General features: G+C 66.1%; 60 protein-coding genes and 1 pseudogene (2 of these 61 running past the window's edge). 26 read left to right on the forward strand and 35 right to left on the reverse strand.

The window, feature by feature from the left end; translation table 11 throughout:
- Positions 1-15, reverse strand: the beginning of a protein-coding gene (locus B9D87_RS14695; RefSeq protein WP_007777219.1) for a 3-hydroxyacyl-CoA dehydrogenase NAD-binding domain-containing protein. 2,130 nt of this gene lie to the left of the window's left edge; only the first 15 of its 2,145 coding nucleotides appear in the window; its start codon is at positions 13-15; its stop codon lies beyond the left edge, outside the window.
- Between the two features lie 4 nt (positions 16-19).
- Positions 20-1,231: an acetyl-CoA C-acetyltransferase gene (locus B9D87_RS14700; RefSeq protein WP_007777222.1), complete on the reverse strand. Its 1,212-nt coding sequence runs from the start codon at positions 1,229-1,231 to the stop codon at positions 20-22.
- 199 nt (positions 1,232-1,430) lie between these two features.
- Here B9D87_RS14700 and B9D87_RS14705 point away from each other — a divergent pair, with 199 nt between their 5' ends.
- Entirely contained in the window at positions 1,431-2,618 is a 1,188-nt protein-coding gene (locus B9D87_RS14705) for a pyridoxal phosphate-dependent aminotransferase (protein WP_007777225.1), read from the forward strand.
- Here B9D87_RS14705 and B9D87_RS14710 read toward each other — a convergent pair.
- From B9D87_RS14710 to B9D87_RS14725, 4 genes are read right to left on the reverse strand one after another with little or no spacing between them, the layout of a single operon-like run.
- Positions 2,611-3,060 carry an SRPBCC family protein gene (locus tag B9D87_RS14710; protein ID WP_007777227.1) on the reverse strand — a complete coding sequence of 150 codons (450 nt, stop codon included), beginning with the start codon at positions 3,058-3,060 and terminating at the stop codon, positions 2,611-2,613. The genes B9D87_RS14705 and B9D87_RS14710 overlap by 8 nt on opposite strands.
- A gap of 51 nt (positions 3,061-3,111) precedes the next feature.
- Positions 3,112-3,567: an SRPBCC family protein gene (locus B9D87_RS14715; RefSeq protein ID WP_080598665.1), complete on the reverse strand. Its 456-nt coding sequence runs from the start codon at positions 3,565-3,567 to the stop codon at positions 3,112-3,114.
- Between the two features lie 58 nt (positions 3,568-3,625).
- Positions 3,626-4,708 (reverse strand): CaiB/BaiF CoA transferase family protein, encoded by a 1,083-nt coding sequence (locus tag B9D87_RS14720; RefSeq protein WP_007777232.1) that lies wholly within the window; start codon positions 4,706-4,708, stop codon positions 3,626-3,628.
- Between the two features lie 5 nt (positions 4,709-4,713).
- Positions 4,714-5,157 (reverse strand): SRPBCC family protein, encoded by a 444-nt coding sequence (locus B9D87_RS14725; protein ID WP_007777233.1) that lies wholly within the window; start codon positions 5,155-5,157, stop codon positions 4,714-4,716.
- A 65-nt stretch (positions 5,158-5,222) separates the two neighbouring features.
- Here B9D87_RS14725 and B9D87_RS14730 point away from each other — a divergent pair, with 65 nt between their 5' ends.
- On the forward strand, positions 5,223-6,908 hold the full coding sequence (locus B9D87_RS14730) for an alpha-keto acid decarboxylase family protein (RefSeq protein WP_007777235.1): 1,686 nt from the start codon (positions 5,223-5,225) through the stop codon (positions 6,906-6,908).
- Between the two features lie 4 nt (positions 6,909-6,912).
- Here B9D87_RS14730 and B9D87_RS14735 read toward each other — a convergent pair whose 3' ends face one another.
- The 5 genes from B9D87_RS14735 to B9D87_RS14755 all read right to left on the reverse strand — a co-directional run bounded on the left by B9D87_RS14735 (position 6,913) and on the right by B9D87_RS14755 (position 10,874).
- A complete protein-coding gene (locus tag B9D87_RS14735; protein WP_007777237.1) occupies positions 6,913-7,098 on the reverse strand; it encodes a (2Fe-2S)-binding protein in 186 nt (61 codons plus the stop codon).
- A 10-nt stretch (positions 7,099-7,108) separates the two neighbouring features.
- Positions 7,109-7,735, reverse strand: coding sequence for a hypothetical protein (locus B9D87_RS14740; RefSeq protein WP_007777239.1), 627 nt, complete (start codon positions 7,733-7,735; stop codon positions 7,109-7,111).
- Positions 7,732-9,135, reverse strand: coding sequence for a FadD3 family acyl-CoA ligase (locus B9D87_RS14745; protein WP_007777241.1), 1,404 nt, complete (start codon positions 9,133-9,135; stop codon positions 7,732-7,734). The genes B9D87_RS14740 and B9D87_RS14745 overlap by 4 nt, the downstream gene beginning before the upstream one ends.
- Before the next feature lie 41 nt (positions 9,136-9,176).
- A complete protein-coding gene (locus B9D87_RS14750) occupies positions 9,177-10,367 on the reverse strand; it encodes an amidohydrolase family protein (protein ID WP_007777244.1) in 1,191 nt (396 codons plus the stop codon).
- Between the two features lie 87 nt (positions 10,368-10,454).
- Positions 10,455-10,874 (reverse strand): lipoprotein LpqH, encoded by a 420-nt coding sequence (locus B9D87_RS14755; RefSeq protein WP_007777247.1) that lies wholly within the window; start codon positions 10,872-10,874, stop codon positions 10,455-10,457.
- Between the two features lie 109 nt (positions 10,875-10,983).
- Between B9D87_RS14755 and B9D87_RS14760 the strand changes: the two genes are divergently transcribed.
- Positions 10,984-11,739, forward strand: coding sequence for an enoyl-CoA hydratase/isomerase family protein (locus tag B9D87_RS14760; protein ID WP_007777249.1), 756 nt, complete (start codon positions 10,984-10,986; stop codon positions 11,737-11,739).
- 5 nt (positions 11,740-11,744) lie between these two features.
- The gene (locus tag B9D87_RS14765; RefSeq protein WP_496401149.1) at positions 11,745-12,173 is read left to right on the forward strand and encodes an Rv2576c family protein; all 429 of its coding nucleotides are present in this window, start codon (positions 11,745-11,747) and stop codon (positions 12,171-12,173) included.
- Here the strand turns inward: B9D87_RS14765 and B9D87_RS14770 are convergent.
- On the reverse strand, positions 12,089-12,808 hold the full coding sequence (locus tag B9D87_RS14770; RefSeq protein ID WP_007777256.1) for a TetR/AcrR family transcriptional regulator: 720 nt from the start codon (positions 12,806-12,808) through the stop codon (positions 12,089-12,091). The two genes, B9D87_RS14765 and B9D87_RS14770, sit on opposite strands and share 85 nt — an antisense overlap.
- A gap of 195 nt (positions 12,809-13,003) precedes the next feature.
- Here B9D87_RS14770 and B9D87_RS14775 point away from each other — a divergent pair, with 195 nt between their 5' ends.
- Complete coding sequence (locus B9D87_RS14775; RefSeq protein WP_007777258.1) at positions 13,004-14,299, forward strand: cytochrome P450; 1,296 nt, start codon at positions 13,004-13,006, stop codon at positions 14,297-14,299.
- 19 nt (positions 14,300-14,318) lie between these two features.
- On the opposite strand, the gene B9D87_RS14780 is transcribed toward B9D87_RS14775, so the two are convergent.
- The 4 genes from B9D87_RS14780 to B9D87_RS14795 are packed head-to-tail and all read right to left on the reverse strand — an operon-like array spanning position 14,319 to position 16,778.
- A complete protein-coding gene (locus tag B9D87_RS14780) occupies positions 14,319-14,609 on the reverse strand; it encodes a cytochrome C oxidase subunit IV family protein (RefSeq protein WP_080598667.1) in 291 nt (96 codons plus the stop codon).
- Entirely contained in the window at positions 14,606-15,184 is a 579-nt protein-coding gene (locus B9D87_RS14785) for a cytochrome c oxidase subunit 3 (RefSeq protein WP_007777263.1), read from the reverse strand. Before B9D87_RS14785 ends, B9D87_RS14780 begins: the two co-directional genes overlap by 4 nt.
- Complete coding sequence (locus tag B9D87_RS14790) at positions 15,181-15,996, reverse strand: hypothetical protein (RefSeq protein WP_007777266.1); 816 nt, start codon at positions 15,994-15,996, stop codon at positions 15,181-15,183. Before B9D87_RS14790 ends, B9D87_RS14785 begins: the two co-directional genes overlap by 4 nt.
- Positions 15,993-16,778 carry a hypothetical protein gene (locus tag B9D87_RS14795; RefSeq protein WP_007777269.1) on the reverse strand — a complete coding sequence of 262 codons (786 nt, stop codon included), beginning with the start codon at positions 16,776-16,778 and terminating at the stop codon, positions 15,993-15,995. The genes B9D87_RS14790 and B9D87_RS14795 overlap by 4 nt, the downstream gene beginning before the upstream one ends.
- Before the next feature lie 102 nt (positions 16,779-16,880).
- Between B9D87_RS14795 and B9D87_RS14800 the strand changes: the two genes are divergently transcribed.
- Positions 16,881-17,483, forward strand: a complete 603-nt coding sequence (locus tag B9D87_RS14800) for a TetR/AcrR family transcriptional regulator (protein WP_040632003.1) — start codon at positions 16,881-16,883, stop codon at positions 17,481-17,483.
- Here B9D87_RS14800 and B9D87_RS14805 read toward each other — a convergent pair.
- Entirely contained in the window at positions 17,480-17,869 is a 390-nt protein-coding gene (locus B9D87_RS14805) for a hypothetical protein (protein ID WP_007777273.1), read from the reverse strand. The two genes, B9D87_RS14800 and B9D87_RS14805, sit on opposite strands and share 4 nt — an antisense overlap.
- A gap of 213 nt (positions 17,870-18,082) precedes the next feature.
- Here B9D87_RS14805 and B9D87_RS14810 point away from each other — a divergent pair, with 213 nt between their 5' ends.
- From B9D87_RS14810 to B9D87_RS14820, 3 genes are all read left to right on the forward strand, one after another.
- Positions 18,083-18,874 carry an Rv1363c family protein gene (locus B9D87_RS14810; protein ID WP_007777276.1) on the forward strand — a complete coding sequence of 264 codons (792 nt, stop codon included), beginning with the start codon at positions 18,083-18,085 and terminating at the stop codon, positions 18,872-18,874.
- On the forward strand, positions 18,871-19,512 hold the full coding sequence (locus B9D87_RS14815) for a hypothetical protein (RefSeq protein ID WP_007777279.1): 642 nt from the start codon (positions 18,871-18,873) through the stop codon (positions 19,510-19,512). The genes B9D87_RS14810 and B9D87_RS14815 overlap by 4 nt, the downstream gene beginning before the upstream one ends.
- Positions 19,513-19,643: 131 nt before the next feature.
- Positions 19,644-20,165 carry an Rv2253/PknI dimerization domain-containing protein gene (locus tag B9D87_RS14820; RefSeq protein ID WP_007777281.1) on the forward strand — a complete coding sequence of 174 codons (522 nt, stop codon included), beginning with the start codon at positions 19,644-19,646 and terminating at the stop codon, positions 20,163-20,165.
- A gap of 56 nt (positions 20,166-20,221) precedes the next feature.
- Here the strand turns inward: B9D87_RS14820 and B9D87_RS14825 are convergent, their stop codons facing one another.
- The 9 genes and pseudogenes from B9D87_RS14825 to B9D87_RS14865 form a co-directional block, all read right to left on the reverse strand.
- Positions 20,222-22,039, reverse strand: coding sequence for an MCE family protein (locus B9D87_RS14825; protein WP_007777283.1), 1,818 nt, complete (start codon positions 22,037-22,039; stop codon positions 20,222-20,224).
- Entirely contained in the window at positions 22,040-23,362 is a 1,323-nt protein-coding gene (locus B9D87_RS14830) for an MCE family protein (RefSeq protein WP_040632004.1), read from the reverse strand.
- Positions 23,359-24,777, reverse strand: coding sequence for an MCE family protein (locus tag B9D87_RS14835; protein WP_007777288.1), 1,419 nt, complete (start codon positions 24,775-24,777; stop codon positions 23,359-23,361). The genes B9D87_RS14830 and B9D87_RS14835 overlap by 4 nt, the downstream gene beginning before the upstream one ends.
- Positions 24,774-25,892, reverse strand: a complete 1,119-nt coding sequence (locus B9D87_RS14840; protein ID WP_007777290.1) for an MCE family protein — start codon at positions 25,890-25,892, stop codon at positions 24,774-24,776. The genes B9D87_RS14835 and B9D87_RS14840 overlap by 4 nt, the downstream gene beginning before the upstream one ends.
- Positions 25,892-26,914, reverse strand: coding sequence for an MCE family protein (locus B9D87_RS14845; protein ID WP_007777293.1), 1,023 nt, complete (start codon positions 26,912-26,914; stop codon positions 25,892-25,894). The genes B9D87_RS14840 and B9D87_RS14845 overlap by 1 nt, the downstream gene beginning before the upstream one ends.
- A complete protein-coding gene (locus B9D87_RS14850; RefSeq protein WP_007777294.1) occupies positions 26,911-28,173 on the reverse strand; it encodes an MCE family protein in 1,263 nt (420 codons plus the stop codon). Before B9D87_RS14850 ends, B9D87_RS14845 begins: the two co-directional genes overlap by 4 nt.
- A 19-nt stretch (positions 28,174-28,192) precedes the next feature.
- Positions 28,193-29,038 carry an ABC transporter permease gene (locus B9D87_RS14855; RefSeq protein WP_007777297.1) on the reverse strand — a complete coding sequence of 282 codons (846 nt, stop codon included), beginning with the start codon at positions 29,036-29,038 and terminating at the stop codon, positions 28,193-28,195.
- A 7-nt stretch (positions 29,039-29,045) separates the two neighbouring features.
- Positions 29,046-29,864, reverse strand: a complete 819-nt coding sequence (locus tag B9D87_RS14860; protein WP_007777300.1) for an MlaE family ABC transporter permease — start codon at positions 29,862-29,864, stop codon at positions 29,046-29,048.
- Between the two features lie 394 nt (positions 29,865-30,258).
- A pseudogene (locus tag B9D87_RS14865) lies at positions 30,259-31,463 on the reverse strand (CaiB/BaiF CoA transferase family protein).
- 365 nt (positions 31,464-31,828) lie between these two features.
- Here B9D87_RS14865 and B9D87_RS14870 point away from each other — a divergent pair.
- The 7 genes from B9D87_RS14870 (at position 31,829) to B9D87_RS14900 (ending at position 37,789) form a co-directional block, all read left to right on the forward strand.
- Positions 31,829-32,530 (forward strand): SDR family NAD(P)-dependent oxidoreductase, encoded by a 702-nt coding sequence (locus tag B9D87_RS14870; protein WP_007777305.1) that lies wholly within the window; start codon positions 31,829-31,831, stop codon positions 32,528-32,530.
- 53 nt (positions 32,531-32,583) lie between these two features.
- Positions 32,584-32,784, forward strand: a complete 201-nt coding sequence (locus B9D87_RS14875; protein WP_007777307.1) for a ferredoxin — start codon at positions 32,584-32,586, stop codon at positions 32,782-32,784.
- Positions 32,785-32,830: 46 nt separating this feature from the next.
- Positions 32,831-34,195, forward strand: coding sequence for a cytochrome P450 (locus tag B9D87_RS14880; protein ID WP_007777309.1), 1,365 nt, complete (start codon positions 32,831-32,833; stop codon positions 34,193-34,195).
- Positions 34,196-34,318: 123 nt separating this feature from the next.
- Positions 34,319-34,714, forward strand: coding sequence for a hypothetical protein (locus B9D87_RS14885; protein ID WP_007777311.1), 396 nt, complete (start codon positions 34,319-34,321; stop codon positions 34,712-34,714).
- A 32-nt stretch (positions 34,715-34,746) separates the two neighbouring features.
- On the forward strand, positions 34,747-35,622 hold the full coding sequence (locus tag B9D87_RS14890; RefSeq protein ID WP_007777313.1) for an Rv1363c family protein: 876 nt from the start codon (positions 34,747-34,749) through the stop codon (positions 35,620-35,622).
- Positions 35,619-36,191 (forward strand): hypothetical protein, encoded by a 573-nt coding sequence (locus B9D87_RS14895; RefSeq protein ID WP_007777316.1) that lies wholly within the window; start codon positions 35,619-35,621, stop codon positions 36,189-36,191. Before B9D87_RS14890 ends, B9D87_RS14895 begins: the two co-directional genes overlap by 4 nt.
- Before the next feature lie 209 nt (positions 36,192-36,400).
- Entirely contained in the window at positions 36,401-37,789 is a 1,389-nt protein-coding gene (locus B9D87_RS14900) for an alpha/beta hydrolase (RefSeq protein ID WP_007777319.1), read from the forward strand.
- A 5-nt stretch (positions 37,790-37,794) separates the two neighbouring features.
- On the opposite strand, the gene B9D87_RS14905 is transcribed toward B9D87_RS14900, so the two are convergent.
- The 6 genes from B9D87_RS14905 to B9D87_RS14930 all read right to left on the reverse strand — a co-directional run bounded on the left by B9D87_RS14905 (position 37,795) and on the right by B9D87_RS14930 (position 44,309).
- Positions 37,795-38,970 carry an acyl-CoA dehydrogenase family protein gene (locus B9D87_RS14905; RefSeq protein WP_007777322.1) on the reverse strand — a complete coding sequence of 392 codons (1,176 nt, stop codon included), beginning with the start codon at positions 38,968-38,970 and terminating at the stop codon, positions 37,795-37,797.
- A complete protein-coding gene (locus B9D87_RS14910; protein WP_007777325.1) occupies positions 38,954-39,952 on the reverse strand; it encodes an acyl-CoA dehydrogenase family protein in 999 nt (332 codons plus the stop codon). The genes B9D87_RS14905 and B9D87_RS14910 overlap by 17 nt, the downstream gene beginning before the upstream one ends.
- Positions 39,953-40,075: 123 nt before the next feature.
- Positions 40,076-40,693 (reverse strand): nitroreductase family protein, encoded by a 618-nt coding sequence (locus tag B9D87_RS14915; protein ID WP_052002592.1) that lies wholly within the window; start codon positions 40,691-40,693, stop codon positions 40,076-40,078.
- Positions 40,694-40,782: 89 nt separating this feature from the next.
- Complete coding sequence (locus tag B9D87_RS14920; RefSeq protein ID WP_007777329.1) at positions 40,783-42,177, reverse strand: acyl-CoA reductase; 1,395 nt, start codon at positions 42,175-42,177, stop codon at positions 40,783-40,785.
- On the reverse strand, positions 42,174-43,520 hold the full coding sequence (locus tag B9D87_RS14925) for a hypothetical protein (RefSeq protein ID WP_040632006.1): 1,347 nt from the start codon (positions 43,518-43,520) through the stop codon (positions 42,174-42,176). The genes B9D87_RS14920 and B9D87_RS14925 overlap by 4 nt, the downstream gene beginning before the upstream one ends.
- Positions 43,521-43,664: 144 nt before the next feature.
- The gene (locus tag B9D87_RS14930; RefSeq protein WP_040632098.1) at positions 43,665-44,309 is read right to left on the reverse strand and encodes a TetR/AcrR family transcriptional regulator; all 645 of its coding nucleotides are present in this window, start codon (positions 44,307-44,309) and stop codon (positions 43,665-43,667) included.
- A gap of 46 nt (positions 44,310-44,355) precedes the next feature.
- Between B9D87_RS14930 and B9D87_RS14935 the strand changes: the two genes are divergently transcribed.
- The 7 genes from B9D87_RS14935 to B9D87_RS14965 all read left to right on the forward strand — a co-directional run bounded on the left by B9D87_RS14935 (position 44,356) and on the right by B9D87_RS14965 (position 50,929).
- Entirely contained in the window at positions 44,356-45,780 is a 1,425-nt protein-coding gene (locus tag B9D87_RS14935; protein WP_007777337.1) for an aldehyde dehydrogenase family protein, read from the forward strand.
- Positions 45,781-45,791: 11 nt separating this feature from the next.
- Entirely contained in the window at positions 45,792-46,184 is a 393-nt protein-coding gene (locus tag B9D87_RS14940; RefSeq protein WP_007777339.1) for a carboxymuconolactone decarboxylase family protein, read from the forward strand.
- Between the two features lie 52 nt (positions 46,185-46,236).
- Positions 46,237-47,130: an NAD(P)-dependent oxidoreductase gene (locus B9D87_RS14945; RefSeq protein ID WP_040632008.1), complete on the forward strand. Its 894-nt coding sequence runs from the start codon at positions 46,237-46,239 to the stop codon at positions 47,128-47,130.
- 250 nt (positions 47,131-47,380) lie between these two features.
- Complete coding sequence (locus tag B9D87_RS14950; protein WP_007777345.1) at positions 47,381-48,472, forward strand: amidohydrolase family protein; 1,092 nt, start codon at positions 47,381-47,383, stop codon at positions 48,470-48,472.
- A 29-nt stretch (positions 48,473-48,501) separates the two neighbouring features.
- Positions 48,502-49,647: an amidohydrolase family protein gene (locus tag B9D87_RS14955; protein ID WP_007777348.1), complete on the forward strand. Its 1,146-nt coding sequence runs from the start codon at positions 48,502-48,504 to the stop codon at positions 49,645-49,647.
- Between the two features lies 1 nt (position 49,648).
- On the forward strand, positions 49,649-50,047 hold the full coding sequence (locus tag B9D87_RS14960) for a Rieske (2Fe-2S) protein (protein WP_007777351.1): 399 nt from the start codon (positions 49,649-49,651) through the stop codon (positions 50,045-50,047).
- A gap of 15 nt (positions 50,048-50,062) precedes the next feature.
- Positions 50,063-50,929: an alpha/beta fold hydrolase gene (locus tag B9D87_RS14965; RefSeq protein ID WP_007777353.1), complete on the forward strand. Its 867-nt coding sequence runs from the start codon at positions 50,063-50,065 to the stop codon at positions 50,927-50,929.
- 17 nt (positions 50,930-50,946) lie between these two features.
- On the opposite strand, the gene B9D87_RS14970 is transcribed toward B9D87_RS14965, so the two are convergent.
- Positions 50,947-51,420, reverse strand: a complete 474-nt coding sequence (locus tag B9D87_RS14970) for a nuclear transport factor 2 family protein (RefSeq protein WP_007777355.1) — start codon at positions 51,418-51,420, stop codon at positions 50,947-50,949.
- 36 nt (positions 51,421-51,456) lie between these two features.
- Here B9D87_RS14970 and B9D87_RS14975 point away from each other — a divergent pair, with 36 nt between their 5' ends.
- The 3 genes from B9D87_RS14975 to B9D87_RS14985 are packed head-to-tail and all read left to right on the forward strand — an operon-like array spanning position 51,457 to position 54,257.
- Positions 51,457-52,761 carry an NADH-ubiquinone oxidoreductase-F iron-sulfur binding region domain-containing protein gene (locus tag B9D87_RS14975; RefSeq protein ID WP_007777357.1) on the forward strand — a complete coding sequence of 435 codons (1,305 nt, stop codon included), beginning with the start codon at positions 51,457-51,459 and terminating at the stop codon, positions 52,759-52,761.
- Positions 52,758-53,054, forward strand: coding sequence for a ferredoxin (locus B9D87_RS14980; protein WP_007777359.1), 297 nt, complete (start codon positions 52,758-52,760; stop codon positions 53,052-53,054). The genes B9D87_RS14975 and B9D87_RS14980 overlap by 4 nt, the downstream gene beginning before the upstream one ends.
- Before the next feature lie 27 nt (positions 53,055-53,081).
- On the forward strand, positions 53,082-54,257 hold the full coding sequence (locus tag B9D87_RS14985) for an acyl-CoA dehydrogenase family protein (RefSeq protein ID WP_007777361.1): 1,176 nt from the start codon (positions 53,082-53,084) through the stop codon (positions 54,255-54,257).
- On the opposite strand, the gene B9D87_RS14990 is transcribed toward B9D87_RS14985, so the two are convergent.
- Both B9D87_RS14990 and B9D87_RS14995 read right to left on the reverse strand, forming a co-directional pair.
- Entirely contained in the window at positions 54,258-55,214 is a 957-nt protein-coding gene (locus B9D87_RS14990) for an LLM class F420-dependent oxidoreductase (RefSeq protein ID WP_007777364.1), read from the reverse strand.
- 12 nt (positions 55,215-55,226) lie between these two features.
- Positions 55,227-55,834: the 3' portion of a hypothetical protein gene (locus B9D87_RS14995; RefSeq protein WP_007777367.1), read on the reverse strand. It continues 136 nt past the right edge of the window; only the last 608 of its 744 coding nucleotides appear in the window; its start codon lies beyond the right edge, outside the window — the gene reads right to left on this strand; its stop codon occupies positions 55,227-55,229.

Below are 55,834 nucleotides of genomic sequence, written 5' to 3' on the forward strand. Positions count from 1 at the left end.
GGTGTTCTCTGCCATGGTGTTAAACCCTCTCGATGATGGTGGCGACACCCATGCCGCCGCCGATGCACAGCGTGATCAGGGCGCGACGCGCGTTGCGGCGCTCGAGCTCGTCGACCATGGTGCCGGTGATCATGGCGCCGGTGGCGCCGAGCGGGTGGCCCATCGCGATGGCGCCACCGTTGACGTTGAGCTTCTCGTCCGGGATGTTGAGGTCCTTCTGGAACTTCAGCACCACCGACGCGAACGCCTCGTTCAGCTCGAACAGATCGATGTCGTCGATCGTCATGCCCGCGCGGTCGAGCACCTTGCGGGTGGCCGGGGTCGGGCCGGTGAGCATGATGACCGGGTCGGAGCCGCTGGTGGCGGTGGCCACGATGCGGGCCCGCGGGGTCAGCCCCTGCGACTTGCCCGCCGCTTCCGAACCGACCAGCACCAGCGCGGCGCCGTCGACGATGCCGGAGCTGTTGCCGCCGGTGTGCACGTGGTTGATCTTCTCGACGTAGTGGTACTTGGTCAGCGCCACGTCGTCGAAGCCGCCCATCTCGCCGATGCCGTCGAACGCGGTCTTCAGCTTGCCCAGGCCCTCCAGGGTGGTGTCGGGCCGCATGTGCTCGTCGTGGTCGAGGATGACCAGACCGTTCTGGTCGCGCACCGGAACCACCGACTTGGCGAAGTAGCCGCCCGACCACGCCGCGGCCGCCTTCTCCTGCGAGCGCAGCGCGTAGCGGTCGACGTCCTCGCGGGAGAAGCCCTCGATGGTGGCGATCAGGTCGGCGCCGATGCCCTGCGGGACGAAGCCGATCCGGTAGTTGGTCTCGGGGTCGGTCGCCCAGGCGCCGCCGTCGGAGCCCATCGGGACGCGGCTCATCGACTCGACACCGCCGGCCAGCACCAGGTCGTCCCAGCCGGAGCGCACCTTCTGCGCGGCGGTGTTGACGGCCTCCAGGCCGGAGGCGCAGAAGCGGTTGAGCTGCACGCCGCCGGTGGTCTCGGGCAGGCCGGCGGCCAGCACCGCGGTGCGGGCGATGTCGCCGCCCTGGTCACCGACCGGGGACACCACACCCAGGATCATGTCGCTGATCAGGTTCTCGTCCAGGTCGGGGAAACGCCGACGGAGCTCGTCAACCAGGCCCACGACCAGGTTGAGGGGCTTCACCTCGTTCAGCGAACCGTTGCGCTGCTTGCCCCGCGGGGTGCGGATGGCCTCATAGATAAAAGCTTCTTCGGACATACGACTTCCTGTTCTGGCGAATTGGGTTCGAATCCGTCTTCAAGACTAGGTCCCGCGCCAGCCTAACAGGGGCCCCGGCCAACCTGTTGGTTGGGCAAGATGGCGCTGGTCACGGCCCCGAGCGGGACGCGACAGTCACAGTCGGCGCCGAACGTGACGCTGCAGTCACGCTGGGAGCCGGAAGTTAAGCTCGTCCACCATGACGGTGTCGCGACTACGCCCCTACGCGACGACGGTATTCGCCGAGATGTCGGCGCTGGCCGCGCGGATCGGAGCGGTGAACCTCGGCCAGGGGTTCCCGGACGAGGACGGGCCCCCGGCCATGCTGAAGGCCGCCCAGGAGGCCATCGCCGACGGCGTCAACCAATACCCGCCGGGCGTCGGCATCGCACCGCTGCGCCACGCCATCGCCGCCCAGCGGCAGCGCCGCTACGGCATCGACTACGACCCCGACACCGAGGTGCTGGTGACGGTCGGGGCGACCGAGGCCATCGCGTCGGCGGTGATCGGCCTCGTCGAACCCGGCTCCGAGGTGCTGCTCATCGAGCCGTTCTACGACTCCTACTCGCCGGTGGTGGCGATGGCCTCCGCGCAGCGGGTGGCCGTGCCGCTGGTCCCGCATGGCCGCGGCTTCGCCCTGGACGCCGATGCCCTGCGCCGGGCGGTGACGCCACGGACGCGCGCGTTGATCGTCAATTCCCCGCACAACCCGACCGGCACGGTGCTGAGCGACGAGGAGTTGGCCGCCATCGCCGAGGTCGCGATCGCGGCCGACCTGTTGGTGATCACCGACGAGGTCTACGAGCACCTGGTGTTCGACGGGCGGCGACATGTGCCGCTGGCCGGCTTCGACGGCATGGCCGAGCGGACGATCACGATCTCCAGCGCGGCCAAGATGTTCAACTGCACCGGCTGGAAGATCGGATGGGCCTGCGGCCCCGCACAACTCATCGCCGGCATGCGCGCCGCCAAGCAGTATCTGAGCTACGTCGGCGGTGCGCCGTTCCAGCCGGCGGTGGCCTTGGCGCTCGAGACCGAGGACGCGTGGGTGGCCGGCCTGCGCGCCACTTTGCAGGCCAGACGTGACCGGCTGGCCGCCGGGCTGATCGACGTCGGGTTCGAGGTGCACGACAGCGCCGGCACGTACTTCGTGTGCGCCGATCCGCGTCCGCTGGGCTACGACGACAGCAGCGCGTTCTGCGCGGCGCTACCGGAAAAGGTTGGCGTGGCCGCGATTCCGATGTCGGCCTTCTGTGACCCGGCCGCCACGCGTGGCCCGGCCGACGTGTGGAATCACTTGGTGCGCTTCACCTTCTGTAAGCGCGACGACACCCTCGACGAGGCGATCAAGCGACTGGCCGCGCTGCGTGAGCGCCCGGCTATGTAGCACGGCCGAAGCCCTCGGTCACGCGCTTGCGCAGACCCTCGAGCGCGGAATGCAGGATCTTCTTGCGGGCCCGGTTGACCCAGAACTCGGGCAGCGGAGCAAAGGGTTCGACAGTGATGACGAACCGCACCCTGGTCCTGTCGTAGCCCTCCCGGGTGAGGGTGTACTCCCCGTGCTGGCCACGTTGCTGGGCGGTCTTTTGCGCGTCCCACACCATCCAGTCCGGCCCCCAGTGGTATTCGAGCATTTCGGTGTCGTGGATGCCCGTCACCGCGATGGTGACCTTCACGTGGTACGGCCGGCCGTCGGGGTGCTTGTCGACGACCTCGACCCGTTTGTGCACCGACGACCACGACGGCACGGCGTCCATGTCGGCCAGCGCCTCCATGATCACTTCCGGAGGCGCGTCGATGACGATTTCCGACGACGCTTGAACGGCCACTACTAATAAGTTAGCAACGGCCCGGCCGCCGGCGAAGGAGAAAAAGGCGGCCTATTCGGCGTCGGACGAACCGTGAACCCGCTTCACCAATTCGCACAGTCCCTTTACCGAAGAGTCGAGAACGCTCTCGGCCGCCCGGCGGACGATGAACGCGGGCATCGGCCGGCCGGGCTCGACGGTGACGTCGAAACGCACCCGGGTCTGGTCGATCCCTTCGGGTTTGAGGGTGTACTCGACGTGCTGCCCGTGCTGCTGGGAGGTTCCCGTGGCGTCGTAGACGACCCAATCGGGGCCCCAGTGATACTCCAGGACCTCCTTGTCGACCAGCCCGAAAATCTTGATCGTGGTCTTGACGTGGTGGGGCCGGCCGTCGGGATACCGGTCGATCACCTCGATGTGTTTGTGCAGCGGCGACCACGACGACAGGACGCCGACATCTGTCAGCGCTTCCATGACCACTTCTGGCGGCGCGTTGACGACGAATTCCCGTGATGCTTTTACGGCCACTGAGGATCAACTTAGCAACGCCGGCACCGGCGCGGACCGATTCGCCGTAAACGGTTTCCTACCAGTCGATTTCGCTGACCGGCGTGGTCGCCGCGGGGGGCGCCCCGACCGGCCCCGACGGCGTCCGCGAAAAGCGTGGGGCGGGTGCGGCCTGGTCGGCGCCGTGGGCGGTGATCACCGTGGACCGCGCCCGCAGGTGCTCATCGGCCGCGGCCTCGCTCCACGTCAGCACCGGCGTGACGCACGCGTCGGTGCCGGCGAAGGTCTGTGCCCATTCGTCGCGAGTGCGGCTGGCGAATCGTCGGGTGAAGACCTCGCGCATCCGCGGGTAGGAGGCTTTGTCGTGTTGGGCGGGCACGTCGTCGGGTGACAGGCCGAGCCCGGCGAGCAACGCCGCGAAGAATTGCGGCTCGATGGCGCCGACGGCGACGTATTGGCCGTCGGCGGTCGCGTAGCAGCCGTAGAACGGGGCGCCGCCGTCGAGCAGAAACGATTCTCGCCGGTCCCGCAGTGCGCCAGTGGACTTCATGGTCCACATCATCTGGGCCAGCAGGCTGACCCCGTCGACCATCGCCGCGTCGATCACCTGCCCCGCGCCGGAACGTTCCCGCTCGTACAGGGCGGCGGCGATGCCGATCACCACCAGCATCGACCCGCCGCCGAAGTCGGCGACCAGGTTCAGCGGCGCCATCGGCGGCCGGTCGGCGTAGCCCAGCGCGGACAGCGCGCCGGTCCGGGACAGGTAGTTGATGTCGTGACCGGCGGTCGGCGCCAGCGGCCCGTCCTGTCCCCAGCCGGTGATCCGCGCGAAGATCAGGCGGGGGTTGACCGCCGCGCAATCCTCGGGACCGATGCCGAGCCGCTCGCAGGTGCCGGGCCGGAAGCAGTCCAGCAGCACGTCGGCCTTGGCGGCGAGGTTCAGCAGTGCCTGCGGTTGCGTCTTGACGTCGAGGTCGACGATTCGCTTGCCGCGGTGCAGCAGGTCCCGGCCCTCGGCCGGCATCGTGAGCCCGCCCATCGGCCGGCGCACCCGCACCACGTCGGCGCCCAGGTCGGCGAGCAGCATCCCGGCGTGCGGCCCGGGTCCGATGCCGCCGAGTTCGATGACGCGCACCCCGGCCAGCGGACCGCCGCCGCCCACGGCGGCTACTTGCCCTTCTTGACCTGGAGCACCCGCTCGCGCAGCGCCTTGGTCGCCGAATCGATCGTTCCCTTCACGGCGCGCTTGAGCACGAAGCCGGGCAGCGGCACGTTCGGGTCGGCGAGAAGCTCGAACTTGACCAGGGTCCCGTTGTCCTGCGGCACCAGCGTGTACTTCCCGTCCTGCGCCTTCTGCTGCGAGGAGCTGACCAGCTTCCAGCTCACCACGTTGTCGCCCCAGGTGTAGGCGATCACCTGCTCGTCGGTGATCCCGGCGACCCGGACCTTCATCCTCACTTGGCGGGGACGCCCGTCGTCGCCGGTGTCGAGGATCTCCGCACTCTGGTGCGGCTCCGACCATTCGGGCATCGCTTCGAAGTCGGCGATGACGTCCAGAATCTCTTCCGGACTGGCTTCGATGACGATGTCGCGGGATTCTTTCAGTGCCATGGCCCGCACGATACTGGCCCGGCGTCTCACCCGGAACGGATTGGACCGAGCGTACCGTCGTGCCTGTGACTGATGCCGCGACCGATCCCGCATACACCGTCGGTGACTACCTGTTGGACCGTCTCGCCGAGCTCGGCGTCTCGGAGATCTTCGGCGTTCCCGGCGATTACAACCTGGAATTCCTCGACCACATCGTTGCCCACCCCAGCATTCGCTGGGTCGGCACCGCCAACGAGCTCAACGCCGGCTACGCCGCCGACGGGTATGGGCGGCTGCGCGGAATGTCAGCGCTGGTAACGACTTTCGGCGTCGGCGAACTCTCCGCGGCCAACGCGGTCGCGGGCAGCTACGCCGAGCAGGTACCCGTTGTGCACATCGTCGGCGGCCCGTCCAAGGACGCCCAGGGCACCCGGCGGGCGCTGCACCATTCACTCGGCGACGGGGATTTCGAGCACTTCTTGCGGGTCAGCCGCGAAATCACCTGCGCACAAGCCAATCTCATGCCCGCGACGGCCCGCCGCGAGATCGACAGGGTGCTGTCGGAGGTGCGCGAGCAGAAGCGCCCCGGCTACATCCTGCTGTCCACCGACGTGGCCCGCTTCCCCACCGAGCCGCCCGAGGCGCCGCTGCCGCGCTACACGGGTGGCACCAGCCCCCGCGCGCTGGCGATGTTCGTCGAGGCCGCGACCGAACTCATCGGCGACCATCAGCTCACCGTGCTCGCCGACCTGCTGGTGCACCGGCTGCAGGCGATCAAGGAACTCGAGGCACTGCTGGCCGCCGACGTGGTGCCGCACGCCACGTTGATGTGGGGGAAGAGTCTGCTCGACGAGAGCTCACCCAACTTCCTGGGCATCTACGCCGGGTCCGCCAGCGCGCCGGCGGTGCGCACCGCGATCGAAGAGGCACCGGTGCTGGTCACCGCCGGCGTGGTGTTCACCGACATGGTCAGCGGCTTCTTCAGCCAGCGCATCGACCCGGCCCGCACCATCGACGTCGGCCAGTATCAGAGCAGCGTGGCCGGAGAAGTGTTCGCGCCGTTGGAGATGGGTGCGGCGCTCGAGGCGCTGGCGACCATCCTGGTCCGGCGCGCAACCTCGTCACCGCCGGTGGTGTCGCCGCCGGCTGCACCGCTGCCGCCGCCCCCGCCGCGCGACCAACCGCTCACCCAGAAGATGTTGTGGGACCGCCTGTGCGTGGCCCTCACACCGGGCAACGTGGTGCTTGCCGACCAGGGCACCTCGTTTTACGGCATGGCCGACCATCGGCTGCCGCAGGGCGTGACCTTCATCGGTCAACCCCTTTGGGGCTCAATCGGTTACACATTGCCCGCCGCGCTCGGGGCGGCGGTGGCGCATCCGGACCGCAGGATAGTGTTGATCATCGGGGACGGCGCCGCACAGCTGACCGTCCAAGAGCTGGGCGCGTTCTCCCGCGAGGGCCTGTCCCCCGTCATCGTGGTGGTGAACAACGACGGCTACACCATCGAACGGGCGATCCACGGCGAGACCGCGCCGTACAACGACATCGTCAATTGGACGTGGACGGATGTGCCCGGCGCACTGGGCGTCACCGACCACCTGGCGTTCCGGGTCCAAACCTACGGCGAACTCGACGACGCCCTGACCGCCGCCGCGGAGAACCAGGACCGCATGGTGTTCGTCGAGGTGGTGTTGCCGCGGCTCGAAATCCCCAACCTGCTGGTCGAACTCGTCCAACCGACGTCACCGGACGGCAGCCCGCGACGCTGACGCCCTAGCGCGGGTTCGGAGTCCGATCCGGGTTGGAGGACCGCAGGATGGCCTGCACCGTGCGCCGGCAGCGCCCGCAGTCGGCGCCCGCGCCGCACGCCTGCGCGACTTCCTTGGTGGTCGATGCGCCGCACTCCACGGCATCGCACACCGTTTGGCTGGTGACTCCATTGCACAGGCACACGAACACCGGCGGATCCTCAGTCCGCCTCGATACGCATCATGTCGAAGAACCGGCCGACGAACAGCGGCGGGTAGGCACCGATGCCCGCCCCGGACATCCACTGCGCCGCGGCATCGGGGTGGTCGATCCAGTCTCGGGCGGTTTCTTCGTCGGGGAACTCCTGCAGGATCAGCACTTCGTGGTCGTCGTCAAAAGCCTGGAACACCCACGTCTTTCGGATACCGGCCGTGGTGAACCGGTCTATCGCGGTGCTGACTTCGGAGGTGAGCAGGGACACGTCGTTGACGGACGCGATGGCGGCGACCACGACTCCCGGTGCCGCCGGGGTTGTCGGTGGCTGCGCGATGAACCTGTCGACGATCTCGCCGGCGAAGACGGCGGGGATGTCTTCGACGCCGGCCTCGTCGAACCAGTCGAAGAAGACCCGGGAGCGCAGCAGCTCCACGATCGGCTCACGGCTGTGGACGCCGATCATCACCAGCACCCTGCCGTGGTCGCGGGTCGAGGTGTAGACCAGCACGTGGTGCGCGCCGATATCGGCCAGGGCGGCCTTGTTGCGTTCCAGCAGCGGCCATACCCGGGTCGGATCGGGGATGCGGTAGTCCGACGCGATCACCATCGAGTGGATATCGCCGTTGTTCATCGGAGTTGGTCCTTCATCACTTTCCCCGTCGCGTTGAGTGGGAGTGAATTGAGGAACTCTACCGTGCGCGGCACCTTGAATCCGGCCATGCGGTCGCGACACCAGCCGATCAATTCGTCGGCGCTGACGTCGCCTTCGCGGACCACGAACGCCTTGCCGACCTGGCCCATCCGTTCGTCGGGGACACCGATGACGGCCGCCTGCGCGACGGCCGGGTGGTTGAGCAGGAAGCCCTCGATCTCGGCCGGATAGGCGTTGAAGCCGCCGACGATGAACATGTCCTTTTTCCGGCCGACGATGCGCAGCCGGCCCGTCTCGGTGAAGTCGCCCAGATCTCCGGTGTGCAGCCAACCCTCGTCGTCGATCGCCTGGGCGGTGGCCTCCGGCTCGTCGAGATAGCCCTTCATGACCCCGTAGCCGCGGACCAGCACCTCGCCGTCGTCGGCGATGCGCACCTCGACCCCGTCGCACGGCACGCCCGCGGTGGTGGCGACATCCTCGAAGGAGTCGCCGGGCAGCGAGAGGGTGACGTTACCGGCCTCGGTGAGCCCGTAACCGGTCATCAGCGTCTGGAACGGCAGTTCGTCGTGGATGCGGCGGACCAGTTCGACGGGGATGTCGGCGGCCCCGGTGACGCCGGCCCGCAACGTCGACAGCTTGGACTTGTCACCCACCGTCAGCAACGAGTGGTACAACGTCGGCGGCCCGGGAAGCATCGTGATGCGTTCGCGTTCAATGAGTTTCACGACCGTGTCGACATCGAACACCGCAACGGGCAGCATCGTGGCACCGCGCAGGAAAGACGTGACCAGCCCCGCCTTCAGCCCGAAGGTGTGAAAGTACGGGTTGATCTGCAAATAGCGGTCACCCTCGCGCAGGTCGGCGAGCGTCGCCCACTCCTCATACATGCGCAGCGTCTGGCCGTGGCTCAGCATCGCGCCCTTCGGGCGCCCGGTGGTGCCCGAGGTGAAGATGATGTCCGAGGTGTCGCTGCCGCTCACCGCGCGCTCGAATGGTGAACCGCTGGACAGGAAGTCGGACTTCAGGTCGATGACCGGCACGCCGGCGGGAGCGGTGTAATCCTGGTCCAGAAATCCCTTCTGGACCAGGACGGCCTTCACCTTGCTGCGGACGATGATGTCGCCGGCCTCTTCGGCCTTGAACCGGGTGTTGACCGGGACGAGCACACCACCCGCGGTGAGCAACCCGAACGCCGCGATGATCCATTCGGCCGAATTGGGCGCCCAGATCGCGATCCGGTCACCCTTTTCGACACCGAGGTCGGCGAACGCACCTGCGGCGCAACGTATCCGCTCGACCACCTGCCGGAAAGTCAAGCGCAGCGGACCGTCGACCACTGCTTCCGCATCGCCGAAGCGGTCCGCCGCGCTCAAGACCATCTCGGGGATGGTCTGCCAGTCAGGCTCGATTGGTCGAGGCGTCACACCGTGACGAGTCGACCGAGGTTGCCGCCCATGATCTTTGCCTGGTCCTCAACCGACAGGTGTGACAGCGCGTTGACGTAGAACGTCGGCTCCGCCAACCCCTCCGGGTGCGGCCAGTCCGAGCCGTACAGCACCTGATCCACACCGACGAGGTTGACCAGATCGTCGATGCCGTCCTCGAAGAACGGGCTGACGTGGATCCGGTTCTTGACCATCTCCACGGGGTCGCTCGGGAAGACTTCCGGGGCCTTCCGGAACACCTCGGCGAGGCCGTCCAGCAGCGGAGTCATCCACTTCGAGCCGGCCTCGACGATCGCGACCTTCAGCTTCGGGTGGCGGTAGAGCGCGCCGTGAATCACCCACGACCCCACCGCGTCCTGGATCGGCCGCCACTCGTTGAGGATGCCCATCGCGTTGGTCTGGAAGGGCAGCATTTCCTGTTCGGCACCGTCCCACTCGGAGGTGTAGCGCGAGTAGCCGCTGTCGCTCGAGTGCATGCCGACCAGCAAGTCGTACTCGACGACCCGCTCCCAGAAGGGGTCGAACTCGGGCACCGCGAACGACCGTGGTCCACGGAAGCCCGGGACCGGCGCCGGACGGATCAGGATGCAACGCGCACCGCGCTTGACGGCCCACTCCAGTTCCTCGATCGCCTTCTCGACGATCGGCAGGGTGATGACCGGCGTGGTGAAGATCCGGTTCTGGTAGTTGAAGCCCCAGACGTCGTCGAGCCACTCGTTCAGCGCGTGGACCAGGACGTGGATGGCGACCGGGTCGTCGCGCAGCCGCTCCTCGAGCAGGCTGGCCAGCGTGGGGAACATCAGGGTGCGGTCCAGGCCAAGCTCGTTCATCTTCTCCAGGCGCGGGCCGGGCTCGAAGAACGCCGGGATCGCCCGCATCGGCTCACCGAACAGCTCGCGCTTGCTCTTGCCGTCCGGGTTGCCGTACTTGAAGTACTCCTCCCAGGCGCCCGGCCGGGCGACGACCTCGAAGGTCGGGTTGGGAATGTAGTTGCTGATGTGGCCGCGGATCGCGATCTTCGTCCGCCCGTTGACCTGCACGTACTGGACGTAGTCCTTGTACGCCTTGGGCAGGTACTTGGTCAGCGCCTCCGGCGGCTCGTACAGGTGGTTATCCGCGTCAAAGATTGGAAACGGGACGTCTTCCCGGTGCGACAACTGGCCCATGAAATCCTCCTTCTTGATTTGTGAGAATACTATTCTCTACAGGCGCCTAATCGCAACGTGGCCCCGCCGAACCCCGGTTCGACGTGGTCAGCACGACACAAAGATCTTGTAGGTGGCGTCCGCCGGTTCGCCCGGTTTATCGGTCCGGTACCCGTTGGCGGTGCCGGAGACGGTGAATTTGTCGCCCGTCATGCTCATGTCCGCGCTGCCGCCGTCGCCCCGCGAGTACATGCCGCTGAAGCCGCCCAGGTTTTGGATGTGTACGGACTCGACCGTCGCCGGTTGGGCGCTCTCGTCGATGACGAGCTTGGCGCCGGCGAAGTTGCCGCCGATTTCGATCGTCCGGCTCCACTCCCGCTGGCTGCACTTCACGATGTGGAAGTTCCGGTCGTTGCCGTTCACGGTGACGTGTGCCGTGCTGGCGAGTTGCGTTGGTGGCCGCGACGTGCACGCGCCGACCGCAACAACGGCCAGGACCGCAGCGGCGGCCAGGATTCGGTTCCGCATCGAGCCACCTCCATCCTCGCTGACGAAAGTTCTTAGCCTGCAGCGATGATGTTATTCTCGCCAAAAGAGAATGCCAATATCGGGTTCCTGTCGAGGAGCGATTACACACATGGTGGACCTGGAGATCGACGACGGGTTGGCGGTGGTCACCATCGATCGCCCGCACGCGCGCAACGCCATCGGTCTGGACACCATGGACCAGCTGGAGAAGGCGCTCGACGCGGCGGCCGGGGCGCAGGCGCTGGTGCTCAAGGGTGCTGGGGACAAGGCCTTCGTCTCGGGCGGCGACCTCAAGGAATTGAGCGCGCTGCGCACCGAGGAGGACGCCGCCGCGATGGCCCGGCGGATGCGGTCCATCTGCGATCAGCTCGCGGATTTCCCGGCTCCAGTCCTCGCCGCGCTCAACGGTCACGCATTCGGCGGCGGGGCCGAAGTCGCTGTCGCCGCCGACATCCGCGTGGCCGCCGACGACATCAAGATCGCCTTCAACCAGGTGCAGCTCGAGATCATGCCGGCCTGGGGCGGCGCCGAGCGACTGGCCGCGCTGGTCGGAAACAGCAAGGCGCTGCTGCTGGCCGGTTCCGGAACCGCCCTCACCGCGGTCGAAGCAGAACGCATCGGCTTGGTGGATCAGGTCGTGCCCCGCGGCGTGTTCGACTCGCCCGACCACGGGTGGCGAGCCGTCGCACGATCGCTGGCGCGCCGGCCGGCGACTGAGATAAAGCGGGTAATCCGAGGAGTTTCTCCTGAGGAGGCGATAGCATCCTTCGCACGGTTATGGGTTGCGGACCCGCACTGGCAGGCCGCAGAACGGGTGATGAACCGCAACACCAAGCCGCGCCCGGCAGCCGGAGGAGCGTCATGACCACGATGAAGTCAGTGATGGGCGTCGGCGCCATCGTGTCGTTGGCTTCTCTGTTGACAGCCGGTGGTCTGCTGGCGGGAGGCGGGCGGGCGCATGCCGACGACCCGGTGATGCATCACGTCAGGTACACCGTGAGCGCACAGAATCCGATCTATACCAGCATCTATTACCTGGACCATCAGCCGGAAAAATTCTCCGACTACAGCCACAACCCCTACTCGTTCACGCCCCACGTCGACGTCGACCTCGCCCCCGGCAAGCCGTGGGGCTTCGATCTGGACATGTCGGACCCAGATCATTACGCGATGGTCGTGGCGAGCACGGGTACCGAACCCGGCACGCCGGGACTTCACTGCGAGTTGGCGGTCGACGGCGCCGTCGTCGTATCCAAGGATGGACCCAAAGGCGTGCTCTGCTCGCTGCGGAATTGGTGAACCAGCCAGGTCTCCGCGACGCCCTCGATCGGCTGCGGTTCGCCTTCCAGGCGGCGCAAGTAGTTCTCGACCAGCTCCACCGTCTCGGCATGGCCGGCGGACATGCCGATGGCCTGCTCGAGCACCAGAAAGCGCGACAGGCTGCTCATCAGCACCGTCCACACCACCGGAGCGATCTCGATGTCCTGGCCCTCGTCTTGAATTCTGGAGCCGTAGCGCTCCAGCGCAGTCGCCACGGCCTGTCGCTGTTCTTCGCGGAAACGCTCGGCGTAGTAGGCGATTTCGGCCCGCATTTCCTTACGGTGATTGGCCAGTGCCATGAATTCCATGGAAATCCGGGTGAAGGCGGGATCGGTGCCGAAGCGCCACAACGCCCACAGCGGCTGTGGCAGCTTCAGCATTTGCGCGTGCGCCTCGAGCGCCTCCTCGGCCCGGCGACGGAAGACTTCCAGGAACAGCTCTTCCATGGTGCGGAAGTAGTAGTGCACCAGTTGAGGTTTCAGCCCGGCCTTGTTCGCCAGCCGGCGCGACGTCACCGCGGCGTAGCCCTCTTCGAGCATCAACTGTTCGGCGGCATCGAGCAGCAGGACGCGGTTTTTCGCGTCCGGCGCCCCGATTCTGCGGGCCGATGTCATGTCCCTGCTCCGTACTGTGTGCCATCCCGTGCCGACCCCACGGATCGTATCGTGGCGCGCCGCGCTCGACCTTGACCCTGACATTACCGCCATGCTAAGCAGGTGCTCAGCACATTTTCGATCTCGAAATCGGGCGGCGGTAGCGATAGGCCGCCGAATACCACCGGTAAACCCAGCCCAGGGAGACGCAATCCGATGAGCACCTTCGACTCGATCGACTTCTTCACCGATCCGTCACTGGTCCCAGATCCACACCCGTACTTCGACTACCTGCGCAGCCAGAACCCGGTGCTGCGCCTGCCGCACTACGGCGTCGTCGCGGTCACCGGTTACGAAGAAGCCACCGAGATCTACAAGGACCCGGAGACGTTTTCCAACATCGTCGCGCTCGGCGGGCCGTTCCCGCCGCTCCCCTTCACGCCCGAAGGCGATGACATCGGCCCGCAGATCGACGAGCACCGCAGCTCCTTTCCGATGTTCGAGCACATGGTCACCATGGATCCGCCGGACCACACCAAGGCCCGATCGGTGCTCGCCAAGCTGCTGACGCCGAGCCGGCTCAAGCAGAACGAGGAGTTCATGTGGCGCCTCGCCGACCGTCAGCTCGACGAGTTCCTGCACAACGGCGAGTGCGAGTTCATCGCCGAATACTCAAAACCCTTCGCCACCTTGGTGATCGCCGACCTGCTCGGCGTCCCGGAGGAGGACCATAAGGAGTTTCGCACCGTCTTGGGTGCCGACCGCCCCGGCGCGCGGGTCGGGGCACTTGATCACGAATCGGTCGGGATCAACCCGCTCGAGTGGCTCGACGACAAGTTCTGTCACTACATCGAGGATCGCCGCCGCGAACCGCGCGGCGACGTGCTGACGTTCCTGGCGGAAGCGAAATACCCGGACGGCTCGACGCCCCCGGTGATCGAGGTCGTCCGCTCGGCGACGTTCCTTTTCGCCGCCGGCCAGGAGACCACCGCCAAGCTGCTCAGCGCCGCTTTGCAGGTCCTGGGCGACCGGCCCGACATCCAGCAGCAGGTGCGCGAGGACCGCAGCCTGATTCCGTTGTTCATCGAGGAATCGCTGCGGATGGAGAGCCCGGTGAAGAGCGATTCCCGGCTGGCCCGCAAGGCCACCACGATCGGCGGGGTCGACATCCCCGCGGGCACCGTGGTGATGATCCTGCCGGGCGCGGCCAACCGCGACCCCCGCCGGTTCGAGAACCCGCACGAGTTCGACCTGCGCCGCAAGAACGTCCGCGAACACATGGCCTTTGCCCGTGGCGTGCACTCCTGCCCCGGGGGCCCGCTCGCCCGAGTCGAGGGCCGCGTCTCGATCGAGCGGATCCTGGACCGGATGCCGCACATCGAGGTCAACGAGGCCCATCACGGCCCGGCCGCCGAGCGCCGCTACACCTACGAGCCGACCTACATCCTGCGCGGCCTGAGCGAATTGCACCTGTCGTTCACCACCGCGGACGCGGTCGCGCCGGTGGCTTAGCGCTTTTCGTTCGCGGGCGCTACCGGACCTGCATCCCGACGAAGTAACAGCCGAGCAGCACGACGGCGATCAACACCACCCACGCGTCGGTGAGTCGGCACAGCAGGACCGGGGCGTCCCGCACCTCCATGAACTCGCGAAAGATGATGCGCACCTTGACCAGTGCGATCACGATGACGCTCGAGGTGACCACGGCGCTGGACTTCAGCGCCCCGTCGGCGGCGCGGTCTATCCACAGATAGGCAAGCGTCAACGCGGCCAAGATCGCCCAGACGAACAGCAACCTCCTGTTGAATCTGATTACTATCACCTCACCACGTAGAGCAGCGCAAAGATGAGCACCCACAGGAAATCCACGGTGTGCCAATAGGTTGCGCCGGTTTCGATGATTTCCTGGGAGCGCCGCGCCGGACTCCGTATCTGGTAGACGATGATGCCGAGGACGACGAAGCCGATCAGCAGATGGACAAAGTGGATTCCGGTGAGAAAGAAATAGAACATGAAGAAGTCGTTGCGCTCCATGCCGTTTCCGGCCTGAACCAACCGGGCCCACTCGAAAACCTTGAAGGACAGGAACACCACGGCGAAACCCGCCGTGATGAAAACATCCCTGAGGGCCGCCGCATAGGCGCCGGCGCGGGCCGACTGAACACACCGCGCCACCGACCATGAGCTGAGCAGCAGGACCAGGGTGTTGAAGACCCCGACGCGCAGGTCGAGATGAGCCTGCGAGTGCAGGAACAGCTCGGGATTGCGTCCCCGCGAGAACAGGTAGAAGCCGAAATAGCCGGTGAATACCAGGGTCTCGAACAATACGAAGGCCCACATGTCGGGCTGGCCAGGTACGGCCCTGACGCGTCCGCGCTTGTCGGCTAGTTCGGTCACTGCGCCACCGCCTTCCTCGGCGGCAGGTCCGGCAGCTCCCCGGCCCCGAAGTCTTCGCGGCGGATCATCTGAAACAGCATGACGATGAACGTGACCTGGTAGATGCCGAACACGACCATGTCTAGCCACCAAGCGATTTCGCCGTCCCACGCGAACACGCCACGCCGGAAGATCCAGCAGGGCGCCACGACGACCTCGGTCAGCGCGTTGCACAGGTTGAGATAGCCGAACCACTTGGGGAACACGCGGTTCTTGTCGAGCAGGATCGCCACCATCCAGATCAGCGAACCGATCAGGAACACGCCCATGGTTCCGTCAAAAGACAGGAAGGCGAAGTCATACAGCCATGCGATCAGTTGGGGGTCGCGGTCCGGTCGCAGCGTGCCGACGATCAGCGCGACGTTGAGCAGCAGCATGCCGGGGACCGCGGCGAGCGAGTAGATGACGAGATACGAATAGCCGAACGCGCGGCTGACCGACATGCGCCGCATGGAATACGCGATGAGGGCGTTGTTGACCGCGGTCATGCCGCTGGTGGCGAAGATGACCCCGAAGCCGACGGGTATGCCGAGGTGACGTTCGGCGAACCAATGGGCCTGCGTCGTGAGGTCCCAGGTGGGCTCCGGCGGAGGTTGGACCTGCGCCACGATGAAGAACATCGGGAAGAAGAGGCCGTAGAAGACCATGAGCACGGCCCACGCCACCCACAGCTCTCGCTTGGGGTCGCGCCGCAGGTGCCAGGCGAGTCGGTGATGCAGCGGTCCCGAGGGCGGCGTCGCCGGGGCCGTCGCCGGTGTGATGACCGCGCTCATGTTGTGACCAGTTCATTTGAGCGGCCACGGTTTTCGGCACGCTCGCGATAAACGGCTTGCCCCAAGACCACGCCCATCACGACGATCCAGACGGCGATGGCAACGTTCTTCACCCAGAACGATAAGAAGCCGTCCCACGCCAGCGGGCCGGTTAGTGACACCCCGACAAATGCTGCGGGCACCAGCGCGGCGGCGACGAGAAGGTTGAAGTGGGCCACCCAACGGCTGAACACCGGGCGCGGCTGATCATCGAAATAGATTGCCACGGCAAGGATCAGGCTCTGCCCGATGAGATAAGGGACCAGGATGGTGAAGGTGACCCAGCCGAGATCGTTGAGCAGCTGGGTAAGCTCGGGACTACGCTCCGGACGAAAGGCGGCCAGCAGCCAGCAGACGTTGGCGACGAGAAACAACGTCGGACCGCCGGCCGCGCAGGCCAGCATCGCGTAGGAGAAGATCGGCGTTCGGTGTGCCATCCTGCGGATCTGCAGCGCGATCAGCGCCAGGATCGGCACGAGGCACACCCCGAACCAGTTGAACAGGATCATGCTGTAACGGATCTGAGGAATGTGCCCCGGATCGCGGTAGAACGCGGCCACCTGCTGCGCCGACATGGTGGGTGACATCGGCGGGTTGAATCCGGGGAACAGGAAGAAGGACGCGATCCACAGCATCAGCGCCACCGGCAACGTCCAGAGCAGGATCAGCTCGCCGTCGGTCCGTCGCGCGACGGTCCGCGCAGATTGGCTACCGCCTGCATCGTTCCCGTCGACGTCGGACATCGGTCCTTCCTTCCCCGCACGCAATCGCCGCCGAAACTCGGCTAGTGAGCGAAGCTAGCCGATCGGCTAGCCACGGTCAATAGCGTCGTCTAGTCTCGGTGCGTGGGAACAGCACGTCAGCCGGTGCTCGGTGAGCAGTTCTGGCTCATCGAGCACAGCCCGGCCCGGACGCGGGTACTGGACGCCGCGCTGGATCTGATCGCCACGCACGGCGTCAGCGGTACGTCGCTGCAGATGATCGCCGATGCCGTCGGGATCACGAAAGCCGCTGTCTACCATCAATTCCGGACCAAGGAGCAGATCGTCATCGCCGTGACCGAGCGCGAGCTCGGCCGGCTCGAGCCGGCGCTCGAGGAGGCCGAGGCATACGACGACGGACCCCAGGCGCGGGATGCGCTGCTGGTGCGTGTGGTTGAGATGGCCGTTCGCGATCGCCGGTTGGTGCGGACGCTGCAGTTCGATCCCGTCGTCGTCCGGTTGTTGGCCGAGCACAAGCCCTTTCAACGTTTCATGGACCGTCTGTACCGGGTGCTGTTGAGCGATGCGGGGCTCGACGGGCGGATCGAGGCCGCCATGTTCTCCGGCGCCCTCAGCACCGCGGTCATGCATCCGCTGGTTGCCGACATCGACGACGAGACCTTGCTCGATCGGGTTACGGATTTGAGCCGGCGGCTACTCGGCCTGCCTCGGGCAGCACCGGACTAAGTGTCGGCGCGGACCCAGCTCGATATGCCGTCGTGAGCAATGCAGATCAGGAACAGACCGTCGGGCGCCTGCGCGACGTAGTTCAGGTAGTTCTGGCAGTCGGCGTTTTCTTCCTTGACTCCCGCCATCGGCGGTGAGCGGAACCATCGGGGCTGATATCTCCTCGGCGAGCCGCAGAACATCAGCCGTCCGGGCTCCGAGGCGAAGGACACGTATCCGTCGGCGACACCGAAGGCGTAGTAGCTGGTGTTCTCACACGGCGCACCGAGAACCTGATGGGGCATGATGCCCGGGGTGCAGGCGGGGTAGTCGCAGACGGTCGGCCCGGCCGAGGCTGGCGGCGCCGCCACCACACCGGCACCGAGCAACGCGGCAACCAGAGGCACGATTGATCGCACCCGATTACTCTGCCACACCCGGAAAGAAAATTCTCCTGGTTGGAGAAGATCAGCCGGGGCGACGGGCGGTCAGTGCCAGGCCGTCCGAATGCCGGTCCGCCCCGCGCCCCGGCGAGTTGGTATTTCCGCATGTTAGGGGCCGCGAAGGCGGCCGTCTGACGCCGGCGTTGGGCCCAGGTCGCAGTGATAAGCTGCTTCTCCGTGCACGATCCGGACGGGCCCGACGCCGACGATTCTGGTGACCCGATGGATGTCACCGATCCCGGCGAACCACGGTCGCGCGCAACGGCCGACGGCAATGCAGCGGCGGCGTCCGAAGCGGACCCGGAAGACGAAGTTGCCAAGGCCGAAGCGCGCGCCGAGGCGGCTCGAGAACGCCTCTCAAAACTGCGCCGGGCGACCCAAACCGGGGGCGCGGACGACGGCGCCCACGAGGACGAGCAGCGCCCCGCGAAGACCCGCAGACGGCTACGGCTCCGGCGCCCGGCGCGGCCACGTTGGCTCCGGCGCCCACAGCGGAAGACAGTCGCGGGCGTTGTCGCCACCGTGCTCTTCGCTGGCTCTCTCGCCGGAACTGGTTACATGCTGTGGCAGCACCACATTGCGGTGCACAATCGCCAGCTCGCCGCGGAGTTCAGTACGGCGGCCCGGCAAGGGATCACGGCTTTCATGTCGATCGACCCGGCTCATGCTAAGGAGGATGTCCAGCGCGCGATCGATGCCTCCACGGGCGACCAGAAGAACCAGCTCGCAGTGCTGTCGACCCTCATCGTCAATAAGGCCGAGGAGACGAAGGTCGGCACCAAGGTCACCATCGAAGCCGTCGCCGTCGAGTCGTTGACCGACAATTCGGGAGTCGTGCTTGTGGCGGCGAAAACCGATCCCTTCGGGCCGGATAACCTCAAGCCGCCACCGGCCTTGTTTCGGGTCAGCGTCAACATGGACCGGGACGGCGGCCAGCTCAAGATGTCGAAGATTGATTTCCTGCGATGACTGCCGAACATGGGTCGTCGCCGGACCGCACCGACAAGGCTGTTGAGGGAGTGGACACTTCATCCACCGACGACAACGCGGAGCCACCGGCCAGCGAGGGCCCGGCACGCTCGCGCCGGCTGACAATGATTCGGCGCGCGGCCCGCCGATATTCGGCAAGGTGGCGCTCGATCGTCGCGACAACGCTGGTTGTTGCCGCGGTGGGAGTCGCCGTCGGCGTGTACCTCATCCTGTACCGGCCGGATCAGCAGGTCGGCGATGCGGCGGCGCACCGGGCGATCCAGGCGGCATCGGATGGTGCGGCGGCCGCGCTGTCGTACTCCTACGAGCATCTGAATCGCGATTTCAACAATGCGAAATCACATCTCACCGGCGACTTTCTGGCCTATTACAGCAAATTCACCGACGATGTCGTGGCACCGACGGCGGAGAAGGGGCAACTGACGGCTTCCGCCAAGGTGGTTCGGGCCGCCGTCTCGGAATTGCATCCCGATTCGGCCGTCGTGCTGGTTTTCGTCGACCAGACCACGAAAAGCGCACAGAAGAAAGATCCCGAAAAGACGCAGAGCAGCGTTCTGGTCACGCTGAGAAAAGTCAACGGTTCCTGGCTGATTGCGAAATTCGACCCGTCCGCATGAGCGCGACAGATCTCGTCCCAACCATTACCTGGCAGGCCGAAGCGGTGTAACGTCATCGCTCGAGACTGCCGCGACCGACGGCGAAAAGGTGCCGTAGGCACCCTCGGATTACGCGCTTCGAGGAGCACCTGATGCGTTCAGTCAAAACACTCACCACCGCAACGCTGGTGGCCGCCACTGCATTCGGCGGTCTGTGCACCGCATCGCCAGCCCAGGCAATCACCAAGGAAGACGTGGCTCTCAACGGGACTTACCGCGTCACGTCCATCGGCGATTACGCCCAGCGAAATGACCAATACTTCGGCGAACCGACGGTCTACCAAACGTGGACCATCAGCTCGACTTGCGACTCGACCATGGAGTGCCATGGCTCGGTGACGAGCGACCAGGGATGGACCGCGCCCCTCTATCTGAAGGATGGGGAGATGTGGAAGGTGCGACGCGAAGTGCCGAACTGGGAGCGGTGCGAGGACGGTACCGCGTTCCCCGGACAACAGCAGTTCTTTTTCTACCCGGTGAACGACAACGGCGGATTCCAAATCGGGTCGCGGGTCCTGTCGGGCAAGGACAAGACGGTCGGCCCGAGCGGCGCCTGCGGCCAAAACAATTGGCTTGATATCGCGATGCCGTTGCGCCTCGACCAGCTCTCCTGACAGCGCGGTAGTAGCGTCATTGCCCGGCCCATGGGCGGCTACGGGTCGGGGCGAATTCAGGTGGGCAGCATGTCCTTCCACGTCTTGGGCGCCTTCGGAGCGACGAGATCCGACTGCTGGTACAACTTCCCGTCCGGACCGACGTAACGACCGGTACGCGGATCGTACTTCGCCACCGCGACCGACGGCGCGGGCTTAGATGCGTTGGCTCCGAACGAGCTTGGCGCGGCCTGGGGTCCAACGCCCTCGGGTGTGTCGGCCGGTGCCGGCTCGGCCGGTCCGGGACCGGACGGTGCGGAGTCGGCCGGTGCGGGCCCGGCTGGCGCCGGTCCGGGAGGAAGGAACTGGGCTAAGGGCAGTGCCGGCGGTGCGGCCGGCGGCTGCGGCAGTTCACCCGCCGCAGGGACGTCGAGTGGCGCTATGGGCGGAAGGTCCGCCGACATTCTCGACATCGGCGCCAGCGCCGGTCCCGATGACGGCACCGGCGGAACGGCGGCTCCCACCGTGCCCGGTGGCGGATTTTCTCCCCGGGGCCCCGCGGGAGCGCCGCGCGGCACCGCGCCCGGCGGCAGGGGCGTTCCCTCGACCGGGCCAAAGATCCTGTCATTGGTGGTGATCCGGTCATCGGGCGGGACACCCTGGGCTATCAGGTTCGGATCCAACGGATAGGGACCGGTGGTGTGCTGGCGCATCGCCAGCGGCATGTACGGCTTGTCGCTGTTGCAGATTTCGACCGTCGGCGCGCGCTTACCCGGGTGACCCATGCAGGGATAGTTCCGGGCACCGCGCACCGCAATCGGTGAATCCTGCGGGAGTTTGCAATACAACCCGTCCGGTGTGTCGATGTCGGTGAGGTCGTCCGGGGATCGCCACGTGTTGGGTGGCATGAAGCCGACCGTGCAGATAGGCGGATCGTCGACCGTGGCCGCGAAGTCGCCGTAAGCCCTACCGTCGGGGTGGTTTTCACCCGTGGCCGCCTGCTCGATGGCAACCCCCGACGGCAGCAACACCAGCAGCTGCTCGATCGACGGGTGGTAGGTGACCCCGATCTGCCCGATGGTGGTCAGGTTGGCGAGCAGCACCGGCAGGGTCGGTTTGATCTGATCCAGAAGCCGTGATGCTTCGTTCGCGGCGTCAGGGCCCTGCTCCAGGATGGTGCGGAAATGAGAGTCGTTGTTCACCAACGTGTCCGAGATGCCGGCGAAGCTATGCGCCCACGTTCTGATCGAATCGGTGGTGCGCGCCTGGGTATCCAGCAATGGTCCGCTGTCTTCGGTGAGGGCTCGGGTGCGATCGACGACCCCGTTGGCGTCGCGGGACAACGTCTTCGAGGAATCGATCAGTGACCCCAGGTCGTAACCGGTGCCGTTGAAGCCCTGGAAGGATTCGTCAAGCAATTGGCCCAGTTTGGTCTTCGGGATGCTTTGGACCAAGGCATTGAGCTGCTCGAGCATTGGGGCGACGGGCTGGGGAATCGTCGTGTCGCGCGCCGCGATTACCGATCCGTCGTGCAGGTACGGCGGCGAATTCGTCTTGGGCCGCAGGTCGACGTACTGCTCACCCACCGCAGAGACACTGAGCACCTCCGCCGTCAGGTCCGCGGGGACCTTGGGTGAAGTGCTCAGCGACAGCGTCGCTTTCGCGCCGGTCGGCGTCAAACCCACCGAGGTGACCTTGCCGAGTTGAACACCACGGTAGGTCACGTTGGAAAACCGGTACAGGCCGCCGGTCGCGGGCAGCTCCAGGGTCACCGTCATCCGGCCTATGCCCAGGAGGGTCGGCGCTTGGATGTAGAAGAGGACCATCGCGATCACGCCAATGGTTCCGGCGATCGCGAAAACCGCAAGCTGGATCCGAACGAAGCGCGTCAGCATCTATCCACCCGCTCCCGTCGAAGGCGCCTCGGCGGGCGCCGGCGATTGACCAAGACCGGCGTCGGGCGCCGGCGCCGCACCGGGCGGAGGCCCGGGCAACGGGGCCGCGCTCGGCGCAGGCCCGGGCAGTGGTCCATAGTTCCCCGGTCCCGGTGCCGGCACCGCACCCGGCGGTGGTGCGGGCAGCGGCAACGCGTTGGGATCGATCCACGGCGGTCGCAGCGGGTTGTGCAAGGGATCGAGCGTGTAATTCAGGCGATACGGGTCCCCGGGCACCGGTGGTACGGGCATATCCAGCTGACCCCAGTGGGTTCCCAGCATCAGGCCCTTCTTGAGCCGCGGAATCGTCAGGTCGAAATCGAAATGCAGGTTGAAGAAGTCGCCTCGGACCGCTCGGTCGACGAAGTTCTGGGTGAACGGGAACACGAACGAATATGCAATCGCCGCGCCGAGCTCCGGTCCGACATCGGCAAGCGCCTTGATGGTCGGCTCCAGGTTTTTCAGGTTCTGGACCAGGTCGGCCTGGGAGTCGTTGACCAGCCGGGTGGCGGTGTTGCTGAACTTGCGCAGGTGGTCCAGGGCGGCCGTCAGACGCGGCCGCTCCTTGACCAACACCTCGAGCGCCGGCGGTATCTTGCGCAGCGCGTCGGTGATGACATCGCGCTGGTTGGCGAACGTGCCGGCAAGGCGATTCAGCGCCTGGATGGAGGCGACGAGGTCGTCGCGCTGGTCGTCCAGCGTGCCCACGAACGTGTCCAGGCGGGTGATCAGATCGCGCACCGCACCCTCGCGCCCGGACAGGGCGGCCGAGAAATTGTGGATGACCTCCCCGATCTGTCCCAGTCCACCGCCGTTGACCACCGCGCCCAACGACGACAGCGTCTGCTCGGTCGACGGGTAGGCCGATGACCGGCTGAGCGGGATGGTGGCGCCCGGCTGCAGCCGTCCGCTGCCCTGCTGGCCCAGCGGGGTATTGAGCTCCACATGCATCGAGCCCAGCAGGCTGGTCTGACCGACGGTGGCTACCACGTTGGCCGGCACCACCACGTCGCGCTTGACCGAGATCTCGACGTCGGCGTGCCAGCCCTGCACCCTCATCGCACCGACACTGCCGACGACGACATCGTCGATCATCACCGGCGAATTCGACTCCATCGTACCGACATTCGGGAGTTCGACGTGGTAGATGTTGGCCCCCGGCCCGCGGCCGACCGCACCCGGCAGCGGTAGCGAGTTGAGGCCGTGGAACGCGCATCCCGTCGCCGTCACCACCACGCAACAGCCGGTGGCGAATACTCGCTTAGCCGCAACCCGGGCGTTCATTGCTGTGGCCCTTCGTCTGGCAGCAGCATGCCCGAGACGGTCGGCGCGGGTGGTGGCGGAGCCGGTGTCGACGGCGGTGGCGGCAGCGGCATCGCCGCGCCCGGTATCCGTTCTGGCGGCACCGCCCCCGGCGGTCCCACCGGATCACCCGGCAGGCCGGTGTAGGCCGACACCGCGGGCGGGATTTCGGGGGCTGCGGGTTTCGGGCCCTCGCCGCCGGGCGCCAGGCGCGGCTCGGTGTAGAGGACCCTGGCCGGGTCAATCGACTTGGAAATGAACGGGTTGATGGGAATCGGCGAGTTATTCCAGCTGGTCTGCCGCAATCCGGGTCCGAGGAACAGGGAGCACAGCTTCCCCGATTCGACCGCGGTGATGTTCTCGATGGCGCCGATTTGCGTGCAGCCCGGTACGGACAGCAGAACCTGACCGCCCCACGTGGGATTCGACATGTTCATGAGCCCGAACCCGCCGACGATGGTTCCGGTGTCGGCGTTGTAGTCGTTGAAGAAGTTGCCGAACGCGTTCGGCGCCGCGTGCAGGATGTTTTCCAGTGCCATGTGGTGATCGACCAGGTTCTGCGTGACGTCGGCCAACCGGGCGATCTGTTCGCTGGTCTGGTTGCGAGTCCCGGCGATGAACCGTTGCACCTCGCCGACCGCCGTCGACAGATCGGTCAGCGCGGCGTCCAGGTCGGATTTGCTGTCGTTGACCACGCTGGTGAGCGTGGCGAGTCGACCGTTGAACTGCTCGATCTGCACGTTGCTGTCGCGCAGCGCGCCGACGAAGGTCTGCAGGTTTTTGATGATGTCGACGATGTTGCCACTGCCGTTGGCGAGGATCCGGCCCACGCCCGACAATTGACTGAGTGTTTGCCGCAGCTTGTCGCCGTTGCCGTCGAGGGCGTTGGCGGCGCTGTCGATGAACCGGCCCACCGACGTGCCCGACACCCCGCTCTTGGGTCCCAAATCCGTTGCCAGCCGCATCAACTGGGTTTTGACCTCGTCCCACTCGACCGGCACCGCGGTGCGCTCAACCGGAATGACCGCCCCGTCGTGCAGGACCGGCCCACTGTCGCGGTAGGCCGGTGACAGCTGAACGTAACGGGCGGCCACCAGATTCGGGGCGACGATGACCGCCTTCGCGTCCGCCGGAATGCGAACGTCGCGGTCGACCTTCAGGACCATCTTGGCCTGCGTGCCCTGCGGCTGAATGGATTTGATGCTGCCGACCTTGACACCCGATACCCGCACCTCGTCATGGGGATAGATCGCGGTGGCGGTGGTGAAATAGGCGGTGATCGTCCGTGGCCCGTAGAACGTGTTGCGGATGACCATGGCGGCGCCCGCAACGATCAGCCCGACCAGGACGACCGCCGTCACGGCCGTCAGCCGTTTGCGCGGAATCCGGGAGGTCATTGCGATCCTCCGATCCGTCCGCCCAATGTGCAGCCAGGGCACTGTGGAATCGAGTTGTACGGCCAGGGAGTCAGCGCCCGAGGCACCGGCGACGGGAAGCCGGGACCCTTGGAGGTGTCGAAGGTGCGGAAACCCCACAGGTAGTCGAACAACTCCTGGAAGAGTTGCGGGATAAGGAAGTTCGGGGCGAACGCCTGGTAGGCGTACATACCGGAGATGGCCTCGCCGACCGTGATCTGGAATTTGGCGAGACCCGGCAGCGCCTTGCCGATGTTGTCGCGGTTCTTCTCCAGCACCCCGAGGACCCTGTTCAGCCGCTCCAGCGTCGGCGCCAAGGTGGCTTCATTGTCGTGCACCAAGGCCGTCAGCTGCTTGGCCACCACCGAGGTGTTGGCCAGTAGGTCCACGATCTCTTGCCGGCGTGCGACCAGCACTTGGAGCAGAGAATCGGAGTTGAGGATGAGCTTGTTGACCTGCATGCTGCGTTCGGAAAGTATCCCGGTGACGTCGCCGGCGCTCTTGAACAACTCGCCCAGATTCTTGTTGCGGCTGTTGAGGGTTCGCGATAACCGGGTGAGAGCGTCGAACGCCGGGCCCATTTGGGGGGCGATCTGATCGAGCGTGGCCGCCAGCGTGTCCAACGACTGATTCAGCGCCGTGGTGTTGGTGCCGGCCGTGTCCGACGTCAGGTCACTGACCGCTTCCGTCAGCGAGTAAGGCGAAGACGTGCGCGAGACGGGTATCAGAGTCATCGGGTGCATCGTGCCGCTGCCGGCGGACTCCACCGTCAGCATCCGCTCGCCCAGCAGCGTGCCGGTGCGGATGTGCGCGGAAGTCTCCGAGCCGAGCAGGATGTTGCCCTTCATCGCGAACGTCACCAGAGCATCGCCGTGGCTCAGCTTCACATCCGACACGGTGCCGACCTTCATCCCCGACACAACTACGGGGTTGCCCACCATGAGACCGCCGGCTTCGGTGAACAGCGCCTGATAGCGGACCATCGTCGCCCATGCGATGAATCGGTCGGGCGACAGACCGACCAGGATGACCATCACCGCCAGGACGACGCCGATGAGTCCGGCCTTGACCAGACCAACTCCGCGATACTTGAGCATTAGGGTTCCGTGCACCTTCCTGCATCTGACCTGAAGATGTTGGCGCGCACGGTCTTTCCATTGAGATCCGTGCCACGAAGACCGAACTGGCAGATGTAGTACGGGATGGTCGCGCCGTTCACGCCGAGTCGGACCAGCTTGCGGTAGTTCTGCGGCGCCTTGACGAGCGCGGCGTCGAGGCGGTCCTTGTCGCCGTCGAGGAGCGGCGCCAGCCGGTTCAACTGGGCTATGGTGCCGGACAGCGGCGGGCGTGCCTCGGCCAGCAGATCCGCCAGCGAGGCGGTCCCCTTGTCCAGGGCGTCGATGGCGGACCCGATCGTGTCGCGGTCACCCGACAGGCCGCTGACAAGCTGCTCGAGACGATCGATCGCGCCGGAGAACTGTTTGCCGTCCTTGGCAACCGTGCCGATCACGATGTTGAGGTTGTCGATCAGTTGCTGCACCGTTTGGTCGTTGTCGGCCAAGGCATTTGAAAACGACGTCGTCTTGGAGAACAGCGACTCGAGAGTTCCGCCTTGCCCCTGGAAGACCTGCAACAACCCAGAGGTCAGCTCGTTGACATCGCGCGCATTCAGGCCCTGGGTAACGGGCTTCAGCCCACCGAGCAGCAGATCGAGGTCGAGCGCCGGCGCGGTGCGGCTGACCGGAATCTGAGCGCCGGCCGGCAGCCGCTTGGGCGAGCCCGGACCGTCGACGAGTTCGAGGTAGCGATCGCCCACCAGGTTGAGGTAGCGGACCGCCGCCCTGCTGCCCTCGGTGAGGACGACGTTGCGGTCGGCGTCGAACTTCACCACGACTTTCTTATCCGACTGCAGCGCAACACTATTGACCGTGCCCACCCGGATGCCGGCGACCCGCACCGACTGGCCCGCCTTGAGACGCGACACGTCGGTGAAGACCGCCGAATACTCGGTCGTCGAACCCGTCCGGTACTGGCCGAAGATGAAAAACAGGAAGGCGGTCAGCATCGCCATCACGACCACGAAGATGCCGAACTTGACCAGCGTTGCGCGCGTTCTCATCCGGGTTGTCCGATCTGCGCGGAGTTTCTTGGCGGGCCGGCGATCGGCCCGTATAACAGCTGTTTGAGGAGATCGGAGTTGATCAGCAGCTGCGGGTTTCCGTATCCCACCGGGTTGGCGCCGGTATCGGCAATCAGCTGCGGTGGGGCCGTGTTGAACGGCAGATGCGGCAGACCCACGCATTGCGGGCCACCCGTGGCAGCGACCTTGGGCAGGTTCGTCGGGTACCGGTAGCGTTCGGCGCCCCAGGTGAGACTCGCCGAGATGTTGATGCTCGGTTCCGACAACGGCGCCCCGTGCGTCATCTGTACGAGCCCCCCGAAAGCGCAGGTGAGGGCCGGGTTGTACTCGTTGGTCAGGTCGGTGGTCGGCACCAGCAGATGCAGCGCATTCGTCAGCGGTTGGCGGTTCGCCGACAAGACGTCGTTACCGATGTCGGCCAGGCCGATCGCGCTGATCAGCAACGCATCCAGGTTGTGCTGCTCCTCGACGATCGTCTTGCTGATCCGGGTCGCGTTGGCCGCGGTCTTCACCAGATCGGGTGCCGCGTCGGCGTAGGCGTTGGACACCGCCGGCAAGACCGCGAGGTCGTGGCGGAACGCGGGCAGGCTCGGCTCCAGCTTGGCCAGGAACGAATCCAGGTCGCTCAGTGACTGGCCGAGCTGCGGGCCCCGCCCGCTGAACGCCTGTGCCAGCGCACCCAGCGACTCGTTGAGCTTCGGCGGGTCGATGTGGCTCAGGACCGACACCAATTGCTGGAACACCGTGTTGATTTCGACCATGACGTGCTGGCCCTGCAGCGTCTGGCCGGCGCGCAGCCGCTGCGCCGAGGGCTGGTCGGGTGGTACGAGCTCGACGGACTTCGCGCCGAAGACCGTCGATGACGCGATGTTGACGAGCACGTTGCCGGGGATGAAGTGCATCTGCGACGGGTCCATCGCCAGGTGAATGGCCGCCTCGCCGTTGGGCAGTGGCTCGATCGAGGAGACCTTGCCCACCTGCACGCCGCGCAGCTTGACCTTGGCGTCAGGGTTCATGACCAGCCCGGCGCGCTGCGAGATGACGGTCACCGGCACGGTTTCGGTGAAGGAGCCCTGGAACAGACCCACCGCCACGGCGAAGATCAGTCCGATGATGAGGACGGTGGCCAGTCCGAGCAACGGCGGCAGGTAATTCCGCCCGGCCGGCGGCCGCGCATGGCCGGTGCCCGCCGGTCGGCCCGCGACCGCGCCACGACCCGCTGGAACGTTCTGTGTCATTGCTGTTTCACCTCCTCTGCTAACCGGACAGGTTGAAGTTGCCGTTCGTACCGTAAATAGAAAGCGAGACCAACAGCGTCACGGACACTACGACGATCAGCGAGGTGCGCACCGCGTTGCCGGTCGCGTTGCCGACGCCGGCCGGCCCGCCCGAAGCGAAATAGCCGTAGTAGGTATGGATCAGCAGGATGGTGAGCGCCATCAGGATGGCCTGCAGGAACGACCACAACAAGTCGATCGGGTTCAGGAACGTGTTGAAGTAGTGCTGGTACAGGCCCTGCGACTGTCCGAGCAGGAACGTCGTGGTGAACTGACTGGCGACGAACGACAGGATCACGGCGATGCTGTACAACGGCGTGATAGCCATCATTCCCGCCAGGATCCTGGTGCTCACCAAGTAGGCAACGGGCCGAATCGCCATGCTCTCCAACGCATCGACTTCTTCGTTGATCCGCATGGCACCCAGCTGAGCGGTCACCCCGGCGCCGAAGGTGGCCGCCAGGCCGATCCCGGCGACCACCGGCGCCGCGATACGCACGTTGATGAACGCGGACAGGAAGCCCGTCAGCGCCTCGATGCCGATGTTGCCCAGCGAGGTGTAACCCTGAATGGCCAGCGTGCCGCCGGCCGCCAGCGTCAGGAAGCCGACGATCACGACGGTCCCGCCGATCATCGCCAAAGTGCCCGCGCCCATGCTGATCTCGGCGATCAGCCGAATGACTTCGCGCCGGTAATGGGTGGCCGCGAAGGGGACCCCGGCGAGCGCCTTGCCGTAAAACAGGCTGTGGTCGCCGATCCGCCCGAAGAAGGCGACCGGCCTTTCGAGTTGGCGGGTTAATCGCGGATATGCAGCCCTCAGCGCCATTGTTGCCCTACTTCGCCGTCATCTTGATGCCGATCGCGGTGACGACCACGTTGACGACGAACAGGGACATGAAGGCATACACCACGGTTTCGTTCACCGCGTTGCCGACAGCCTTGGCGCCGCCGCCGGTGATCGACAGGCCCCGATAGCAGGCGACCAGGCCCGCGATGAGGCCGAAGAGGGCTGCCTTCACGCAGGAGATGACCACCTCGGGCACGCCGGTCAGCAGGGTGATGCCCGCGGCGAAGGCACCGGGATTGACGTCTTGCACGAACACCGAAAAGACGTAGCCGCCAAGGACGCCGATGATGACCACGAGGCTGTTGAGCAGAAACGCGACCAACCCGGAGGCCAGCATGCGTGGTGTCACCAACCGCTGGATCGGGTTGATCCCCAGCACCTCCATCGCGTCGATCTCTTCGCGGATCGTTCGCGACCCGAGGTCTGCGCACATCGCCGTTGCGCCCGCGCCCGCCACGATCAAAACGGTGACCAGCGGACCGAGCTGGGTGACCGCACCGAACGCGGCACCCGCACCGGACAGATCCGCCGCGCCCAGTTCGCGCAAGAGGATGTTGAGCGTGAAACTGACCAGGACGGTGAACGGGATCGCCACCAACAAGGTTGGTGCCAGCGACACCCGCGCGACAAACCAGGACTGCTCCAAGAACTCCCGCCACTGGAACGGCCGGCGGAACAGGAACTTCACCGCGTCGGCCGACATCGCGAACAGGGCTCCGACGGCGTGCATCGGCCCCGAGAGGTCGAACTTCAGCTTGAGGGCGGGCAACCCCGTCGACCAGTGGTCAGCTCCCTTGGTTGCCATCGGCGGCAGCCCCTTTCCAAGCTACGAGACCGACAGTCTTGTTGTGGCGCAACGAGTGCGGTACATTCGGCTTAATTGACAGCTGTAAAGGCGCGCTGACGGGGACGAGATGCTCAGCGGGCAGCCAATTTCCGGCGTCGCGCTGCGATGTGACAGTCGCTAGTGCACGCACGCCGGTCCTCCGTTCCGTCGCGTAAGTGGGCGCTGCAAACCGAGGGGCTCCACGTCTTGAAGCGTCCGGCGATTATGACTCATGCCGCGCCCGGGCGGAGCGAAAAATGCATAACCGTTATCGCGCATCTCCAGGGCGGCGCCAGGGCGCAAGGCAACTGCGTCGCAACGGAAGCGGCGATTGGTTCAAGCATGTCAGGGCTAGCTCCGGTCCCAGTAGTGCTCACGTGACGGCGCCGGCCGTCTTGAGTTCGATGATGCGGTCCCAGTCGAGGCCGAGCTCCATCAGGATCTCGTCGGTCTGCTCGGCGAATCCGGGGCCGGCCCGGTCTGTGGCGCTGCGACGTCGAACTGTACCGGGTTGGCCACCAGCTCGAGTTCGCCCGCCTTGACCACGTACTCATTCGAGCGGATCTGCGCGTCGTCGGCCGCCTGCAAGGTGTCCTGCACCGGAGCCCACGGCCCGGAGAGCGTGGCGAAACGCTCGCTCCACTCCGCCAACGTGCGGGTGGCGATGGCCTTGGTCAGCAACTCCACCGCGTCGGCGGTGTTGGCCGCGATGTTTTCCACCGTGTCGAAGCGCGGGTCGTCGGCCAGCTCGGGCAGGTCGACATGGCGGCACACGTCGGCCCAGAACTTGGTGGGCTGCATCATCACGAACGAGATATAGCGGCCGTCAGACGTGGTGTACAGACCCACCAAGGGGTTATTGGGTGCGCCGTGCACGCCGGGCGGCGGCGACTCCAGCCGCTGGTTCAGATGCTTTGTCAGCGCGACGGTATGGCCGAGCGACCACAGGCCACTGCCCAGCAGCGACACGTCGACGACGGACGGCTCGCCGGTGCGCTCGCGTTTGAGCAGAGCAGCCGCGATGCCGCCGGCGAGGTTGGTGCCCGAGATGGTGTCGCCGTAGGCCGGTCCCGGCGGCGCGATCATCCCCGGCATGCCGGCCGGCGTGATGGTGGCGGCGGTTCCGGCCCGGCACCAGAAGGCCGTCATGTCGTAGCCACCCTTTTCCGACTCGGTGCCGCGCGGGCCGAGAGCGCTGCCGCGGGCGTAGACGATGTTCGGGTTCACCGTGCGGATGTCCTCGACATCGATGCCGAACTTCTTCCGATGAGCGGGAAGAAAGCTGGTCAGGAACACATCGGAGCGACGAGCCAGTTCGTAGAGCACTTCCTTGCCCTCGGGCACCGACATGTCCAGCCCGATGCTGCGCTTGCCGCGGTTGGCGTGCTCGATGTTGGGATTGGGGTCGCCCTCGACCCGCAGCATTCCGGTCTGCCGCAGCCCACGCTGGGGATCACCGGTAACCGCGTGCTCGACCTTGACCACGTCGGCGCCCCATTCGGCGAGCACCGCGCCCGCCGACGGGACGAACCCGTACATCGCGACTTCGAGGACGCGGATGCCTTCGAGCGGCCTCATGCGCCGGCTCCTTTCGCTGAGACGGCCAATGCGACGGCCGCTGCTGTCCCAGTGGCGGGCTCTGCCGTGTCCTGGGCAGGCATTCCGATACCCCTTGGTGTGGTGGCCGTCACGATAACTTCATTCTCTTCCCCGGCGAATCTTACATTCGAGTTTCGATAATTCAAGAAAGTCTCAGGAACGAGATCGAGGGGCTGACCAGGGCCGCAAAGGCCCGTACGCTGTCGGCCTGGGCCTCTCCATGCAGGCCGGACGCGGTGTTGCGCGCGTGTTGCACGCCGCTCGGCGTGGAGAGTAAGGTTCTCATAATTGTAAGGGAGATTCTTTGTGACTGAAACGGCCCCCTTCGGAGTAGAGGCCTCGACATGAAGACCGCGGTAGTCACCGGCGGCGGGTCAGGCATCGGTCTCGCCGTCGCGCAACGCCTGCGCGCCGACGGCTTGAACGTCGCGTCCATCGACCTGCGGCCATCGGAGGCCGACTTCGCTTTCACCGCCGACGTCACCGACCGGTCGCAAGTCGATGCGGCGCTGTCGGCGATTCGCGCTCAGCTCGGGCCGGTGACGGTTCTGGTCAACGCCGCCGGGCTGGACGGGTTCAAGAAGTTCAACAACATCAGCTTCGAAGACTGGCACCGCGTGATCGACGTCAACCTCAACGGCGTCTTCCATACCGTCCAGGCGGTGCTGCCCGACATGGTCGAGGCGGGGTGGGGACGCATCGTCAACATCTCGTCGTCGAGCACGCATTCGGGCGCTCCCTATATGAGTCACTACGTGGCGGCCAAGTCGGCGGTCAACGGCCTGACGAAGTCGCTCGCGCTCGAGTACGGGCCCAAGGGGATCACGGTCAATGCGGTGCCGCCCGGCTTCATCGACACCCCCATGCTGCGCGCGGCCGAGAAGAACGGATTCCTCGGCGACATCGACGAGACCATCGCGCGGACCCCGGTACGCCGGATGGGCACCCCCGAGGACATCGCGGCGGCATGCGCGTTTCTCGTGTCCGAGGAAGCCGGTTACATCACCGGTCAGATCTTGGGCGTCAACGGCGGCCGAAACACCTGAGCGGTGGCGGTTCGTCAGCGGTGCCCGGCAACCAGTGTGAGAGGAGACAGCCCGTGAAGGTCTGGGTGGATTCGCAGCGGTGCCAGGGCCACACCCTGTGCGCGATGATCGCTCCGGAATCGTTCCAGCTCAGCGACATTGACGGCAGTTCGTCGGCGATCGACGAGGTGGTGCCCGCCGATCGTGAGGACCAGGTGCGTGAAGCCGCGCAGTCCTGTCCGGAGCAGGCCATCATGATCACCGACGACGCCTGAGTCGGCACAGTCCGTAGCTATCGAAACACGTAGGGAGACTACAGCGTTGAGTGTCGACGACGTCGTCAGTGACAGTGACCGCAAGAAGAACCGGTACCACTTCGATCGGCATTCCTCGGAGTATCGGTCGAAGTTCAAGGCGATCACCGAAGAGATGCACGCCAAGTGCCCCATGGCCTGGACGGACACTTATGGCGGGCATTGGGTTGCGGCCGGTAGCCACGAGGTCTTCGAGCTGGCCCGCTGCCCCGCCGTCTCCAACGATCACGACATCCACGGCGAACGCCGGGGCTACAAAGGCATTTCGATCCCCACGGCCAGCCGCGTCAGCGCGGTGCGCGGCGGGATCCTGGAGATGGACGATCCCGAGCACCGCACCTACCGAACCGTGCTCAACCCCTATCTGTCACCGGCGGCGATCAAGCGCTGGGAACCGTTCATCGACGACGTGACGCGCGCCTGCCTCGACGAGAAGATCGAGAGCGGCCGCATCGACTTCGTCGACGACCTGGCGAACATCGTGCCCGCCGTCTTCACGCTGGCGATGCTGGGCATCCCGCTGAAGAAGTGGAACATGTACAGCGAGCCGGTGCACGCCGCGGTGTACACGCCCGAGCACTCCCCCGATATCGAGCGCGTCACCGCGATGCACCGCGAGATGGGGCTCGACATGGTCAACAACATGCTGGAGGTGCGCGAGAACCCACGGCCGGGGATCATCAATGGCCTGCTGCAAATGCGCGTCGACGGCGAGCCCGCCCCGGATCTGGAAATTCTCGGCAACCTGGGCCTGGTCATCGGCGGCGGCTTCGACACCACGACCGCCCTGACCGCGCACTCACTGGAATGGCTGTCAGAGCACCCGGAGCAACGACAGCTGCTCAGCGATGAGCGCAAAACCCTGCTCGACCCCGCGACCGAGGAGTTCCTGCGCTACTTCACCCCGGCGCCCGGCGACGGCCGGACCTTCGCCGACGACACCGAGCTCGACGGCACGCGGTTCAAAGAGGGTGAGCGACTCTGGATTTCGTGGGCGATGGCCAACCGTGACCCCTCGGTGTTCCACGACCCGGACCAGATCATCCTCGACCGCAAGGGCAACCGGCACTTCAGCTTCGGGCTGGGTGTGCACCGGTGCATCGGCTCGAACGTGGCGCGCACCGTGTTCAAGTCCATGCTGACCGCGGTCCTAGACCGGATGCCCGACTATCGGTGCGATCCCGAGGGCACCGTCCACTACGAAACCATCGGTGTCATCCAGGGCATGCGCAAGCTGCCGGCCACCTTCACGCCCGGCCGCAAGGTCGGGGCGGGCCTGGACGAGACGCTGGAAAAGCTGCAACGCATCTGCGACGAGCAAGAACTGGCCCGGCCGATCACCGAGCGTAAGGAAGCCGCGGTCATCGACTGAGCCGCTCACAATTTCTACGAGTACGCCTGCGCAGCGTGACCGCACCCTATATTTGGGGCAAATACGCGTTCAGAGACGGGAGACGCAACGGTGAAGACTTTCGCCCTGAGCCTTGCGCTTGCCATGGTCGCGTTGACCGTCACGCCGAGTGCCCACGCGGACATGCTGTATGCCAACTACCACGTGGACACGAACCGGGATCCCGGCCACTTCTGGATTTGGTCGATCAACCCGTGCGTCCAGGCGACACCGGGATGCTTGCAGGTGTACGCAACTCCGCAGCCCAACGGGCAAGCGGCGCCGTACCGGGGGATTGCCAACCTGTCCAACGGCCGCTACACCATGGCCGTCGACGACCCCTTCGGTGTGCGCTGCGTGGTCCAGTTCTTTCCCTCGCACGACGTCTACTCGTGGGATGCGGTGACGCTGGCGGGTCAGGTCGACTCGACGTTCGACACGGGCTGCGGTGGTGGACCGGGGGGCAGCGCCAGTTACCCGTTCTCGCTCGTGCGATTCTAGCCGCGTGAGACGTACAGGAGTCAGTAAGCACGATGGCTGAGGCGAAGAAACCGCCGCAAGATCCGACGACCTCGAAAGCCGACACGTTGGCGCTGATCGCGGAGGCCGAGGCCGAGGCTGCCGAAGCCGAAGCGCTGGCCGCTGCGGCGCGTGCACGTGCGCGTGCCGCCCGGCTCCGGCGCGAAGCGCTGGCCCAAGCCGAGACCGAGGCCGAGACCGAGACCGCCGAAGAAGCCCCGGACGCCGACGAGGACGCAACCGTCACCGGCGAGCCGGAGATCGACGACGAAACCGACAGCGTCACCGACACCGCCGAGGCAACCGATGCCGACGAGGCGGAGACCGAAGACGAAGTCTCCGACGAAACCCCCGAAGACGCCGAATCGGAAGCCAAGCCGGCCCGCTCTCGGCGACGCCTGCGACTGCCCTCATGGCCGGTGGCATGGAAAGCGGCCGTGATCGTCCTCATCTGTGCCTTCGTCGCGGCCAGCGGATACATGATGTGGAACCGCCATCAAGTCAACGAACGCAAGCAGCACGCCGCGAACTTCATCGCGGGAGCCAGACAAGGCGTCGTCAACCTGACGTCCATGGACTTCAACAAGGCCAAGGAGGACGTCCAGCGGGTGATCGACAGCTCGACCGGCCAGTTCCACGACGACTTCCAGGCGCGCGCAAAAGATTTCACGACCGTCGTCGAGCAGTCCAAAGTGGTCACCCAAGGAACCGTGAATGCGGCGGCCGTGCAATCCATCAACGGGGATGCCGCGTTGGTTCTCGTCGCCGCGACATCGCACATCACCAACGCCGCGGGCGCCAAAGACGAACCACGCAATTGGCGGCTCAAAGTGACCGTCAAGAACGACGGCGGGCAATACAAGATGTCCAACGTGGAGTTCATTCCGTGAGCGAGGACAAGCCCGGCATCGACACCGCCGACGACTCTGCCGAACAAACCGAGCGCAGCGAAACCACCGCCCCGCGTGCGCGGCGCAGGGTGAAAATCGTTCCGGTGGTTCTGATTGTGCTGCTGCTGCTTTCGGGTGGCTGGGCCGCGTGGCTGTACTTCAAGCAGTACCGGCCCGACAAGCAGACCGACGCCGGCGTCGCGAGCGCGGTCGCCAATGCGGCGTCCGACGGAACGGTCGCGTTGCTGTCCTACTCGCCCGACACACTCGACAAAGACTTCGCCAACGCGAAGACTCACCTCTCCGGCGACTTCTTGTCCTACTACAACCAGTTCACCGAACAGATCGTGGCGCCGGCAGCCAAACAGAAGTCACTGAAAACCAACGCCCGGGTGCTGGGCGCCGCGGTACAGGAACTACATCCGAATTCGGCCGTGGTGCTGGTGCTGGTCGACCAGAGCACCACGAGCAAGGACAATCCCGACCCCGCGATGGCATCGAGCAGTGTGCTGGTGAGCTTGGCCCGGGTCAACGGCGCCTGGCTGATCACCAAATTCGACCCCGTCTAGGCCGCTTCGGCCGTTCGACCGTCGAGTGTGAACCCACGGCTTTGTTTGTGAGCTGAGGGCGACGACACGCCGACGGCGGCCGCCGTGGCTGCACACTCGACGCCGTGGGCTCAGACGCCGCCCAAGAATCCACCAAGAATTCGCCGAGGTCGGCATCCGATCCTCTTTTCACGCAGCTCGCTCGCCGGCGGCTGAGAGGAGGAATCGCCATGTCGCTTCTGAGCAACCACATATCTCTGATCCACGGTTGGGTGCCGATCACGGCCCAGATCGTCACGCCGATCACGCTCGGGTTCGCCGCCGGGTGGCGCTCGCGTCGTTGGCGTCTGCTGTGGCTGCCCGCCGCCGCCGTCACCGGCGTCATGACGGCCCTCGGGGCGCATTCCTACATCGCCGACGGCGCCAGCAAGTCGGCACCGGACGCGCTGTACGTGTGGATAGCCCTGGTCGGCATGGCCATTGCGGTGCTGATCCTGGGCTGGCGCGGCGCGCGGTGGTGGCGGCGCGCGCTATCGATCATGTCGGTGCCGCTGTGCCTGCTCTGCTCGCTGCTCGTGCTCAACCAATGGGTCGGTTACTTCCAGACCGTGCAGAGCGCGTGGAATCAGTTCACCTCGGTACCGCTGCCCGACCAGGCCGACAAGGCCACTGTGACCACGCTGGCGGCGAAGGGCTCGAAGCCGCCGCACGGCAGCCTGGTGCCGGTCGTGATCCCCGAAGAGGCATCGCAATTCAAGCACCGCGAGGAACTCGTCTACCTGCCGCCGGCCTGGTTCGCCAGCTACCCGCCGCCGCAGCTGCCGACGGTGATGATGATCGGCGGCATGGTCAACACGCCCGCCGACTGGGTGCGTGCCGGCGGCGCGGTGGACACCGTCGACGCGTTCGCGGCCGCGCACGGCGGCAACGCGCCGGTGCTGGTATTCGTGGACCCGGGTGGGGCGTTCGACAACGACACCGAATGCGTCAACGGGAGCCGCGGCAACGCCGCCGACCACCTGACCAAAGACGTTGTGCCCTACATGATCTCGAACTTCGGGGTGAGCCCTGACCCGTCCCGCTGGGGAGTCGTCGGTTGGTCGATGGGCGGGACGTGCGCGGTGGACCTGACGGTCATGCACCCCGACATGTTCACCTCGTTCGTCGATGTCGAGGGCGACCTGACCCCCAACACCGGAACCAGGGAACAGACCATCGCCAACCTCTTCGACGGCGATGCCGACGCGTGGGCGAAATTCGACCCGACCACGGTGATCAGCCGCCACGGCCGCTACTCCGGAGTATCCGGCTGGTTCGCCATCTCGTCGGGCGGTGCGCCGCGTCGCGACATCACGACCGTGGATACCGCGGCGATGGCTGTCGCCGGCCGCGCCGCCGCCGCCGACCCCGGCAACCAGGCCGCGGCCGCCTCGTCGCTGTGCGGGCTGGGCCGGTCTCACGGCATCGATTGCGCGGTGATCGCCCAGACCGGAAAGCACGACTGGCCGACCGCCGGCATGGCTTTTTCCACCGCGTTGCCGTGGCTGGCCGGTCAGGTACACACGCCGGGTGTGACGCGGATCGCGTTGCCCAGCAACGTGTCTCAGCAAGCCCTGTGAGCGCGCTAGCCGCGCGGCAGGCCGAGCACCCGCTGGGCGATGATGTTGCGCTGGATCTCGGAGGTACCGCCGGCGATGGTTCCGGAGAAGCTACGGGCGTAGCGCTCGAACCAGCTGGCGAAGTAATGGTCGAGGTTCATGTGCGCGTAGGGCCCCGTCAGCCCGGGGTGCACCAGCCCTTCGGATCCCGCGGACGTCAACGCCAGTTCCATGCCGCGCAACTCCGCCTCGGAACCGAGCAGCTTGAGCACGGAGATGGCGGCCACGTCATCTTCGCCGCGCGCGGCGCGGGCCAGCGCGGCCGAACCCAGCAGGCGCAGCGCCTGCCGGTCCATGATCGTGCTGGCGTACTGGTCGCGCTCGACATCGGTGCTGGGATGGAAGTCGTCGATCATGTTCTCGAGGCGATCGGCGAAACCCAGCCACATCATGGTGCGTTCGTGCCCCAACGATCCGTTGGCCACCCGCCAGCCCTGGTCGAGCTCGCCGACCAGGTTCTCGGCCGGCACCCGCACGTCGGTGAAGAACACCTCGTTGAAATCCAGATCCTCGACACCACAGATCGACGGGAACGGCCGGCGCACCAGGCCTGGGGTGTCGGTGGGGATGACAAGCGCGCTGATTCCCTTGTGCTTCGGCGCGTCTGGATTGGTACGGACGAATGTCAACAAGACGTCGGCGTCGTGGGCACCGGAGGTCCACACCTTCTGCCCGTTGACCACGAAGTGATCGCCGTCCAGCACCGCGCGGGTGCGCAGCGACGCCAGGTCGGAGCCCGCGCTGGGTTCGCTCATCCCGAGTGACGCGGTGATCTCGGCCCGTAGGATCGGCACCGCCCAACGCCGCTTCTGTTCGTCGCTGCCGAACGACAACAGCGACGCCCCAACGATGTTCACGCCCTGCGGGTTGAAGCTGTGGTAGATCCGGCGGCGGCTGAGTTCCTCGAGGTAGACGAACTGCTGAATGACCGTCGCGTTGCGGCCGCCGAATTCCGGTGGCTGGCTGGGCAACAGCCAGCCGTTGTCGAACAACAGCCGCTGCCAGTCGCGCGCCCACTGCGGCATGTGCGAGACCGACCGCGGTCGCTCGAGCGTTTCTCTTGCGGGAGGCAGGTTTTCGTCGAGGAACGCCGAGAACTCCGCCCGGAACTTCTCGACGTCGGAATCAAAAGTCAGCTGCACGGTATTCCTCCGCGATCCGCGCCCGGTGCTCCGCCGCGCCGCCGAGCATCAGCTCGCCCGCTTTGGCTCGCTTCAGCGCGAACTGTAGGTCGTTCTCCCACGTGAATCCCATTGCGCCATGGAGTTGTAGGCCATGCCGGAACACCAGCGACTGGCACTCCCCCGCCGATGCCTTGGCCATGGCGGCCGCCAACCGGCGCCGGGGATCGTCGGCCGCGATCGTCAACGCGGCGAAGTAGGCCAGCGCCCGCGCCCGCTGCACGGCGACGTGCATGTCGGCGGCCTTGTGCTGCACGGCCTGGAACGAACCGATCGCCACACCGAACTGCTGGCGGCTTTTGACGTGCTCGAGCACCAGGTCCAGGATGCGTTGGCAGGCCCCGACCATCGTGATCGCCATGCCGGTCAGCGCGAAATGGTGGGCCCGCTCGGCGTCGACCGTGAGCCGCTCGGTGTCGGGCACCCGCACCCCCGCGAACGACAGGTCGGCCACGTGCAGCACCGGGTCGAACACCGCCGAGCGCCGGGCCGACACCTGACCGGGTTCCACGAGGAACACCCCCGCGTCGGTCACCACGGCCAGCCGATCCGCGCGGTCGCCGTCGAGCACATGGCGGGCGGTGCCGTCCAGCACCCAGCCCTCGGGGTCGCGGTGCGCCGCGACCCCGCCGTAGACCGCGGTGCCCGATTGGTGTGGGTCGAAGCGCTCCCCGGCAAGTGGTGCGAACTGGCTCATCGTCGCCAGGAACGGGGTGGGGTCGGTGGCGCGTCCGAGTTCCTCGAGCACGATGGCCAGCTCGACGGCGCTGTCCGCATCGCTGAGCTCGGTCCAGCCCTGGTCCACATACGACTTCCACAGCGGGCTCGGGTCGACGCCCTCTTCGGCCACGCTGCGCACCAGCGACGCGGGGCACTGCTTCGCGACGGCGTCGCGCACGGTGTCCTGCCACAGTCGCTGATCAGCATCGAACTCCAACAGCATCCGCGCCGCCTCTCGTCGTGACTGTCAGGCGAGAATAACATTCTCGGTTGCGGAAGTAATAATCTCTGAATCCGGGCATGGGGTCACCGGAAGGCCGGTGACGAGTGGACTTCCTGCAGCGACCTAACCGCTGGTCACGAGGCCGTCGGCGGCGTTGTCCCAGCGGTCGAGGTTGACGAACTCGGCAAGCGGGCGGCGGCGCAGCGGCCCGTGCTTGCCCTTCGGCCACCCAACCACGATGTGGCCGGCCACCATCCAGCCCTCCGGTATGCCGACGGCTTCCCTCAGCAGTCGTTCACCGCCGTACGAGGCCCAGCTGGTCATGCAGGCGCCCAGCCCCTGGGCGCGGGCGGCCAGCAGAAAGTTCTGCATGGCCGGGAAAATCGAACCGCCGAGCAGCAGTTCCGACGCGGTCGGGTAGTGCGCCTGGGCGAACAGCACCGAGGTGAATTCACCGGCGCGGTCGTGCAATTCGTACGTCGCACGATAGGTGCGGGCCCGGCGGCTGTTGTCGTCGTCGGCCGGCCGGCTCATGCCGTAGACCGGCTCGATCACTTCCAGCGCGTGGGCGGCGGCCTTGGCCACCACCGCCCGCTGCTCGGGCGAGCGCAACACGACGAAACGCCAACCCTGCGCGTTGGCGCCGGAGGGGGCCCACCTGGCCGCCTCGAGGCAGCGCGCCAGGGTCGCGTCGTCGACCGTTTCGTCGGTGAAGCGCCGGATCGTGCGGGCCGTCGACATCACTTCCCAGATGTCCGCGCTTGCTCCGGTCACTTCGTCTCCTCTACGCCCGCTCTCCCCCGCAACCTAGCGTGCAGCGCGCCGCACGGTCATACGCCTGCCCGGGTGATGTCGTCGTCGCCCATCCAATGCACGAACCTCTGCAACGGATACATCGCATCGTGCGGGCTACCGAGCACGTGCGCATTCGCCGTGCCCAGCCGGCACAGACGTTGAGCCCCAGAGCTTGCCAGCCGATCCCGCAGCCGCGCCTTGCGCTCGTACGGGTACACACCGATGGTTTGCGTGGCGACATTGACATAGCGAACCGCATCGTCGAGCGATCCGACCATGACGACATTCGACGTCTTGTTGGTGGGCTGAAACTCCACGGGCCGGTCCGAGAGGATCACCAGGCCGCGGCCGTCGAACCCGCCCCAGACCTTGAGATCGCCCATCGCCTCCATCACCTGGATCTCGTCACGCGCCTCCGCCGACAGCGGCGGGCCGGCGGCCGAGGCGAAATCGCGGTCCACGGCCAGCCGTTGCGCCAGCGCCGCACACAACGACTCCACCTGGGGCCGTTCACCTTCCACGAAGGCGAAGCGGCTGGCCAGGCAGGCCTCCTGGTTGAACACCGTGGTGTCGGCCGCCAACCGATCGGCGACCTCTGCGACGAGGTCCTCGGACTCGAACACCTCGCGCCCGATCATCGAGATGGAGGACTTGGGGTCAAAGGAGATCAGTTGGATCCCCGGGCCGAGGTACTGGATCACGTTGTTGATCGCCTCGCCGCCTCCCCAGGCGACGATCTTGTCGAAGTACTGCGGCCGGTAGAGCGTGCGCTCGATGGCGGTGTCGCCCCCCTGCCAGTAGATCGCCGACATCGATTGCACGACGGGGTGTTTCGGCTCTATCTCGGCCATGGTGCGCAGCACCGCTACCGTGGTGAAGGGGTCACTCGACGGCAGCTTGAACACGTTGACGGCCTTGACCAGCGCGCCCTGCGCGATCGAGGCGACGCAGCCCGACGGGGCGTTGCCCGCCAGCATGTGGATCATTCGGGACGGGAAGGCGCGCACCGCCCCCTTGTTGCCATGTACGTCGACGCGCTCGACCCACCCGTCCAGCGCCTTGCGATCGGCGAAGTTGGAATCGACCATGCTGTTCAGCAGCGGCTTGGTCAGGTACATCGGGGCCTGGCGATACAGATTCTCCACCACGCGCCGCGGCAGCGGATTCGTCGCCGCGATCAGTTCCAGGCATTCCTGCAGGTGGGGGTTGCGATCCAGCTGCAGGCGCTCGCCCGTTTCGGCCAGGAAGTCGATGATCTCGTCGAGCTTGACGTCCAGCAGCGGCGGCAGCTGCGACCGCGGCATCACCAGAGCGTCAAGATCGATTGTGGGAGTGAGGAAGTCGGCGCCCAGGTCGCGGGATCGGTGACGGTCGCCTTCTCCTTCGACCAGCACACCCTGGACGAAATGTGGCGCCGCCAACGCGGTCATGCGACGCCTCGGACATAGGCGTCGATGCTGCCGGCGCAGGTGATCTTGTCGCCGCCGGGCAGGTCGGCGTATCGCGTGATCTCGCGGCCCACCGTCGGCCCCTGATGGCCGCACCGACACTTGCCGAAGCTGACACTGACCCGGTCCCCACTGATCACGCCACCCCAGCGACCCTCGATCGACGCGTCGAAAAACGCTGCCCGGGCCTCGATCTCGCCGTCAACGGGATCGAGCAATTTCTCGCCGGCGGCATCCAGCGGCAGCATGATCACCCAGGGCGAAACGTGATATCGCTGGGCAGCGCACAGCGGGAACGTCGCGTTGATCTCGCGCATGCTGTACGCGTGATACAGCCGGTCCTCGGTGACATTGAACGTCTCCAGGACGTATTCGCGGTAATTGTCCGGCAGCACTGCACCTTTGAGCCCACCGGCGACCATCATCGCGTTGCCGGCAAGGAAGTCGTCGCCGCCGTGCCCCTTGGCGCGGATGCCTTCAGCGATCTGATACAAGGTGGCGAACATGCCGGTGGCCAGCAGCGGCTCGGCGCGGGCCTCGATCACCGCGTCGACAGCCTTCTGGGCCGAAGCTTCCATGTCGGCGCCACGTTGTGCGGCGATGCGTTCGAAGTCCGCGATTTCGCTCGGGCGTGCGGTGCCGTCGGCCAGTTTGCGGCGCAACGTGATCATGTCGACCATCGACCCGACGGTGATCGGCTCGCCGTCGCCGAATTGGTAGGGCGGATAACGCGACGAGAAGCAATCGACCATCGCCTGGCGGATCGCGTCCTCGCGTGGGGCGGCGAATTGCGGTCCCAGGCCCAGGAATTTACGGTCCTCGCCGCGGGTGAGGCCGGTGGCCCACAGCAGCGCCTCGCTGTTGATTCGCGCCGAGAGTTCGATGTCGCCCTCGGTGCACGACAGCATCGCGGGTTTGCCGGTGGTGCCACTCGAACACGACAGGTAGTGGCCGGCGGTCTCCAGCCGTTTCAGCCAGTCATCCAGCGTCTGGACCCCGGCGGTGTCCAGGCCGTCGACGTCGCGGGTGGAGACGGTGGCCAACCACCTGCCCATCCGGCCCCACCGGCCGTCGTTGAGCCAGCCCTCCGCGTACGTCTTGTACGTGGTGTGCGCGAAGAGCAACGGCACCAGGTCGGCGGGTTGCGCGATGCGCTCGACCCCTCCCGATTCCGCGCGGTTCGCCAACAGCGGAATGCGTTCTGACTGGGCCTCGAAACGCTCGGCGGCCGCTTGCAACTGCAGCGGCAACAGTTCCGCGGGCTCGATGTCGAAGCAGTCCTCCGCCCCGACCATTGTCACTAGACGCTCGACTGCAGAGGTCATCCGGCACTCCTCGGGTTGACGCCACCGCAGTTAAGTAAACACGAGCGTATATTAATAGTCCAGGGTCGGCGGCGAATCCGCACAGGTTCCGTTGCCTACCTTGCTAATTGGGGAGGCAATCGGCGCGTGCGCAGCCGGTCAGATTCAGTCCCGCCGGAGTACGCCGCGCAGGAAAAGGTCGACGGCGCGCTGCAGGTGGCGTTCGTCCTCCTCGGAGCTGCGGTAGATTCCGCAGTCCGCCAACCGCGCGGGTAGATGTTCGACGAGCGCGATGAAGTGGCCGGCGGTCATCTCGAGATCATCGATCTCGATGTCCCCCGCCTCGTGATGGCGACGGAGCAGGTCCATCACCTGCCGGTGGCGTGGGGACCAGGTCATGGAGTGCGCACTGACGGCGAATTCCGGAAACCGTGCCGATTCGTTCATCGCGATCCGCGTCAGGCGCACGATGTCTGGATCGATCGCGCGCTCGAGACCGGCCCGACCGACCTCGACCAGGGCGGTCCGCAGGTCAGCCTCACCCACCTCGTGGGTCTCGTCGCGTTCCGTTCTGCGGGTGAGCGCCCAGGGAATGACGTCGAGGAACACCGCGCGCTTGTCGGGATAGCGCGCATAGAGGGTGCGCCGAGTGATGCCGGCCGCCTTGGCGATCGCGTCCATGCTGGTGCCGTCGTAACCGTGCTTGACGAACGTCGCCACGGCCGCCTTGCGCAACTTCTGTTGCAGCTTCTTGGCTTCGGCCTGCGTCGGCCGCCCACGCCGGGTTGTCGTGACCACGGAAATATACATTAACGTGTAGATACCCGTCGGTGCGACGAAAGAGGCCCGGACCACCGTGACCACCACGCAGTCCTTCATCAACGGCGAATCGGTGTCCTCGCCAGACGTGTACGACAACATCGATCCGGCCACCGGCCGATCCCTGGGACCCGTCGCGCGCGCCGGCGGTGATGAGGTGGGCCGCGCCGTGCGGGCGGCGCGAGCGGCGTCGAAGCGCTGGCCGGAAACCTCACCGGAGGCCAGGGCGACCCTGTTGACACGGATCGCCGATGCCATCGACGAGAACCGCGAGCTATTGGCCCGAATGGAGTGCGAGGACACCGGAAAGCCGCTGAGCCAGGCGCGCGCCGATGCCGCCGTCGCGGCCCGGTACTTCCGGTTCTACGGCCACGCCATCGACTCCTATTACGGCCAAACCATCCCGCTCTCGACGGATCTGCACGTGTACACCCGGCGCGAGCCGTTCGGGGTGACCGGTCACATCATCGCCTGGAACTACCCGATGCAGCTGCTCGCGCGCGCGGTGGCTCCCGCCATCGCGGTGGGTAACTGTGCGGTGGTCAAGCCCGCCGACGAAACACCGAGGACGGCAGTGGAATTCGCCACCCTGGCGGTGCGGGCCGGCCTGCCGCTGGGCGTGTTCAACGTGGTGACCGGCATTGGCGCCGAGGCCGGGGCGGCGCTCACCGCGCATCCCGACGTAGACCACCTCGGCTTTGTCGGATCGACTCAGATCGGATCGATTGTCGCTCACGCCGCCGCCGATCGCGTGGTCCCCACCACCCTCGAGCTGGGCGGCAAGTCCGCGCAGATCGTTTTCCCCGACGCGGATCTGGCGCGCGCCGCGGAGTCGATCACCAAGGCGATTCTGCAAAACGCCGGCCAAACATGCTCGGCTGGATCGCGCCTGCTGGTGCACGACGCGATTCATGACACCGTGGTCGACATGGTCCGACAGCGTTTGACTTCGGCCACAATTGGGCCCGGGATCGAGGACCATGACCTCGGACCCCTGATCTCCCGAAAGCAGCAGCGGCGGGTTCAAGACATGCTCACCGACAACGTTGAGGGCGAAATCCTCTGCGGCGGTTGCCCTCCGAACGACGCGCGACTGGCTGAAGGCGCTTACTTCGCGCCCACGATCATCGACGGCGCCGACCCCGCATCGCCGATCGGCCAGGAGGAGATCTTCGGTCCGGTGCTGACGGTCAACCGGTTCAGCACCGACGACGAGGCGATCGAGTTGGCCAACGGCACGCAGTACGGCCTGCTCGGCGCGGTGTGGACCAGCGACCTGGCCCGCGCGCACCGGCTGGCGGCACGGATCCGCGCGGGCCAGGTCTACGTGAACACCTATGGCGCGGGCGGCGGAGTGGAGTTGCCGTTCGGCGGCTTCCAGAAGTCCGGCTATGGCCGCGAGAAGGGGTATGAAGCCCTCGACACATTCAGCGCCACCAAGACTGTCGTCGTTCGCCTTTGAAGGAGGAAACATTGGATCGCGAAACCTACCAGCGGGGGCTGAGAATCCGCTCCGAGGTGCTGGGCGAGGAATACGTCAACCGCGCACTGGCCAACGCCGACGACTTCACCGCGCCGCTGCAAGACCTCGTCACCGAATACTGCTGGGGTGCGGTGTGGGGACGTGAGGAACTGCCGCGCAAGACACGCAGCATGCTCAACCTGGCGATGATCTCGGTGCTCAACCGGCCCAACGAATTACGCACCCACGTCAAAGCGGCACTGACCAACGGCGTCACCCGTGAGGAAATCCGCGAGATCTTCCTGCAGGTGGCCATCTACGGCGGCGTGCCCGCCGCCGTCGACAGCTTTCGCATCGCCAATGAGGCGTTCGACGAAATGAACCGGGACAGTGGCGACCGCTAGCGCGGCGGAGCCGGGCGCAGCGGGGCGTCACCATCGGGGTGAGGGGCACACCGTGGACGTTGGGTTCGTCGGGCTGGGAAACATGGGCTTTCCCATGGCATGTCGCCTCATCAGGGAAGGACATGACGTCGTCGCATTCGACACGCGCGGCGAAGCCCTCGAGCGCGCCGTCGCCCTGGGAGCGCGGCCGGCGTCATCGCCCAAAGACGTCGCCGATCGGGCCGACACGGTGCTGGCCAGCCTGCCTACACCGGGCGCGTCACTCGAGGTGGCCACCGGTCCGGCGGGAGTGATCGAAGGTGCGCGGGTGCAGCGCTATGTCGACTTGTCCACTGTCGGTAGCCAAATGGCCGTGCGGATCCACGGCTTGCTGGCCCAGCGCAACATAGTGGCAATGGACAGCCCGGTCAGCGGCGGTGTCGGCGGGGCCGAGAAGGGGACTCTGGCGCTGATGGTGTCCGGCCCGCGCCGCGAATTCGACGCCGTACGAACCGCGCTCGAGGCGCTAGGCCGGCCGATGTATGTCGGCGACAAGCCGGGCTCGGCACAGACGATGAAGCTGGCGAACAACATTCTGGCGGCGAACGTCTTGGCCGCGACCGCGGAAGTCGTCGTGATGGGCGTCAAAGCCGGCCTCGATCCCGGCGTGATGATCGAGATACTCAACGCGGGGTCGGGTGCGACGAGCGCGAGCCGCGACAAGTTCCCCCGTGCGATCCTGCCGCGCACCTTCGACTACGGCTTCGCCACCGGGCTGATGCTGAAAGATGTGCGCCTTTACCTCGACGAGGCCCGGGCGCTCGGTGTGCCCGCCGAGGTTGCCCAGACCGTCGGCCGGCTGTGGGAGGCGCTCGCGCGCACCGAAGGGCCCGACTCCGATTTCACGACGGTGATCAAACCGTTCGAGCGGGCCGCCGGCGTCACGGTGGGTGGGGCCTCGGAGTAGCCCTTCGGCAGCCGGGCGTCGCGGTGAGCGACCGCCCGGATCGCATCCGTCCGCAACTCGGAGAATGGTATTATCCGGAATGAAGAACCCGACTTGCCCAGAAAATCGTAAAACGCCCGCTACCAGGGGTAATGATTAAACGAAATGCTTACCGGAAACCCGTTGATGGACCGCTGAAGAAAATGTTAGATTGGCTATCATATGACCTCGCACGGCCGGCTTCGGCCGCCGGAGCCGAAGGGTGGCTCTCGTGATCACACACGCTGACGGAACCAGCACACCGTTGATCGACGCGAGCGTGCACATCTTCTTTCCGTCCAACAAGGCGCTCCGCAAGACGCTGCGCGAGCCGTTCAAGAGCCGCGGGTTCCCCGACTACGAGATGGACTGGTACGGCGCCCCCGGCGGTGAGTACGCCCCCAACACCGAGGGCCCGGACCGCCAGTACCCGGGTTCGGATCCGGATTTCGTTGCCAACGAACTGTTTTCGAAGCGCGGTGTCGACATTGCAGTCCTGCATCCGATGGCGCGCGGCATCATGCCGGACCGGCACCTGGGCAGTGCCCTGCACGCCGCGCACAACGAGATGATGGTGTCGAACTGGCTGGAATCCAGCGAGTTCGGCGAGCGATTCCGCGGCACCATCCGGGTCAACCCCGACGACATTCCCGGCGCGCTGCGCGAGATCGAGAGATGGCGCGCCCACCCGCGGGTGGTGCAGATCGGCGTCCCGCTGCAATCACGCGAGCTCTACGGCAAACCGCAGTTCTGGCCGATCTGGGAAGCCGCCGTCGACGCGGGGCTTCCCGTCGCGGCGCACATCGAAGTGGGCTCGGGCATTGCGTTTCCGCCGACGCCGTCCGGGAACACGCGTACCTACGAGCAGTACGTCAGTTTCATGGCATTGAACTACCTGTACCACCAGATGAACATGATCGCCGAGGGAGTCTTCGAGCGGTTCGACGGCCTGAAGTTCGTGTGGGGCGACGGCGCCGCCGACTTCATCACGCCGTTCATCTGGCGGATGGACACGTTCGGCCGGCCGCACCTGGAACAGACACCGTGGGCTCCGCGGATTCCCAGCGACTACCTGCCCGGCCACGTGTATTTCGTCCAGGGCAGCCTCGACGGCCCCGGCGACGTCGAGTTCGCCGGCGAATGGTTCGGCTTCACCGGTAAAGACGACATGGTGATGTTCGGCTCGAGCTATCCACACTGGCAGTGCGGCGATGTCACCAAGCTGCCCAGGGCGTTGTCCGCCGAGCAGCGCGAGAAGCTCTGCTGGCGCAACGCGGCGCAGCTCTACGGCATAGACATTCCCGCCGGGGTGAGCGCAGAGTAGAAGTATCGCGAAAGACTGAGGAGAGCCAGATGACGTTGACCCATTCGCAGGAGCGGGTCCCCGCTACCGAGCGCATAGCCGTCCGCTGCGTCGACTCGGATGTCCACCCCGCGCCCAAGCGCGGAGAGCTACTCCCGTACATCCCCGAGCCGTGGCGCAGCAAGTACTTCCTCACTCGCTCCGTTGGCGAGCAGATCTACTATGACGCCCCGGACTACGCGCATTCCTACGCGATGCGGGTGGATGCCTTCCCCGCCAACGGTGAATTCCCCTGCAGCGACCCGGATATGGCGTTTCGCCAGCTGATCATGGAGGCCGGCTCCGACATCGCGATCCTGGAACCAGCGGCATACCCGGCGCGCATTCCCGAAGCGCAGCACGCGATGTCGGCCGCGCTGAACGATTGGCAGGCCAACCATTGGCTGGACAGCCACAACAACTGGCACGAGCGGTGGCGCGGGTCGATTTGCCTTGCCATCGAGGAGCCGGAAGAGTCGGTGCGCGAGATCGAGCGCTGGGCCGGACATCCCTTTATGGCCCAGATTCTGATCAAGGCCGAGCCCCGGCCGTCCTGGGGCCACCCGAAATACGACCCGATCTGGGCGGCGGCCACCAAGCACGACATCACCGTGAGCTGCCACCTGTCCCGCAGCCACTTTGACGAGCTGCCGATGCCGCCGGTGGGCTACCCCAGCTACAACCACGACTTCATGGTGACCTATTCGCTGCTGGCGGCCAACCAGGTGATGAGCCTGATCTTCGACGGTGTCTTCGATCGATTCCCGACGCTGCGAATTGTGTTCGTCGAACACGCATTCAGCTGGATCCTGCCACTGATGTGGCGCATGGACGCCATCTACGACGCACGCAAATCCTGGCTCGACATCAAGCGCAAACCGTCGGAGTACGTCAAGGACCACATCAAGTTCACCACCCAGCCGCTGGACTACCCCGAAGACAAAACCGAACTGACCCGCGCGCTGGAATGGATGGAATGCGAGAAGATCCTGCTCTTCTCCTCGGACTACCCGCACTGGACATTCGACGACCCACGCTGGCTGGTCAAACACCTGCCCAAGCACGCCCGCGACGCGGTCATGTACAAGAACGGCATCGCGACCTATCACCTACCCGAGACCGTTCCGGTCCTCGAGGGTCAGACCCGGGTGCTCTGAGTTGACGGAGGAAACCAAGCGGCCCGAGCCACGCCTCGCCCAGGGCCGCGAGCATGTCGTCGCAACGGTAGACGAAATCCCGCCGGGCACACACAAACTGGTACCCATCGGCCGGCACGGCGTCGGCGTCTACAACGTCAACGGCACCTTCTACGCCATCGCGAACTACTGCCCCCACCAAGGCGGGCCGCTCTGTTCGGGACGGGCCCGGGGACGCACGATCGTCGACGAGACCACGCCGGGTGACTCCGTCATGGTGCGCGACCTGGAATACATCTACTGCCCCTGGCACCAATGGGGTTTCGAGCTGGCGACCGGTACCACCGCGGTCAAGCCCGAATGGAGTATTCGTACCTATCCGGTGCGCATCGTCGGCAACGACGTTTTGGTTCAGGCCTAACTACAGGAGAATCGGGTGCCTTCTATCGAGATCAACGGGGGAAATGTCGTCTACGAAATCCTCGGTGACTCTGGCGATCTCATTGCCCTGACGCCGGGCGGCCGGTTCAGCAAGGAGATACCCGGCCTACGCCCGCTGGCCGATGCCCTGGTCGCCGGTGGCTACCGGGTGCTGTTGTGGGACCGGCCCAACTGTGGCGCCTCCGATGTGCAGTTCTACGGGCAGAGCGAGTCGCACATGCGCGCCGAGACGCTGCACAAGCTGGTGACCGGCCTGGGCTTCGAGCGCTGCATCCTGGCCGGAGGTTCCGGCGGCGCAAGGGATTCCATGCTGACCACGATGCTCTACCCCGAGATGGTCACCAAGCTGGTGGTGTGGAACATCGTCGGCGGCACCTACGGCACCTTCGTGCTCGGCTCCTTCTACATCATTCCCAGCATTCTCGCGGTGCGCGGCACCGGCATGGACGGCGTGGTGAAGGTGGCCGAATGGCGCGAGCGCATCGAGGAGAACCCCGACAACAAGCAGCGGTTCCTCGACTTCGACAAGGATGAGTTCCTCAAGCTGATGCTGCGCTGGCTCAACGCCTTCGTCTCCAAACCCGGACAGACGATTCCGGGCGTCGAGGACGAGATGTTCGACCGGATCCAGGTGCCCACGTTGATCATTCGCGGCGGCGAGAACGACATGGACCACCCGAAGCGGACTTCGCTCGAGGTCAGCTGCTTGATCAAGGGATCGAAGCTGATCGACCCGCCGTGGCCCGAGGACGCCTGGGAGCGCGCCTCCGAGGACCGCGCCGCGGGCCGGGTACAACACTTCAACATGTTCGACACCTGGGTGCAGGCGGCACCCGCCATCCTCGAATTCCTGGGCTCGTAATGGCGGGAAACGGTGCACTACCGGGTGTAGATGCGGACCTCACAGTTGAGCGACGCCTCCAGCGCCGTGTGTACCCGGCTTTCCGGAATCCGCTCGAGGTCGGACTCCCGCAGCGTCACATGGACGATGTCGAATCCGTCCTCGCCGGGCGTGCGCTCGATGTGCCCGGTCAACCCGAACGCGGACAGCACCCCGTGTGCGTCGTCGTCGGTCCCCCGGCTGACAAACGTGATCACGCCCGGCGCGGGAACACCGCCGAACGCGCTGGCGCACAATCCGATCGCCGTGTCCCTGGCGGTGCCGCCGTCGTCAGCCGCAATGAGAAGTTCGACTTCGCGGCGGCTGGCGGGCATGGACACGAGATCGTTCTCGACCATGTCCACGCCGGCCGTGGCGACCAGTTCGAGGAGAGCCGCCATGCCGTCACGTAGTTGCGCGGGCGTGAGCACGCTGTCCGGGTCGACGTTGACGCGCACCACCGCAGTTCGCATGTGCGCAAGCCTAACCAAGACGATGGCAGGCCAGCTTTGAACACCACCGAGTCCACAACCATCACCACCGCGACCTTCCCCGGGTGCACGCCGCGGCTGCTGACGGAGCACACCGGCCAGGGCCGGGAAGACCTTGCGGCCTACCGGAAGCTCGGCGGCTACCGCCCGCTCGCCGACGCCGACGCATTCCTGAGCGAAATCGATTCCAGCGGCATCGTCGGGCGCGGCGGTGCGGCGTTTCCCCTTGCGGTGAAGCTGCGGTCGGTGCGCGACAACGGACGCGCGCTGGGCGCTCCCGTCGTCGTCGCGAATGGCGAAGAGGGCGAACCGGCTTCGGTCAAGGACCGCTGGCTGCTGCGCAATCGGCCTCACCTGGTGCTGGACGGGCTGCGGCTCGCGGCGACGATGGTCGCCGCCGACCGCGCCTACGTCTACGTGTCCGATCCCGAATCGGCGCACAGCGTCCAGTCAGCGCTGGGCGAACTGGAGCCCGGCGCGCTGGGTGTCACGATCGACATGCTCACCGTGCAGCCGGGATACGTCGCCGGCGAGGAGACCGCCGCCGTTCGGGCGATCAACGGCGGCCCGGCCAAGCCGACCGACAAACCGCCGCGGCCCTTCGAAGCGGGCGTCGACGACCGGCCGACGCTGGTGAGCAATGTCGAGACCTTGGCGAACCTGCCCTACCTGCAGGGCCACGGCACGACCGATTACCGGTCGCAAGGCACGACGCTGTCGCCCGGCACCTTCCTGGCCACCATCACCGGCGCCGGTAAGCCGCCGGTGCTCTACGAACTCCCCCACGGCTTGACGTTCACCGAATTGCTTGCTTTGCATGGTGTTTCAGCCGACCAGGTCCGCGGTGCGTTGATGGGCGGCTACTTCGCCGGCCTGCTCAACCGCTCCGTGTTGGAGACAACCCTGGACCACGAGACGATGCGACGTGTCGGCAGCGGTTTGGGCTGCGGCGCGATTTCGGTCATCACCGACGACTGCCCCGTCGCGGTGGCGGCATCGGTGCTTGCCTACTTCGACCGCGAAAACGCCGGGCAATGCGGATCGTGCTTCAACGGTACGGCGGCCATGGCCGCGGCCGCCGGAGCGCTGCGCGACGGCGCCGCGACGACGGAGGATGTCGAACGGTTGCGCCGTTGGTCGGTGCTGCTGCGCGGGCGCGGCGCGTGCGCGACGCTGGACGCCGCCACCAACGTCGCCGCCAGCCTGCTCGATCAGTTCCCGGACGAAGTCGAGGCGCACCTCAGCGGCGCGTGTCCGGACTGCGCCCGCGGCGTGTTCCGCGCGGACCGTCCCTACGAGGCGGAAGCTGTGAGGCAAGCATGAGAATTCGTCTGGACCGCACCGTTTGCGACGGCTTCGGCATCTGCGCCAAGCACGCGCCGGGGTACTTCTCGCTGGACGACTGGGGATACGCGTCCCTCATCGGGGACGGCACGGTGGCCGAGCCTGATCGCGACGCGGTCATGCGGGCGCTGCTCGACTGCCCCGTGCATGCCATCACCGAAATCGGCCAGCGCACCTCGCGCGCATCTGCGCCGCCGCTCGCCGACACCGAGGATCCAGCCGAACACCTGAAAACCGAAGAGAACGAGGCAGAGTGGGGATTCACGCGCTGAGCGGTCCTCGTCCGGAAGAGTCACGCCGTGCAACTCACCTTTGACAGCGACGTAGAGGCGTTCCGGGCGGAGTTCGTCAGCTTCCTCACCGAACACTTGCCGACACAAGCTCAAGCCGCGGAGCGTCCTTCGTCGACCTCGCACGTGCCCGAATGGTCGCGCCGGTGGCAGCGGCTCCAGTTCGACCACGGGTGGCTACTACCCGGCAACCCACCGGAATTCGGCGGTCGCAACGCAAACATCCTGCAGCAGTTCGTGCATCGCGAGGAGCTGTCACGGCGGCGGATCTATCACTGCTTCAATCCCCAAGGGGTCGGCATCATCGCGGCGTCGCTGTTGTCCTTCGGCACCGAGGAGCAGAAGCGGCGCTGGGCCGTCCCGATCCTGCGAGCCGAAAAGACCGCGTCGTTGGGGATGAGTGAACCCGGAGCCGGCTCAGACCTCGCCGGGCTGCGGACGAAGGCGGAGTTGGTCGGCGATGGGTTCGTGGTCAACGGGCAGAAGGTATGGACTTCCGGCGCCCATGACGCCGACGTGATTCTGACCTTCGTTCGCACGGACCCGAACGCTCCCCGCCACAAGGGAATCAGCGCACTCCTCATACCGACCAACACTCCCGGGGTGGTGCGTCGCCCCTTCCCCTCGGTCTATGACCGCGACGAGTTGGACTTCAACGAGGTGTTCTTCAACGATGTCCGGGTGCCTGCGGACAACCTGCTCGGCCCGCTCAATGGCGGGTGGCAGGTCGCCAACGGCTCGCTCGGCCACGAGCGCACCCTGATGTGGATGGCCTTCGCGAACCGGCTCGAGCAATTGCTCGAGGACTACCGGCCGGCCGATGAGGTCAACGAGGACCATTACGCCACCATCGTGATGGACTACTACGCGCTGCGGTTGCTCGGGTCGGCCGCCCTGGGCCGGGCGGCCCGCGGTGAGGTGGACGTGGCCGCGTTGTCCGTGCTGAAGGTGTTGGGTTCGGAGGCCGAACAGAGCGCGCTGCGGCATGCACTGGACGCGGCCGGGGTCGACGGCCTACCCGACAAGATGCTCACCGCCCCGCATAATCCTTACGCCCCTGACCTTTTCACCGCCAGCTGGTTCGCGCGCTACATCAGCAGCTATGCGGGCACCATCGCGGGCGGCACGTCGGAAATTCAGCGCAACATCATCGCGCAGCGTGTCCTCGGACTTCCGGCGCGCTGATCACAGAGCCGGGCAGAGGGAAGACAGGAACTCCTGGGTGCGGCGCCGCGATTCGGTCCGCTCGCCGATGTCCTTGCCCAGCGGCACGATTCGCACCGCCAGGTCGGTGACGCCCGCGTCCCGATACCGGCGCAGCCGATCCAGGACGGCCGCCTCGTCGCCGACCGCCATGGTGTCGCCGACGTCTTGGGCGTCACCGTGCTGCAGTAGCCGCACATAGTTCGGCGAGAAATCCGCGTGCCCCAACACCTCGCTGGCATAGCCGCGTGCATCGTCGATCTCGCGGTGTGAGCAGAGCGCGACGGGCACGCCGGCGACGATCCGCGGCGCGGGCCGCCGGGCCGCGCCGGCCGCTGCGGTGATGCGCGGGACGACGTGGTCTCCGATCGCCCGCTCGTCCGCCATCCAGAGAATGGTGCCGCCGGCCCGCTCGCCGGCCAGTTGCAGCATCGTCGGCCCCAGCGCCGACAACAGCACCGGCATCTCCAACCCGTCCGTGACGTCGACCGGCGAATGGACACAGTAGTTTTCGTTGTCGACGTCGACGGCCCCCGGTCCCGCGAAGGACGCGTCGAGGACGGCGAGGTAGTCCCTCATCAGGCGTGCCGGGCGGTCGTAGGGCAAGCCCAGCTGCGAGTTGACGATCCAGTGGTGCGACGGCCCGATGCCGAGCGTGAACCGCCCGCCACACGCCACCTGGGTGGTCAAGGCCTGTTGCGCCATGATCATCGGGTGGCGAGTCTGGATCGGAACGACGGCCGTTCCGATTTCGATGCGATCGGTGGCCTTCCCGATCAGCGCCACGGCGGTCATGGCGTCGAGGTAGCCGGGAACCTGCGGCATCCAAAACGCGGTGAACCCGTCGGCTTCGGCCGCGACACCGTCGTCGATCAAGCCGGCCAGCCGATCCGCACGCGAGCGCTCCTTGTCGGAGCCAACCATCAAGCCGATGCGCACGCGAACCCTCCCCTATGGCACATACCGATCCCACTCGTACGGAACAACCGCGAAAAACGGTGCGGCGAAAAGAGGTTCGATATCCGCCTCGGCCCAGCGGGCCTTGAGCACCGGGTGCAGCCGCTCGGCGGTGGCGACGGGATCGTCATCGAGGAAGCAGTAGGTGATCGTCTGGTTCTCTCGGGCGCTGGCCAGACTGGCGTCGACCCGGCGCGACAACGCGGACCAGACACCGGCGACACCGTCGACCTCCACCAGCGGGTCCGGTGACGCCGATCCCCGCTCGACCAACACGAACGCGCCCCGCACGGGCAGCCAGGGCAGAACGTCCGACCCGATCCGGACGCGCGGCGCAGCCGCTTTGCGTTGCACCTCGTACACGCCACGCTCCACCGGTGGCAGCAGCGGCAGCTTTCGGCCGGCATTGCCCAATGCCGTTGACAGCTCATTGAAATCGTGCAGTCCGGCCATATCGGCGAAGAAATACGTCATCACGTGGTCGACCGCGTCCAGCGGGCCCTCGCTGAGCGCGCGCGCCGCACGGCAGGCCGGTGTCGACACCAGCCGCAACGACGCGCGCACGGCGGCCAGCCGGTGTTGCTCCGCGCGGTGGTCCAGGG

Source organism: Mycobacterium colombiense CECT 3035 (assembly GCF_002105755.1).
GTDB lineage: Bacteria > Actinomycetota > Actinomycetes > Mycobacteriales > Mycobacteriaceae > Mycobacterium > Mycobacterium colombiense.

Coding starts and splice junctions, on each gene's coding strand:
- B9D87_RS14765 (WP_496401149.1), top strand. CDS start 11,745: ATGAAGTCAGTGATGGGCGTCGGCGCCATCGTGTCGTTGGCTTCTCTG.
- B9D87_RS14760 (WP_007777249.1), top strand. CDS start 10,984: ATGGTGGACCTGGAGATCGACGACGGGTTGGCGGTGGTCACCATCGAT.
- B9D87_RS14855 (WP_007777297.1), bottom strand. CDS start 29,038: ATGGCGCTGAGGGCTGCATATCCGCGATTAACCCGCCAACTCGAAAGG.
- B9D87_RS14890 (WP_007777313.1), top strand. CDS start 34,747: ATGGCTGAGGCGAAGAAACCGCCGCAAGATCCGACGACCTCGAAAGCC.
- B9D87_RS14900 (WP_007777319.1), top strand. CDS start 36,401: ATGTCGCTTCTGAGCAACCACATATCTCTGATCCACGGTTGGGTGCCG.
- B9D87_RS14770 (WP_007777256.1), bottom strand. CDS start 12,808: ATGACATCGGCCCGCAGAATCGGGGCGCCGGACGCGAAAAACCGCGTC.
- B9D87_RS14815 (WP_007777279.1), top strand. CDS start 18,871: ATGACTGCCGAACATGGGTCGTCGCCGGACCGCACCGACAAGGCTGTT.
- B9D87_RS14840 (WP_007777290.1), bottom strand. CDS start 25,892: ATGCTCAAGTATCGCGGAGTTGGTCTGGTCAAGGCCGGACTCATCGGC.
- B9D87_RS14820 (WP_007777281.1), top strand. CDS start 19,644: ATGCGTTCAGTCAAAACACTCACCACCGCAACGCTGGTGGCCGCCACT.
- B9D87_RS14725 (WP_007777233.1), bottom strand. CDS start 5,157: ATGGCACTGAAAGAATCCCGCGACATCGTCATCGAAGCCAGTCCGGAA.
- B9D87_RS14850 (WP_007777294.1), bottom strand. CDS start 28,173: ATGACACAGAACGTTCCAGCGGGTCGTGGCGCGGTCGCGGGCCGACCG.
- B9D87_RS14825 (WP_007777283.1), bottom strand. CDS start 22,039: ATGCTGACGCGCTTCGTTCGGATCCAGCTTGCGGTTTTCGCGATCGCC.
- B9D87_RS14955 (WP_007777348.1), top strand. CDS start 48,502: ATGACGTTGACCCATTCGCAGGAGCGGGTCCCCGCTACCGAGCGCATA.
- B9D87_RS14790 (WP_007777266.1), bottom strand. CDS start 15,996: ATGAGCGCGGTCATCACACCGGCGACGGCCCCGGCGACGCCGCCCTCG.
- B9D87_RS14970 (WP_007777355.1), bottom strand. CDS start 51,420: ATGCGAACTGCGGTGGTGCGCGTCAACGTCGACCCGGACAGCGTGCTC.
- B9D87_RS14775 (WP_007777258.1), top strand. CDS start 13,004: ATGAGCACCTTCGACTCGATCGACTTCTTCACCGATCCGTCACTGGTC.
- B9D87_RS14925 (WP_040632006.1), bottom strand. CDS start 43,520: ATGACCTCTGCAGTCGAGCGTCTAGTGACAATGGTCGGGGCGGAGGAC.
- B9D87_RS14885 (WP_007777311.1), top strand. CDS start 34,319: ATGGTCGCGTTGACCGTCACGCCGAGTGCCCACGCGGACATGCTGTAT.
- B9D87_RS14845 (WP_007777293.1), bottom strand. CDS start 26,914: ATGAGAACGCGCGCAACGCTGGTCAAGTTCGGCATCTTCGTGGTCGTG.
- B9D87_RS14870 (WP_007777305.1), top strand. CDS start 31,829: ATGAAGACCGCGGTAGTCACCGGCGGCGGGTCAGGCATCGGTCTCGCC.
- B9D87_RS14750 (WP_007777244.1), bottom strand. CDS start 10,367: ATGGGCCAGTTGTCGCACCGGGAAGACGTCCCGTTTCCAATCTTTGAC.
- B9D87_RS14705 (WP_007777225.1), top strand. CDS start 1,431: ATGACGGTGTCGCGACTACGCCCCTACGCGACGACGGTATTCGCCGAG.
- B9D87_RS14910 (WP_007777325.1), bottom strand. CDS start 39,952: ATGCTGTTGGAGTTCGATGCTGATCAGCGACTGTGGCAGGACACCGTG.
- B9D87_RS14860 (WP_007777300.1), bottom strand. CDS start 29,864: ATGGCAACCAAGGGAGCTGACCACTGGTCGACGGGGTTGCCCGCCCTC.
- B9D87_RS14700 (WP_007777222.1), bottom strand. CDS start 1,231: ATGTCCGAAGAAGCTTTTATCTATGAGGCCATCCGCACCCCGCGGGGC.
- B9D87_RS14930 (WP_040632098.1), bottom strand. CDS start 44,309: ATGTATATTTCCGTGGTCACGACAACCCGGCGTGGGCGGCCGACGCAG.
- B9D87_RS14980 (WP_007777359.1), top strand. CDS start 52,758: ATGAGAATTCGTCTGGACCGCACCGTTTGCGACGGCTTCGGCATCTGC.
- B9D87_RS14830 (WP_040632004.1), bottom strand. CDS start 23,362: ATGAACGCCCGGGTTGCGGCTAAGCGAGTATTCGCCACCGGCTGTTGC.
- B9D87_RS14920 (WP_007777329.1), bottom strand. CDS start 42,177: ATGACCGCGTTGGCGGCGCCACATTTCGTCCAGGGTGTGCTGGTCGAA.
- B9D87_RS14755 (WP_007777247.1), bottom strand. CDS start 10,874: ATGCGGAACCGAATCCTGGCCGCCGCTGCGGTCCTGGCCGTTGTTGCG.
- B9D87_RS14795 (WP_007777269.1), bottom strand. CDS start 16,778: ATGTCCGACGTCGACGGGAACGATGCAGGCGGTAGCCAATCTGCGCGG.
- B9D87_RS14745 (WP_007777241.1), bottom strand. CDS start 9,135: ATGGTCTTGAGCGCGGCGGACCGCTTCGGCGATGCGGAAGCAGTGGTC.
- B9D87_RS14915 (WP_052002592.1), bottom strand. CDS start 40,693: ATGTCGACGGCCCGCACGATCCGGCGCTTCACCGACGAAACGGTCGAC.
- B9D87_RS14835 (WP_007777288.1), bottom strand. CDS start 24,777: ATGACCTCCCGGATTCCGCGCAAACGGCTGACGGCCGTGACGGCGGTC.
- B9D87_RS14740 (WP_007777239.1), bottom strand. CDS start 7,735: ATGAACAACGGCGATATCCACTCGATGGTGATCGCGTCGGACTACCGC.